The following is a 55,554-nucleotide window of genomic DNA, read 5'->3' as shown; positions in this document are numbered from 1 at the left end:
CGTATCGCGGTAGTATGTCCGGTCGCCGCGGATCGCAAACCCGCCCTTCTCGAGGTACTCGCCGCTCTCGGGAGTTTTCGTGACCTGATCGGAGTCGACGGCGTAGACGTCGCCCGCGTAGCGGCCGTCCTTCCAGACCGACGAGTAGGAGACGGCGAACCGGGCGGCCTCCTCGATGCTCGACTCGGGGAGGTCGATATCGCTCGAGGAGGCCTCGCTGGGATCGGTCGCCTTCAGCACGGTGACGGGGGCGCCGTGGGCCTGCGTGTGCAAGACTGTGTCGCCCGGCTCGAGATACTTCTTGACGAGTTCCTCGTTCTGGTCGGCGTTGCGCCCGCCGATCACGAGGAAATCGTCGCTCGTCTTGAACCAGCGGAAGCGATCGAACCACGGTTCGTTCTCGCGGATCGGGACCGACGGCTCCGCGAGCCAGTCGCGTTGGGTGTCCTCGCCCTCCTCGTCGGACTCGTCTTCGTCCGCACTCTCGCCGTCGTCGGCTTCCCACTCGTCACGGCGGCGCTTGGCGTCCTCGAGGTCATCGCGGGTGTTCTCGATAGCCGCCAGCGCGCCCTCCTTTTTCTCCTCGACGCGCTTGGCCTCGGTGTAGAGCCGGTCGGCGTTCTGTTCGACGCCCTGCTGCGTGACGAGACTGATCCGCTCACCGTCGATATCGACGGTGACCGTCCCCTCGCTGCCGTCGACGTCGACGACCGCCTCGGCGGCCTCGATACCGCGGTCGGCTCCCTCCTCGAATCGCTCCCTGATCTCGTCCCACGGGCGATCCTGCTGCCGGGCGTTCTGGATCGTCGAGAGGATCTCGTCGACCAGCCCGTACTCGGCGTAGAGCAATTCGGCCTGCTCGCGCAGTGAGTCGGCCTCCTGCTCGAATCCCTCGATCGCCCCCTGCTGTTGCTCGATGATCCGCTCGTGTTTGGCAATCTCCGACCCGAAATCCGGCCGTTGGTCGGTCGGGTCCGGCTCCTCCTCGTCGTCCAGCTCGAGCCGGAAGAAGTAGTCGTCCAGCGCGCTCAGGAACGAATCATACGGTTCCGCGGCGAGTCCCGAACGCTCCTCGAGCGGGAACGGGGTCACGTCGACGACGTGTGCGTCGGTGGCATCGGCGTCACCAGTCGCGGCGTCGTCGACGTTGCCGTCCGGTCCGTTCTCGGCGTCCTCGTCGTCTTCGTCACCGCCCTCGAGGTAAAGTCGCGGGTCGAAGTTGCCGTTCCGGATGTCGAGCGCGAGCCGTTCGATCGCTTCGTAGAGCCGATCGTAGACGTCCTCGTCGGCGTCCGGAATGTCCAGTCCCTTCTCGACGCCGGCACGGGTACACAGCTCCTCGGCGTAGAAGCCACCGAAGTTGAGTTGCGTCGCCAGCGTCCGGACGACGTCCGTATCGGAGTCGTTCATCTCGTGATCGAACGCCTCGCGGGAAATCGTCAGCGGGTTCGTCCGGGAGTCGGGGAACTCGTAGCGCGATCCCGGAACGACGGTGCGGGACTTGAGCCGGACGGTCTCGAGGCAGTCGATCACTTCGTACTCGCCGTCGGTGACGGCGATGTTGCCCTGTCCGAACAGTTCGACGATGATCCGGGTCGTGCCGTCGTCGCGTTCGAAGACGAACTCGAGGATGCGGTCGAACTCGTACTGCTCGACGCCGGCGAAGTCGGCCCCGGAGAGGCGGTTGCGGAGCATCATCGCGAACTGGGGCGGGCGGCCGGGAGCGTCGGGAACGCGCTCGGGGGCGACCGTGTGGGCCCGCTTGGTCTCGCCGACCTCGATGATCAGTTCCGTGCGACCGCGGTCGAAGTCCCGCATCTTGAGTCGGACGAGGTCGTCGCCGTAGAGATAGGCCTTGTCCAGCTTCGCCCCCTCGTAGGCCCCGAGTTCCCCGACGAGGGCGGCGAGGTCGACGCTGGTGAGTTCCCGCTTTGGATCCATACCTCACACTGCCCGTCCCGGTCAAAAAGACGTGTCGCTCCGACGCCAGCGCCTGATCCCAGTCCGACCGCATAGTGTGGTGGCCGTGCCCCCATCGGTAAGTACAGCAACCTCTTTTACCGGGGGAATCGGCTGGCGTCTGCGACGCCAGCCTCAACCCCCGGCAAAACCCGTTGATGCCAAAAAGCCGCCGTCGCGGGGTTTCACCCCGCTCCGGCGGTGAACCGCCGAAGCGGACGAAGTCCGCAGAGGCGGCCTTTTTAGCGTAGATTTTTGCAAGCGGTTCGAGCGACCGAAGGGAGCGAGGACCCGCAGCAAAAAGATACGTATGCATACATAGTTATCGTTCAATACAGTACCTACATGTACCGCTACAGTTTCCGTCCCCGAACGCTCCGAGTTCTGGTTCAGGCACTCGATTCAACTGGCTCGACAGTGAATTAGACGCTATGGTCGATGATCCACTCGACAACCTCGACCGCCGTATCTTGCACTTGCTCCAGATAGACGCCCGTGGTGCCAGCGACACGTCCATTGCCGACGAAACTGACGTTACCGGGACGACCGTCCACAATCGAATCCAGCAACTGGAAGACCAAGGGGTCATTCTCGGATACAACCCGGAAATCAATTACGAGCGGGCAGGCTATCCGATGCGCGTTCTGTTTATTTGCTCAATCGACCTCTCCAAGCGATCAGAAATGGCGGAGAAAGCCCTCGATGTACGGGGTGTCGTTAACGTCCGGGAGATGCTGGCCGGTGAGGAGAATCTCCACATCGAAGTCGTAGCCGAAGGGACATCCGATGTCAAGGAAAGCACCGAACAGTTAGACGAACTGGGTCTACAGATCATGAGCAGCAATATCTTAGCGGAGGAACACATCCAGCCATGGAATCACTTCCACCAAGAGATGGCCGGCGAAGACGCCGAGACTCCCTCGGAGATCGGCTCCGACGAAGAATAGTCGCTCAGCGAAACCACGACGACGATTAGACTATTGAATCCTTACTGCCGACGCCTTGATCGACACACACCATTGGTTGGATTATTGAAATATGACTCGGGTTCCGTCTCATTTTGCTTGAGAGGCACTGTCTAGTTCTGCACCTCCTCAATTGGCGTCTTTCCATCAAGAGCTTGGTGCGGTCTCTGGCGGTTATAGTAGTGCATAAATTGTTCAAGCCACTCGCGGACGCTTGATCGACTGCCCACCCACGAGTTATGGAAGCGGTCGATCCGAATTTTGAGGGTGTGAAACCACTTTTCGATCAGGTTTCGCTCGGTATAGTTGACCTGACCGCTCAGTCCTAACCGAGAGAGGGCAGTCCGATAGCCGAATTGATCGACGAGAAACGTAGCCTCCGAAAGATCGTGTTTCTCCTTGAGTTGATGCAGAAACGTAGCCGCCGGATCGGTGCCGTGCCGACCAAACAGTGCGACGTCGAGAATCAACTTTGTCTCGATGTCTATTGCAGCGTACAACCAAGACCACTCGCCATTGATTTTGACAGCAGTCTCGTCAACCGCGACCCTTGACGGCTTCGCCGTCGGCGGGTCGCAACCGCTGTCAGCCAGCCGATGTACCCAATTCCAGACCGCTCCATGCGAGCGTTCAACGCCTAATTCAGCTAAAATCGTTGTTGTCTCCCGAAGAGAACAACCAGTTTCGTGGAGGCGGACGGCGAACGCCCTGACGGGCGTCGCCGTCCGCTCGTTCTCCCAAGATTCTTCTAAATCCGCCGCATAGCTCTCGCTGAGCAGGTCTGCGAGCATCTTTGGACAAGAAACTCAACGACCTGCTCACTTCTCAAACTGACTCAACTAGACAGTGCCGAATAGACCAATTCCTCGCCGAAATGGGACGTATCGACGGTTATATGCAAACCGTCGCTGGCAATTGAGCGCGGAACCGCACACATCTATCGAGCACCAAATTACGGAGACTATCACCGGGAAAGGGGTAGTCTTAGCTCATAGTCAGAGCGCAAGCTGCGACCGCTGACTTCGCTTGTAATGAGGCATGGTGCCGACTTCGACTCGGTCACAACACTGACATACACCGATTCCCTGTACATTCGTCAATTGAGTATTGCATTCTGGACAGTGGCTCGGGGGTGGTGCAGCCAAATCAGGGGCATATGGGAACAACTCCAGGTCTTCCGTTCTGAGGGCTGCAATCGCGTCCATTACTCCATGGTGATCGTCACCCCATGAGTGGGGGAAGACATTCACCAATTGCTCCCCAACGTATACAGCAAGACACATCATCGGAGTCCGGAGCGTGGTCTGTGTTTCGTTCGTAAAGGTGGACGTGGAAGTCCGAACGCTGAACGGCGGTTGGATGCTGCCCCCGTATTCACTGGCCCACGCCTCCATCTGTTCAAACGCATCTATCGCGTCGCTGTAGGGTGCTTGGTCTGTGAGCGTGATTGCATCCGGCCACGCGTGTATCACCAGGTTGCCAATATGACCCGCAGAGTCGAGTCGGTGTAACGCGTCGATTTTGGTGTCGATCGGCTCAACCAGTTCGTCTGGACGGACGTATACCTCTACGGTCAGTTCGTTGGTATGAATGTTCATGAGGCTTCCACGAAGGGGAAGTAGGAGACTTACAGTCCGTGGCTAGATAACGGTTGGTATGGTGTGAAACGATTGTCTCTGATAGTCAAAGATATGTCTGAATAAACTGGTTTGCGTGTTCAGTTCACACGCATAGTGTACACTGATTCCACCGCGATAGTCGTCCAGAGCAGATCTCTATATCGGACCAATTGACTCCATCAGTACCGACTCGGTATGCAGTCGCTGCCGGAGGTCGGAACGCCTAATCCTCGTCGTCCCCCATCACGAGATATGCACGACGCTGTCGGCGATACCATGTACGACTCGGCCGGGACGGCTCCGCGTCGCAAACACCGATACCGAGCAGCCGAGCCTTGCGGAGGTCGACACGCATGAGCGCGGGCGACGAGGTCCCGTGGACGGACGTCTCCCGGTTTCCCGACTTCCTCGAGCACCTCGAGGCGGAGGGCGGGGCCACCGTCCAGGGGATTATCGATCGGATCGACGCCGACATCGACATGGACGGGATGGCCTACCACGACCGAGGCATCCGCGCGCCGGGCTACGACGCCACCTTCGTCCCGGAACCCGAGGGGTCGCGGGTCCTCCCGGCGTTCAGCGTCGAGGTCCACACCATCGGCCCACGGAGCGTCTGGGCGGTGTTCGACGCGACACGCTCCTGGGATTTCTACCTCCTCCAGGCGGACGACATCGCGGCCATCGCCTGGGTGAGCGACGAGGAGTTCAACGCCGAGGAAGCGGGGCTGTTCATGTCGAAACACGACGCGCTCGCGGCGGGCCGGTTCTCCTTCGGCACGTTCATCTACGCCGGTGAAGAGTGGGAGGAACAGCGCGAGTTGATCGAAGGCACGGACGCGCCGGCGTTCCTCCAGCGGGACGACGGCAGTACCCTCGTGCCGACCGACCAGTCCGATTTCTACGACGTCGTCAACTCGACGCCCGAGGACTTCCGCACGAACGGCGGCGGCGCACCCTCCCACCTCGGCCTGCTCGAACTCGAGGTCACGATCGACTGACGACCCACGACCGCCACAACCGACCGTACACGGCAATCGGGGACCGCGAAGTGCCCGACCGCGTCCCAGTCACGAGCGGCAGTGTGTCCCCCGATCGCAAACGTTTTCGAGGAGGCGGCGAACCGAACCCGTATGTCACCGCTCGGTGAGGTAGTCCTCGTCGCCACGATTGCGGGCTGTACGACCGGAATCGGTGCGCTTCCGCTCCTACTCACCGACCGGATCAGTCACCGCGTCTACGACGGCTCGCTCGGCCTCGCCGCCGGTATCATGGTCGGCGCTGCCGTCTTCGCACTCGTTCTCCCCGGACTCGAACTCGGCTCGCCACTCGAGGTCGTCGCCGGAATCCTGGCGGGCGGCGGGTTCTTGCTCGCGGTCAACGCCATCGTCCCGCACCTGCATCTCCTGTTCCGCGGCGAGCAGGTTGAAGGCAGGTCGGCGATGCGCGATCCTGCGGGCGAACTGCCGTCGGACGAGGCCCAATCCGACGATGTCCCCGTCCGCGATGGGGACGGCGACGACCTGCGTCGGGCCGCGCTGGTCGGCGGGGCCGTCACCATTCATAACGTTCCCGAAGGGCTGGCGGTCGGGATCGCGTTCGCCAGCGGTGAAACGGCACTCGGGGTCGCCATTGCGACGGCGATCGCCGTCCAGAACGTCCCCGACGGGTTCGCGATGGCCGTCCCCGCGGTCAGAGCCGGGGTCTCGGCACCGCGAACGCTTCTCTACACGACGATCTCGGGCGGCGTGCCGGAACCGATCGCCGCGGCCATCGGCTTCTCGCTGGTCGCGGTCGTCTCCGGCCTCTTCCCCATCGCCGCCGGCTTCGCCGCGGGCGCGATGATCGCCGTCGTCTTCCGAGAACTCATCCCCTCGAGTCACGGCCACGGCTACGCGGACACCGCGACGGCGGCGTTCGTGCTCGGGTTCTCGGTCATGCTGGTCGTTGATACCATCCTCGCCGTTTGAATCGACCGTTTCTCATTTGCCGGCACGATCGATATCGATCCGTCGTCACCGTTCCGAGACGTCTTCGGAATTCTATAGCGGGTACCGAAATCGGCCGGCCGGTCGTTGACATCACCTGAGGCACTGATGACGGTTATGCCGAACGACAGGTGCAAGATGGTTGAAACGCATTCGAACCGATCGAACGCGGCGAACGGGACGGGCGACGAGCGCGCCGTCGCGGTCGCTCCAGGGGGACGAGCGACGTGGTGGGGTTCAGCGCGCTCGAGCGAGCGGCGATTGCGGTGTGCCGCTGTCGGAGTGGGGAGTCGACAACGGTGCCGACAGGTGTCGGCAGGCGGTACTACATTCTCCACCGCTATAAAATTATCTATCGTGGAGTGGGAATAATAGGGGCGGCGCGAGCGGGAATCAGATGCGTTTGCTGACGTATGGACCGTCCTGATGGTAGCCGAGCTTGTTCCGATAGTACTCTCGAGCGCCGATACCGGAGATGACGCTCAGCTTGTCGTAGCCGGCATCGGCGGCGAGTTCCTCGGCGCGGTCCATCAGACGGCGGCCGTAGCCCCGATGCTGGTGCTGGTCCGTCTCGCTCTCGCTTCCCATCGTCACTTCCGAGCCGTAGACGTGGAGTTCGCGGATCAGCGCCGTGTTCTCGAGTTCGGGCCGGACCGGCGTATTCGGGAACCGGAGCCGACAGAAGCCGACGAGGAGGTCCTTCTCGAAGTCCTCGAAGGAAATGAAGTGCTCGGTACCGCCACAGGCCTCGTAGCTCATCACGTCGAGTTCGATGTCGTCCGGCTCGTCGTCGTGCATTCCGGCCTCGCGACAGCGGATACACTCACACTCCCAGCCGTGTTCGTCCATCCGCTTGCGAGCGAGCTGTCGAAGGTTGGACTTCCAGACGCCGGCGTCGATGAAGTCCGCCGGAATATCTCGCTGAACGCGCTGGAGCCGGGTGTATCGGGGGATCATGTCCTTGATCTCCGCGATCAGATCCGCGGCCTCGTCGTTCCCCAGGGGCTCGTACTCGTCTTTATGCCACCAGTCGTAGGTCGCGGTGCCCCGCACCACGAGGGTCGGATAGATCTTCAGGTAATCGGGCTTCCACTGCTCCTGGTCGAAGAGCCGCCGGAAGTCCTCGAGACACATCTCTTTCGACATTCCGGGCTGGCCTGGCATCATATGGAAGCCGACCTTGAACGCCGAGTCCCGCAGTCGCCGGTTGGCGTCGATCGACGCCTGTGCGCCGTGGCCGCGGTGCATATCCCTGTTGATCCGCTCGTAGGTCGTCTGGACGCCGACCTCGACTTTCGTTCCGCCGAGATCGAGCATTCGATCGATCTGCTCGGGATCGCACCAGTCGGGCTTCGTCTCGAACGTCGTCCCGATGTTGCGGATGTCCGCGGTCTCGTTTTCCGCGATGACGTCCTCGAGGTACTGCCACTCGTGTTCGTCGGGATCCTCGGCGAAGCTAACCCCTTGTGCCGGTTCGGGCTCCTTGTCGACGTCGTAATCGTTCATCGCCTCGAGCGCACGCTTGACGAACCACTCCTGGTAGTCGTGGCTGCGGGCGGTCATCGTCCCGCCCATCAAGATTAGTTCGACCTTGTCGACGGGGTGGCCGATCTGGCGCAGTTGCTCGAGTCGCAGCGTCACCTGCCCGTAGGGGTCGTAGTCGTTTTGCACCCCGCGGGCGGCGGCGGGCTCCTCGCCCGTGTAGCTCTGTGACGACGAGAACTCGGAGTCGGGGCCGCCGGGACAGTAGAGACACTTGCCGTGGGGACACCGCTCGGGCGAAGTCATGATCGCGACCGGCGAGACGCCCGACGCCGTCCGGACCGGCTTGCGCTGGAGCACGGGTTCCAGGTCCTCGCGGTGCTCCTCGGGCGCGTAGTCCAGCAGTTCGGAATTCTTGGGCACCTTGGGTGCCGAGTGCTCCGAACAGGCCTCGAGTTTGGCCTTCTCGACCTCGTCGCGCTCGACGTCGCCGGCGAGGATCCGCTCGACGAGCGTCTTACAGACCCGCTCGAACGCTTCGGTTTCGGTCGGTTCTGGCGTCTCGGTACTCACTACACGTGATTCGTCGCCGTTCGCGAATAAGCGTGTCGGACTCGCCGATCGGAAACGGCCGGATCGGCGTCTGAGTGAGCGTCGCCCACTGCCCCACAGCGATTCCCGCAACCGGTCCGCCGACCGAAAGGTAACCGTTTAAGGGCGGTCTCGCCCTATCCTCGGCGTACTGAATGTCTCCCGACCTGGCGATGGTCGTCGCCGCGGTCGCGCTGCCGTTCGTCGCCGCAGCACTGACGCCGCTGGTCTTTCGCGTTCTCAGCGAGGGGACCGGGTTCGCGGGGACGGTCGTCGCGCTGTCATCGTTCGGCCTGCTGGCCACACAGTACGGGAGCGAGGGCAGCGTCTCCCTCAAGTGGATCCCGTCTCTCAATATCGCGCTCCGGTTCTACGTGGACGGCTGGGCGTTGCTGTTCGCGCTCCTGGCGTGTGGGATTGGCGCGCTCATCTTCACCTACTCGCCGGCGTACATGCACGGAGAGTCCGGCCTCGTCAGATACTACGCCGCCCTGCTCGCCTTCATGGGATCGATCGTCGGCGTCGCGCTCGCCGCTGACCTGGTCGCAATCTTCCTCTTCTGGGAACTCACCAGCCTCGCGTCGTTCGTCCTGATCGGCTACTACACCGCCGACGACTCCTCGCAGTACGCCGCCCGGATGGCCATGTTCATTACCGTCGGCGGCGGCCTCTTCTTGCTCGTCGGGCTCCTCTTGCTCTCGATCGTCGCCGGCGACGTGCTCGGTCCCGGTGCCGCGTTCAATCTCGCCGCAATGCTCGAGGAGCCCGACGCGATGGCGGCGGCGCTGCGAGAGCGCGGGCTGTTCCTGCCGGTGTTGGGATTGCTCGCGATCGGCGCGGGGACCAAGTCCGCGCAGGTCCCGCTGCATTTCTGGTTGCCCAATGCAATGGCGGCACCCACGCCCGTCTCGGCCTTCCTCCACTCCGCGACGATGGTCAAGGTCGGCGTCTACTTCATCGGCCGCGTCCGTCCGATGCTCGTCGGCCCCGAGTGGCTCTTCCTGTTCGCGACGCTCGGCCTGACGACGATGACCGTCTGTGCGATCATGGCCGTCGCGTCGACGGACATCAAGGAACTGCTCGCCTACTCGACGGCGAGCCATCTCGGACTGATGGTCGCCGGTTTCGGCTTCACCTCCGTTTACGGCGCTGAGACCGGCGTCTTTCACCTACTCAATCATGCGCTGTTCAAGGCCGCACTCTTCCTCGTCGCCGGTATCGTCGCCCACGAGGCCGGGACTCGAGAGATCGACAAGCTCGGCGGGCTTCGCCACGATCTCCCGGTAACGGCGGTGATCACCACGGTCGTCGCGCTCAGCATGGCCGGCATCCCGCCGTTCAACGGCTTCTACTCGAAGGAACTGCTCTTCGAGGCCGCCGTCGAGGCGAGCCACCACCACGATATCGGGCTACTGGGCGTGCTCTATCCGGCCGTCGCCGTCTTCGGCAGCATTTTCACCGTGCTCTACTCGCTGCGATTCCTCTCGCTCTTCTTCGGCGAGCGACCCGAGGCGCTGGGCCACGTTCACCGACCGCCCGTCACCCTGCTCGTTCCACCCGCCGTGTTGGCACTGCTCGCCGCGGTCGTCAGCGTCGACCCCCAGATCGCCGTGGACGCCATCGTCCAGTCCGGCCTCGAGGCGACGGCGGTCGATTCCCAGGAGATGCACGTCGGACTCCCGACGGCGTACTCGACGCCGGTGGGGATGAGCGCCGTCACGATCGGCGTCGGCTTCATCGCGTACCCGTTCTACGGACGCGTCCACGACGGCGTTCGCGGAGTCGTGGGGTCGACACCGCCGATCCGCCCGAACTGGTGGTACGACGTAATCGTCGAGGGGCTCTCCGACGAGGGCCGGTCGTTCGCCGAGTACGTCCACGACGGCCACCTCCGGACCTACGCGTCGTGGACGCTGGGCGCGACCTGCGCGCTGGCCCTCACCGGGTTCGTCGCGGCCGGGGCCATCGCACCGACCGAGTTCGGCCTCGAGGCCACCGTCCCCATCGCGCTCGTGTTGCTCGTCGCGGTGATCGGCGCGGTCGCGGTCGCGCGCTCGGACTCGCACATCGCTGGCGTCCTCACCCTCTCGATTCTCGGGTTCATGATCGCCATCTTCTACATCCTTGCAAGCGCGCCCGACCTCGCGCTGACCCAGCTCGTCGTCGAGACGCTCGTGCTCGTGATCTTCCTGCTCGTGATCGAGGAGATCCCCGAGTCCTACGAGATCGGAATCGGGAACGTCGGGACCGTCGTCCGCGACGCCGTCCTCTCGGTCGCCGTCGGCGCGACCGCGTTCGTCACGGTGCTCGTCACGACCGGCGCGCGTCCGGACGGCCCGAGCGATATCGCCCGCTATTACGCCGAACAGGCCGTCCCCGAGGGCGGCGGTACCAACATCGTCAACGTGACCCTCGTCGACTTCCGCGGCTTCGACACCCTCGGCGAGCTCGCCGTGGTCGCGCTCGCCGCGATTTCGATCCTGACGCTGATCGTCATGCGCGGCCGCGGGGACGGCGACGAACTCACTGATATGCCGGCCGACGGCGAATTACCCGACGGCGAACTGACGGACGACGAACGGACCGGAACCCGCAGCGACGGCGGAACGTCCGGAGGTGCAGACGAATGACGACGGTCATCATGCGGACGACCGCTCGAGCGATCGTGCCGATCATCCTAGTCGTCGCGATTTCGCTGTTCTTCGAGGGGCACAACCTCCCCGGCGGCGGCTTCATCGGCGGCGTCCTCACGGTGACGGCCTTCGCGATCGTCTACATGGCCTTCGGGCTGGACTTCCTCGAGCGAGGCATCCTCGGCCGCGACGTCGATCCCGGCAAGGAACCCTCGCGCGATCGCGTCGTGCTGGCGTATCGCCGCCTCTTCGCGTACGGCTTCGCGATCGCGGTCGCCAGCGGCCTCGCGCCGCTGCTGTTCGGCCGGCCGTTCCTCACCCAGACCTACGAGTCGCTCGAGGGAATCCCGATCTACGGTTACCTCGGGATCTCGAGCGCGCTGGCGTTCGACTTCGGCGTCTACTGCGTGGTCGTCGGTGGACTGCTCACGATCCTCTCGGTGGTGGGTGCGGAATGACGGCGGTCGTCCTCGCGGCGACGATCGGCGCGCTGTTCGCCATCGGGACCTTCCTGCTCCTGCGGCGGGATCTGATCAGAGTCGTCTGGGGACTCGCGATCATCAGCCAGGCCGCGAACCTCTACCTGCTCTCGATGGGCGGGATCGCGCCGGCGACCGCCGACTCGGTGCCGATCCTCGCCGGCCACGGCGAACACGTCCCGCAGACGGCCGACCCGCTGGTCCAGGCGCTCGTGTTGACCGCCATCGTCATCGGGTTCGGGATGACCGCGTTCGCGCTCGTCCTGTCGTATCGGGTGTACGAGGAACACGACACGCTGGACGTCACGGAGCTGGGTGATCGAGAATGACGACGGCACCCATCGGGACGGACACGCTCGTGATCGCGCCGATGCTGGTCGTGCTCGTCGCGGCCGTCGGGACGCTGTTGCTCGGCCGTCGCCCGCGGGTTCGAGCGGCCGTCAGCCTCGCCGGCGGGGCGGGCTACGCGATCGCGGTCGCCGCGATCGACTGGTATATCGTCCTCGCGCCGGACGCGCCGGGAATCGCGACCTACCAGGTCGGCGACTGGCCGGCGCCGTTCGGCATCACGCTCGTCGCCGACGGCCTCTCGGCGTTCATGCTGACGATGGTCGCGATCCTCGGCGTCGCATCGCTGGTCTTCTCGACCCGACACCTGCCCGGCCGCGAGGAACGAAGCTACTACTTCCCGCTCTTTCACTTCCTCGCGCTGGGCGTCACCGGGGCCTTCCTCACCGGCGACCTGTTCAACCTCTTCGTCTGGTTCGAGGTCATGCTGATGGCCAGTTACGTCTTCGTCGCCTACAGCGGCGGCCCCCAGCACACCCGCGCCGCGTTCTGGTACGTCTCGCTCAATCTGCTGGCCAGCGCGATCTTCCTGCTGGGCGTCGGCGGCGTCTACGCGACGACGGGAACGCTCAACATGGCCGATCTCGCTCAGCGCCTCGCCGAGCCGGCGGCCTACGGCCTCGAGCCCGTGCCGGTCGTCGGCCTGCTCGGCTTGCTCCTGTCCGTGTTCGCGATCAAGGCCGGCCTCGTCCCCTTCCAGTTCTGGATCCCGACGGCCTACCGGGCCGCACCGCCCCAGATCACCGCGCTGCTGGCCGGCGCGACCAAAAAGGTCGGGATCTACGCCATCATCCGCCTCTCCTTTACCGTGTTCGCCGGTGCGGAGGTCGCCGTCGACCTCCCGCTCCCGCTGGTGGACGTCGCCATCGCGGGCGACTCGCCGCTGCCGTTCGTCGGCGCGGCCCTGTTCCTCATGGCCGGCGCGAGCATCCTCCTCGGCGGCATCGGAGCCGTGGGCCGCGACTCGCTGGAGGGCGTCTTCGCCTACTCGAGCATCGGCCAGGTCGGGTTCATCGCGATCCCCGTCGCGATCGCGGCGACGGCGACGGCTCCGGGCCTGCGGAAGTTCGCCATCATCGCCGCGCTGGTGTACGCGCTGAATCACACGCTGGCGAAGGGGCTCCTCTTCCTCGCCGTCGGGACGGTCAAGTCGGCGACGAGAACGAGTCGGTTCGCCGATCTCGGCGGGCTGGCGAGTCGCTCGCCGCCGCTGGCGATCTCGGTGTTCGTCGGCTCACTCGCCCTCGTCGGCATTCCGCCGCTCTCGGGCTTCTTTGGCAAGTTCCTCGTCTTCGATGCCGCGGCTCGAGCGAGGGCCGGCCCCGTGATCGTTCTCCTGCTCGTCGGGTCGCTACTGACTATCGCCTACGCCACCCGAATGTGGAATCAGAGCTTCTGGGGCGCGCAGACGCCGGCCGTGGAAGCGGCGACGATCGATTCCGTCCAGGTGGCCGTCCTCGTGGTACTCGCGGCGACCATCGTCGCGGTCGGCGTCGGCTTCGAGCCGGTCTACGAGTTCGCGGAAGCCGCCGCGGAGGCCGCGCTCGACACCGAGGGATACGTCGATGCCGTCGATCCCCAGAACGCGAGCGAACTGACCGACTCGAGCAGCGGCGGCGGAGGTGACCACTGATGCGAGTCCGCACTTGGCCAGCGGCCGGCGTCGTCTTCGCGATTCTGTGGGTGTTCGTCGTCGGACAGGCACTCACGCCCGTCTCGCTCCTCCGGGGTTTCCTCGCGGGACTGATCGTCGGACTTCCCGTCGCGTTCGTCTTCAGACGGCTGTACGGGAAGCACGTCGACCTCGGACGCGGCATCCGGGTGCTTCCCTACGCCGGGCTCTATCTCGGCGCGTTCACCTGGGAACTCCTGCGGGCGAACCTCGACGTCGCCTACCGGGTGCTCTCGCCGGGCATGCCGATCGAGCCCGAGGTGATTCTGGTGCCGCTCCGGGTCGAGTCCGATATCGCGATCACCGTCATCGCCAACAGTATCACGATCACGCCCGGAACGGTGACACTTGACTACGACGACGAGACGAATTCTCTCTACGTTCACGGCGTCAACGGCCGCGATCCCGAAGCAATCGCCGAACCGATTCGAACCTGGGAGGACTACGCTCTCGAGCTGTTCGACGAAGACGCGTCGCCGTCCGATCCGCCGCCGGACATCGTCGTCTCGGGCGGGGAAAGAGACAGTACCGCGGACACCCAAAGCGGAGGTATCGACGATGACTGAGGCGACCCCGGCCGTCCTCGAGACCGCGATTCGCGGCGCGCTGATCCTCGTCAGCGGGCTCTGTGTCCTCTGTGGGTATCGCGTCATTCGGGGACCGACGAACCCGGACCGCGTCGTCGCGCTCGACGCCATCGCGACGAATGTCGTCGCGATCGCCGTCCTGTTCGCACTGCTGACCGACCGGGGCCTGTTCATCACCGTGAGCCTCGTGCTCGCGATTATCGGCTTCATCGCGACCGTCGCCGTCGCCAAGTTCGTCACCGACGGCGAGGTGATCGAGTGATCCACACCGCCGTCGTCGTCGCGCTGATCGTCGTCGGGGTCTTCTTCCTGACTGTCGGGACGATCGGCCTGCTCCGCCTGCCGAACGTCTACAACCGGATGCACGCCACGAGCAAGCCCACGACGCTCGGAACCGCCGCGATCTTTCTGGCCGGCTTCGTCCACTTCGGCCCCGGGGGAGAGGGGCTGACCGCGCTGATCGGGATCGGTTTCCTCTTCCTGACCGTCCCGACCGGCTCGCACATGATCGCTCGCGCCGCCGAGCGGATCGGCATCCCGTTCCTCGGGAGTGTCACCTGGCCCGACCCGAACGCGGTCGAACGGCCGGAGCGATCCGAGGAATCCGAGCGTGTCGATCGGCCCGACCGCACCGAGCGATCGGACGAGACCGAACCGACCGACGACTGAAATTTCCGTCAGCGTTCGTACTCGAAGTCTCGATTTTCACCCCGCTCTCGGTCGCCGTCCCGATCTCGATTTCGGGACCGCTCTCGAGTCCACTCTTCGGCGTCTTCGAGCGTCTCCGTATCCAGTAGCCGCTCGAGTTTGCGCTCGAACTGCGCGTCGGTCAGTTCGCCGGCGGCGTACCGTTCGCGAAGGGTCTCGAGGGCGTCACGTGTGCTCGTCTCGGAGTCGGTAGCCGTCGTCTCGGATTCCGAAACCGTCTCCGATTCGTCTGTGCCCACGTAGTCGTCGGCCCATTCTCGCTGATCTTCCTCGTCGCCGAACAGTATCGCGACTAACGGGACGACAGCGATGTAGCCGACGAGCAACGCCGCGAGCCACCACGACTGGCCCGTGAACATCGCGCCGAGCCAAAACGCCGTCACGAGTAGCGATGCGATCCCTGTCGCGTTCTCACGAAGGCGGGCTACTGTGGTATCCGCGTCGCGCTCGCGGTCGGGGCTCTCGATCGCATCCATAGGAACTCATCGTTCGGCTATCGGAAATACGTTATCGGCTCGAGGTGTTGATGACTCGATTTCGACACAGCGGCGCAGCTATCCGATTCGGTGGACGACGGGAAGGAACGAGTTTACGCGAGCGTCTCGCCGAGCGCCTCGAGGGCGGCCTCGCGAACCGCGTCGCGTGCGCCGGGCAGGAACTCGACGTGACCGTCGCGGCCGCCGACGACGCTGACGCCGCCGTTGGGAACCGCCTCGGCGATCGCATCGCCGAGATCGCGCACGTTCACGGCGTCGGTCGCGCGGACGTGCAGTTCGTCGTCGCCGACGCCGAGCGTGACGTACGGCGGATCGACTCGATCGCGCTCGCTGCGGTGGAGCGCGTCCAGCAGCAGGATCGTCGTCGGGAAGTTATACCGGTGCGTGAACGCGTCCGTGTCGAGCACGGAGACGGTTACGCCGTTGACGCCCCGAACCGAGAGGTTCTCGCGGGCCGTCTCGAGTTCGGTCTCGAGCTTGTCGCGGAACTGCTCGGAGACGTGGGCGGCCAGATCGCCGTTTCGAGGCCGGTCCGACTCGTCATCGTCGCCAAACAGCAGGTCGATCACGAGTTCGCGCTTGTCCTTGTAGGACTGGTAGTAGGCCTCGAGTGCGACTGCTTCGCGCCGTTCCGAGACGCCGGTTTCGTCGTAGCCGGCTTCGGTCGCCAGTTCGAGGTACTCCTCGGGCGTGTCCTCCCAGTAGCTGACCGCGGGGAGGTGCTCGAGGTCGTCGCGAACGTCGTCGTTGACGTGCGCGGCGACGTTGGTCGCCAGCGTAGTCGAGGTCACGTCGGTGACGTCGGCACCGGCGAGCGACGGCGCGACCGCGATATCGACGGCTTCGCCGACCTCATCGTCCGCTCGACTGTCGTCGATGACGACCGAGTCAGCGTCGTACAGCGAAAGCAGTTCGTAGCCGTCGGTGGACTCGATCGTCGAGCCGGCGTCGACCAGGACGACGAGCGGGAATTGCTCGCCGTGACGGTCTCGAGCCTGAAGCATCGAGGTAACGTCGCTGGTCGCGGCGTCCATGTCGTAGACGCGGCCGTCAAGCGGACGACGCTCGAAGTAGTGGTACTCCGCGTCCTCGCGGGTGTGCTTCTCGCGGATCAGCGGGAGGACGGCGCGCTCGATGGCGGCACCGGCGACGTAGCCGTCGGCGGTCGCGCCGTGGCGAACGATGACCGGGCGCGCTTCCATGACGGCGCGGCGGATCGCGGTCGCCGCGTCGGCGATCTCGTCCTCGACGGCCGCCACCGATTCGTGGTCGGCCAGCGGCGCGACATCGGCCGGTCGCGCTTCGCGCTCGATCGCGGTCTCGAGGCGGTCGACGATCGTCTCGCGCGCTTCGTCCTCGAGAATCTCGAGGGATTCGGTCTCGACCTGCAGGTCGCCGTGGTGGCGTTCGACTTCGCCCTCCAGTGCGACGACGTCCTCGAGTTCGACGTCGGGGTAGGCGCGAACGCCGGCCTCCTCGAACGCCGCACACTCGACGGTCCCGGTCTCGTCACGCAGTTCGAAGACCGTCGGACCGCTGGTCTGACGAACGCCGGTGATCTCGCCCTCGAGGCGGACGACGCTGCCGACCTTGTTTTCGATGGACTCGATGGTCGTTCGCGTGAGCGCGGGTTCCGACTCGGACTCGGGCTCGGTGTCGACGGCGTCGTCGGTCGCCGGCGTCGATGCGGCGGCGGACTCGGTTGCGACGGAACCGCTGCTCGCCACGGCACCGGCCGCTTCCGCGGCCGCGGGTTGCCCGTCGTCGACGGATTCCGTCTCCGGTTCCGATTCGGGCTCGGTATCCTCGGGGGACGCCTGCAACTCGCCCGCCGTGGCCGCTCGGTCGTCGGTGAGCTTCTGGTCGCTCTCGTCGCTCGTCGCGGCGGGTGATTCGTCAGGCGTCTCGGTGGACGACTCGTCGGTTGGTTCGGTCGTCGTCTCAGCGGACGACTCATCGGCGTCGGTATCGTCCTCGAGCTCCTCGGGACGGTATTCGTCGTCAGCAGTTTCGATCAACTTACCGCGGAACTCGCGTTCACGCTGGCGGATCGACCAGCCGAGGTCGACGTTGCCGTTGTCTCGAACGTCGAGCACCTGGACGAAGACGTCGTCCCCTGGCTCCCAGTCGAGACTTTCGAGTCGTTGGTCGAGTTCGCTTCGATGCAACAGGCCGGTGACGTGGTCTCCGATGTCGACGAAGACACCGAAGTCGGCGTAGCCGTCGACGGTTCCCCGATAGTAGCGATCGGGGGTGAGCTGTGAGGCGGTCGTGCCGCGAAATTCGAAAACAGCATCCTCCTCGTGGCTCTGACAGATCTCGCCGTCAACGGGTGTGCCGCAGATGATACAGTTACCCATCTACTCGAACCAAGCAGTTTCGCCCTAAAACGGTTGTCGGAATGCGTTCGTGACAGAAGTTGCGATCGCGACCGCGATATCGGGCCGCCGTCAGTCGAAAACCGGTGATTCATCCTCGAGCGACTCGATATCGTCGACGATCTTCCGAACGTCTTCCGGAAACAGCGAGATCTGTATCTCGTTGTCGTCCTCGTCCTCGAAGACGAGCTTGATGCGCTTGTCGCCGAACTCCCTGGCCTCGGCGTCGTCGACATCGAACAACTTGACCGTCGCCGCCTTGTTGTTCGGACCGACGTTCTTGATCGCGCCGTCGTTCAGCTCTACCATGAACTCCTCGAGCGTGAGTGCGAGCATGGTCGGGGTACGGGCCGGGGGTAAAAAACGACACGGCATTGCCGCAGTGGAGTGCTGCCGGACCGTTGCCGCAGCGTCCACAGTGGTCTGGCCGTTGATCGTCGCGGATCGCCTGGAAATCGCAGCAAAACCGTCAACCGTGGTGGAAGACGATCGGATGGAACGCGATCCCAGACCGCATGCGTGGTGTGTCAGTTCGCGTGCGGCTTTTTATCGTTCCGGAAACGGACGTATAAACATTGGTGATCGTATACGCTTGCTACGGGCGGTCAACAAGTTATTGACTGTCGTCTCCCCGAACCGGGAATCGGCCTCCGGGACGGGAATCGATCGACCGATCGCAGATCGAGCCCCGACGGAGTACGCAGCGTCCGCCTCGCTCACTTTTAAGTCGTCATCGGACCAATGACTCGAGTGGTATGGAACTCACCTGGCACGGCCACTCGACGTGGCACGTCACCGTTGGGGAAACGACGCTACTGATCGATCCGTTCTTCGACAACCCGAAGACGGGCCTCGAGCCGGCCGACATCGAGACGCCGGACTACGTGCTGTTGACGCACGGCCACGCGGATCACATCGCCCACGCCGGCGAGTTTTCGGACGCGACGTTGGTCGCCACGCCGGAACTGGTCTCCTACTGCGAGGAGGAGTTCGGCTTCGAGGACGCGGTCGGCGGGATGGGCATGAACATCGGCGGCACCGTCGAATGCGGCGACGCCTACGTCACGATGGTTCGCGCCGACCACACGAACGGGATCATGACCGAGAACGACACGAGCGGCGGGATGCCCGCTGGCTTCGTCGTTTCGGATACGAAGCCGACGCAGGTCAGCGACGAGGAGTCGACGGCGTTCTACGACGCCGGCGACACCAGCCTCATGACCGAGATGCGGGAGGTCGTCGGCCCGTACCTCGAGCCCGACGCCGCCGCGGTGCCGATCGGCGACCACTTCACGATGGGACCCTGGCAGGCCGCCGTCGCCGTCGACTGGCTCGACGTCGATCACGCCTTCCCGCAGCACTACGACACCTTCCCGCCGATCGAGCAGGATCCCGAGGACTTCGCCAGGGAAGTCAAAGCGACCGGCAGCGACGCCGAAGTCCACGCCCTCGAGGCAGACGAGCCGTTCGAACTCGAGCCCTGACGCGGCCGCCGCGACCAGTCACCGCTATTTTCTCGGCCGATCGCCGGTCTCGTCAGCCGGACGGATCGTCGCGCCCGCGAGAACAATATTTACAGCGCCGCCCGTGGACGGCTCGAGTGCCATGGCGAAACAGGTCACCACCGTCTCCGAGGAAGGGTACAGCGCGACGAACGAAATCCGCGACTTCGAGACCGCGATCGACGCCAACGGAGAGGAGGCGCCCGACACACTGGAGGCGCTGCTCGCCGCCTACGGCTCCTGTTACGTGCCGGCGCTGCGCGTCGGCGGCCAGCAGCGCGGGGCCGACGACCTCGGGCGGATCGAGATCGATATCAGCGGCGAACTCAACGACGACGATAAACTCGAGTCGGTCCAGTTCGACATCAGCGTGGCGGCCGACGTCGACGACGACACCGGCGAGGAGATCATCGAGCGCGCCTTCGAACTCTGCAAGGTCCACGACGCGCTGAAGGACAGCCTGCACGCCGACACGAGCTTCGAGGGGAGCGCGTTCTGAGATCGGTCGCGAATCCCGTGCTCCGCAGCACTCGCCGGACGCGTCCCGACGATCGCAGCCTGCGACGGCTGCTATCTCTCGAGACGATCGAGGACTGGGACGCCAACGCGACGAGGTCGTCTCGGACGACACCCTCCCACTCGAGACCCGCCGGCCATCGGTTCATGACGCTGGCGCACCAACGACGGGTGAGACGACATGCGTGAAACCCACACTGCGGTCCTCGACCGCATCGTCGACGGAGCGACGGCAGTGCTCCTGCTCGAGGACGACGAGACCGTCGTCGATGAACTCGCGATCGCCGTCGAGGAACTGCCCGACGACGGCCGGCACGAGGGAGCGGTCTTCGACGCGACCGTGGACCGGGACGCGGGGGAGTTGCTCGAGGCGACGTACCGCGAGGAGGTCGAACGGGACCGACGGGAAGCGACGCGGGAGCGATTCGATCGGCTCTCCGAGCGGTTATCTGACGAGGAGTGAGCGCGGCGGGGAAAAGGATAGGAAGCGGACGTGGGGAATCGAAAGGGGATACCGAACTGTGGGTGGTTCGGGGGGATGACTCGGCGCCACGATGCCATCCGAACGGACAGTGCCGTGACGCCACGTATCCGATTTCACGGACTGCGTCTTAGCCGTGATGCCAATGTGTATTGGTAATCTTTCCGAATATATTTTCAATGACATGAACGCCGTTCAAATCGCGTGATCCGAGACGTCGCTGCCGGCGAGTCAGCACAGTCGCGCGGCCGTTCGACTCGCGACCGTCGCCCGCACGACTGACCGCCTCCCAATCGCTTACTGCACTATCGGTCGCTCTCCGATCGCTCATCCCGCCACGGCCGTCGGACCCGATGGGTACCTTCAAGACGATTCTCGAGACAGGAACGGACATGCTACGATCGTTCGACGGGACGGAACCAGAGGTCGCCGACACCGCGTACGTCGACGAGGCCGCGGTCGTCATCGGCGACGTCGTCATCGAAGACGAGGCCAGCGTCTGGCCGAACGCCACCCTCCGCGGCGATCACGGGACGATCGTCGTCGGCGAGGGAGCCAACGTCCAGGATAACGCCGTCCTCCACGAGACGGCCGAACTCGAGCCCTACTCGACGGTCGGTCACAGCGCCATCGTTCACGACGCGACCGTCGCCGAGCGCGCGCTGGTCGGGATGAACGCGGTCGTCCTCGACGGTGCCCGCGTCGGCGAGGGGGCGGTCGTCGCCGCCGGCAGCGTCGTCACGGAGGACACCGAAATCCCGTCGTCGACGCTGGTCGCCGGTGCGCCCGCGGAACCGAAGACCGAGATCGACGATCCGGGGCTCGAGGCGACGGCCGACCGATACGTCGAACTCTCGAAAGAACACGCGGAAACGTCCCACCGTCTCGACTAACGGCCCGTCGGGACACCGAAAACGAGTCACAGCCAATCGTACAATCGTCGCGAGCCCAGGCGTTCATGGACGTTCAGTGACGTTCGATGACTACTCTATGGCGGCCTCACCGTCAGCGTTCGATCCGGAAACGACTTCCCGAACGTCGTCGACGCCGGCGCGCCGAACCACGGCCCGGACCGGATCCCGCGCGCCAGCGAGGTTGTCCGAATCCCCGTCGAGTACTAGCAGGCGAGCCTCTCGGCCGGGCTCGAGCAGGCCGTACTCGAGGTCCGCGATCTCGGCACCGTTACTCGTCGCCATCCGGAGGATTTCGGCGGCCGGCAGGTCGGAGAGCTTCGCGAGGAACTCCATCTCGCGGAACATCGACGGCGAGTTGAGCATCACGTTGTCCGTCCCGAGCGCGAGCGTCGTCCGCTCGTTCAGGTCCTCGTAGGGAGACAGCCCCACGTCGGTGACGAGGTTCGAGCGCGGGCAGACGACGATCGGAATCTCGCTGTCCGCGATCCGGTCCAGATGGACCGGCTTCGGGTGGACCATGTGGACCAGAAAGTCCGGATCGAGGTCCAGCGCCGGGTTGATATCGCTCTCGTCGACCTCGCCGGCGTGGATGCCGAAGGGTTTGCCCGCCTCCCGAGTCGCGGTTCGTTCCGTCTCGAACGACGCGTCGTTGGCCCCGCTCGCACCGAAGCCGTCGCCCGCGCGCATCGCGTCGACGGAGCCGCGCGCGAACGAGAGCGCGTCGATCTCGCGGCCGTCCGCGGCCGCCTCGAGCATCCGAACACCTTCGACGCCGCCCTCGCGAAAGTCCAGACAGGCTGCCGTGCCGGCCCGTTGCATGAACCCCAGCGACCGCTCCATCGCGCTCACGAGGTCGTCGCGGGAGGCCGCCCGGAGCAGCCGGTGTTTCAGCCCGTCCGGCGGGGCGACGAGTTCCTCGAGCGAGAGGCCGCCGCCGGCCTCCTTGGCGATCGAATCGCCGATGTGGGTATGGGCGTTGACGAACGCCGGGAGGACGATGTCGTCGCTCTCGACCGACGTTTCCTCGATGGCCTCGATGCGGCCGTCGTCATCGATGATCACCCGTCCCTCGACGGGGTCGAACTCGCGGCCGCGGAGAATCGTACCCGTTCGTTCCATACGGACCAGTTCGGGGCCAGCGCCTTCAACGGCAACGGTTCGGGGTGGGCCGTGGCCCGGAAAACGGGCGGTCTGCCGTCACCGCGTCCCGGCGCGCCCGCACGACGGGCCACGGGGACGAAGGACCTGCTGACGGGAGGCCGTCTCAGGCGGATTCGTCCTCGATCTCGAGGGGTTCGAACACCACGGCGATCAGGCCCGACAGGACGAACAGACAGAGCCCGACGACGACGGCGGAGATCGATCCGTCGACAGTACCGATTTCGAGGATCCCGCTCGCCCAGCCGACCAGCGCGACCGCGATCGCAGTCGAAACGACGAGCAGTGTCAGAAGCTGGACGATACATTCACTCATCGCGTCGTTCTCTCCGCCGAACGCGGATAAGCCGCGAGCCTGAATTGGCTACTTCGATCCGCCCACACGCTCGAGCGATTGGCAGCCACCGAAGCGGCCCCCTCAGTCGACGAACTGATCCAGCGTCGCGTCCATGCCGTCCCGGACCTCGCTGACCAGCGCGCCGTCGATGTCCAGCCCGAGCACCTCGACGGCGGCCCGACCGACTCGGTCGCGCAGTTCGGGCGGTGAGTAGACCCCGAGGCGCCACTGGGAGTACTGCGCCGCCCGCAGGGCCTCGACCAGCGGCGACTGCTGTCCCAGCCGTCGGATTTCGCCGTTGACCATCACGCGCGTCGTCGATTCCGTCATCGAGGGTCGACTCGGCACGTCGAGGATGACGTGAGCCGGATCGACGTCCGCCCGGTCACCGATCTCGCGTTCGAACTCTCGGATCGCCTCGTGGTCGGCTTCGATGATGCCTCCCGGAACGTCGTCGATCTCGGCCCACACCGCACGCTTGAACAGGTCGCGCTGATCCAGTCGACGGGAGAACTCGCCGGTCGCCTCGCACGAGCGCAGCGCGGCGATCAGGTCGTGATCGTCCATCCGCTGGAGCGTTCCGGCGTCGACGTCGGCCGCGGGCGTATCCAGCAGCCGTTCGCCGGCCCGCCGCAACATCGCCTTGCTGATCCGGGCGACGCTGTGACTGTAGACGGTCGGATTCATGAGCGCCCGGGCGACCAGCAGGCTCTCGGCGGTCTGGACGTTCCCCTCGTCGAGGACGAGTTCGCCGTCGGCGAACGTCAGCTCACGAACGAGACGGCCGTGATCGATCGTCCCGTAGGGGACCCCCGTGTGGTGGGCGTCTCGCACCAGGTAATCCATCCGATCGACGTCGAGCTCGCCCGAAACTACCTGACCGAACCGCCCCTCGCCGGCGACCAGGTCCGCTATCGTGGCCGGCTCGAGACCGTGCTCCCGTAACACCTCGCCGACTGCCCCATCCGCGAGCAGTTCGTGAACGTCGTCGTGGTATCGGCCGGTTCGCCGGTAGGTCAGCGACTCGAGGTTGTGGCTGAAAGGGCCGTGACCCACGTCGTGGAGCAGGGCCGCGGCGTGGACCTGCGCGGCTCGCTTCCCGTCGACGTTGAGCTGCTCGAGCGCTTCGCAAGCGAGGTGGTAGACGCCGAGACTGTGTTCGAAGCGGGTGTGGTTGGCCGAGGGATAGACCAGCGAGACGGTCCCGAGTTGACTGATGTTCCGGAGCCGCTGTACCGCGGGCGTATCGAGCAGGTCGCGTGCGACTCCGTCGACCTGGATGTGATCGTGGACGCTGTCCTTGATGACCTTCATTGGTCGCTATTGGGTCGGTTCGTACAAAAACGATCGTCCGGCCACAGGGGTCGAGTTGCGAATACCTGCTGAACTACTACCGGTGTGGCCCCGCTATCGTCTCGGGCACGATGACTGATCTGACCATTCCCCAGGACGCCGACGCGGCGCAGGCCAGAGCACTCGTTCGAGAGCACTTCGAGATCGGCGACGTCGTCGAGGTTCGCGACGCGGAGCGAACGGAGGATCACCAGATGGACACCACCGGCGAGGTAACGGGCTTCGAACCCGACTATCTCGAGATCGACGACCAACCGCTCGGCGAGGGCAGCGCCCGATACGAGGAGATTCAGACGGTCGCGAAAATCGAGTCGGAGTAGCACACCGGCGCTTCGTCCCAGACGGTCGCTGGACCGATCTCCCGCAGCGACCGCGGGACGGTTCGCTGTCGCTCCGGAACTGACTCGCAACAGTCCGTCACAGTGGGTCGGCCGACGGCTCTCGAGTCGGCTCCGATCGGTCGCGATAGCGGATCGACCGAGATGCAGCGCTCACTCGTTGACGAGCAGCAGCTTCCCGCTGAAGTCCCCGCTCTCACCGCGACGGTGGGCGGCGGCGGCCTCGTCGAAGGCGAACCGCTCGGCGATGTGTGGTTCGACGGCCCCGTCGTCGACGAGGGCCGCGATATCCGCGAGTTCCTCGCCGATGCGCTCCTGTCGATCGCCGAGTAGCACGGGCAGGATGACGAGCACGACGCCGAGTTCGAGCGAGTTCGCGTGCATGGGCGCGAGATCCAGTCCCTCGGCCGCGCTCGACTCGGTCGTCACGACGCTGCCGTAGGGCCGGACCGCCTCGAACGCCGTCTCGAGGTGCTCGTCCCCGACCGGATCGACGACGACGTCGAAGCCGGCTCCCCCGGCGTGCTCGTCGACGTACGTCTCGACGTCGGTCGTCGTGTAATCGACGGTCGCGTCGGCACCGAGCGCCGCGGCGAGGGCGCGCTTTTCCTCGCTCGAGCCCGTCGCGGTCACGGTCGCGCCGAACGCATCGGCCACCTGGACGGCGACGTGACCGACGCCGCCGCTGCCGCCGTAGACGAGCACGTTCTCGCCGCCGTCGACGCTCGCCTTGTCGGTGAGCAGTTCCCAGGCGGTGAGCGCGACGACCGGGAGGGCGGCGGCCTCCTCGAGCGGGATCGATTCGGGTGCGTGCGCGAAGGTTCCGGCGTGGCCGACGACGTAGTCGGCGAGCGAGCCCTGTCGGCCCGCGCCGCCGGGCATGCCGTACACCTCGTCTCCCTCCGCGAAGGTCTCGACGTTCTCGCCGACCGCGTCGACGACGCCCGAAACGTCGCAGTGGAGCGTCGCCGGGAGTTCGGGGGCGAAGTCGGGCAACGCACCCTGTCGGATCTTGTAATCGACGGGGTTGAGACTGGACGCTTCGACTTCGACGCGGATCTCGTCGGGTCCGGGTTCAGGGACCTCGAGGCTCGTCTCCGTGAACACGTCCGGGTCGCCGTACTCCTCGATCACGTGGGCGGTCATCTCCGAAGACATGGCGGTTCGGACTTCGGTCGCCCGTCGGGAATATCCGGCGCTTTCGACAGTCCGCGATCCGGTCGCCGGCGTTAGACGACGGTCACGCCGTCGACGACTCGAGGTCCGCCTTCAGTCCGTCGCGCAGCGACGCCGGGATTGCAGTCGGGCCGTCCTCGTCGACCGTGACGACCACCGTCGTGACGGTGGCGACCGCGCCGTCGTCGTCCCGGAGCTCGTATTCGAGGGTGACGCTCGTTTCACCGATGTCGGTCACGTCGACGGCGATGGTGATCGGTGCCAGCGTCGTGAGCGCGCGCTCGTACTCGACCTCGAGCGTGACGACCAGATGCTTGCCGCCGTCGGGCCCGTAGCCGTGACTTGCGAAGTAGCGGTCCCGCGCGAGGTCGGTGTACGCGACGAATTTCGAGTTGTTGACGTGTCCGCCCCGCCCGAGGTCGTCGGTCCTGACGTCGATCGTCGTCTCGTAGGCCGCCATGGCTAGCTCAAGGTGGAGTCACCCCGAATACATTGCGGAGTTCGGGTGCTCGACCTCCATCGAGGCGATGGGGCGACCGACGGCTGAGCGGCGTCTCACTCCGAGCCGATCATCCAGGGCGCGGTGGCGCGCGCCGTGGTGCGGTGAGTCGCTGACGAACCGCACCACGAGGTCGTGCGAGGGCGAGCGAGCGACGTACGGAGCGAGCGAGTCGGCTGGGGAGGACGTGGCTCCTCCCTGTGGCACGGTAGCAGGACACTTCGAGGTATCTAATCCCGTTTCAGTCGGTCGTTCGATAGAGACAGTTTACTGAGCAGGGTGTTCGGTCGTGTGTTCAATGAAAGACGTGCCCTGCTATCGTGGCAATAGGGAATTGCCACGCCCTCCCCAGCCGATTCGCTCTCTCACGGGTCGTTCCTCCCCGTTCGTTCGCTCATCCCTCGCACGAGATCGTCGACCGGCCTCTTGTTACTCGGTCGGTCAACAGCGCGCGCCACTGCACGTCGGCTGGCCGGTTGGGAGCAAGACGTTGCTTCCCTATACTGAGTACCAGGATACGGGACTCACTCGAAGCCGACCCACTCGCCCCGCTCGTCGCTCCGTTCGATCGCGTCGAGCACCTGCTGTGCGGCGAGTCCGTCCGCGAAGTTGGGTTCGAACTCGCGGCCGTCCGAGACGGCGCTGAGGAACTCGTAGTTCTCGTGAACGAAGGTGTGCTCCCAGCCCAGGACGTGACCCGGCGGCCACCAGTGATCGACGTAGGGGTCGTCCTCGTCCGTGACCAGAATCGTCTCGTAGCCGCGGTTGCCCTCGCGGAGCACCTCGAGTTCGTTCAGCCGCTCGAGCGAAAACCGGAGACTTCCCTTCGAGCCGTGGATCTCGATCGTGTGGTCGTTCTTGTGTCCCGCCGCGAACCGAGAGCCCTCGAGCGTGCCCATAGCACCGTTTTCGAACTCGAGTTGTGCGGAGTAGGCGTCGTCGACCGTAACCGGTCTCGTCTCACCAGATTTGCCCTCTACCGGTCGCTCGTCGACGAACGTCTGCAGGTGGCCGCTGAGCCGTTCGATATCTCCCGCGAGGTCGTCGTCACCGACCAGGAACCGAAGCAGATCGACCGTGTGTGCGCCGAGGTCGCCCAGCGCGCCCGACCCGGCCAGCTCCTCGTCGTTGCGCCACGACCACGGCTCCTCGGGATCGACCAGCCAGTCCTGCAGGTAGCGCCCGCGGACGTGGTGGATCTCCCCGAGTTCGCCCGCCTCGAGCAGTCCCTTCGCGTACCGAATCGCCGGCACGAACCGGTAGTTGAATGCACAGCCCGCGGGCACGTCGTCGCCCGCTTCGCGCGCCGTCTCGGCCATTACGTCCGCGTCCTCGAGCGTCGGCGCGAGCGGTTTCTCGCAGAAGACCGGCGTGCCGGCCTCGAGGGCGGCGACCGACGGTTCGCGGTGGACGTGGTTCGGCCCGAGGTTGTAGAAGACGTCCACCTGGTCGACAACGTCTCTCCAGTCCGTCGATATCGACTCGAAGCCGAGCCGTTCGGCGGCGTCCGACAGTGCCGACTCGTCGCGGCCGACGAGGACGCGCCGTTCGATCTCGGGCGCGTCCGGGAAGAACATCGGCAGCCGCGCCATCGCGTTCGCGTGCGCTTTACCCATGAATCGATAGCCGAGCACACCGACCTCGAGGGTCATAGACCGTCGTTCATCGGCCCGGTAGTTAGCGCTTTGGCGTGGTCGTCGCGAGGTCGCGATCGGATCGATCAATTCCGTGGTATACGATAGCGTTTCACGCCTGTGGCACCTCCGATGACGTACCGGGAACACCGATGACCGTCACGATCGATCTCGACGAAGCCGAGAGTATCCACCTAACTGATGCCTTCGAGCGACGGCCGCCCGATCGACTCGAATTCGCCATCGAGGGACGTCTCACCGTGACCGAGGCGCTGCTCGCCGAGTTCGAGGGTTCGACCCTAGATCCCGTCCGAATCGCGGTGTCGACCGACGACTCGGACCCCGTCGAAATCGACCTGACGGGACCCGCGACGCTCCACCTCGAGAACGCCGATGTCGGCATCGCGACTCCGGATTCGGACGACGTTCCTCCCAGTCTCGACGCGCTTCGCTCGGACGATAACGGATTCGGATCGGCCAAATCGCCTCCCGACGTGATCGCGTTTACCGTCGAGGGCGTGATTCGAGACGTGCCGACGGCGACGCTCGAGGCCATCGCGGACGACACCTCCGGGATCGAGTCAGTGACGTTCGCAGTCGGGGAGTCGGTCAGAAGCGACGGCGGCTCGGACGACGACGTGATCTTCGAGCTCGCGCTGTTCGGCTATGGCATCGTCGTTCGTCGCGACGGGACGATCGTCATCGGGAGTAACGGAACCCGCTCGAGTATCGATCGTCCCTGACGGTTGCGATCGAATCCGATCCGGACTGTGGCTGCCACACGATCGGTCTCGTTCTCTCGGCGCGGGCAGAAAGCGTAGCGCACCGGAGGAAAAAGGATCGAACCGAATCAGTCGTCGGCCGGTGTGGCCGCACCGAGATCGATGTCGACATTGCCCTCGTCGAGGTCCGCCTCGACGTTTCGGGCCGCCTCGACCATGTTCGCCATCTTCCCGTAGGCGACCTCGCGGGGCAGCAGCTTCACGCCACAGTCCGGCGAGACGACCAGCTGTTCCGGCGGGACGACCTCGAGGCCCTTCTTGATGTTCGCCTCGATCTGCTCGACGGACTCGACCTCGGCGACGTGGGCGTCGCAGACGCCGAGCGCGAGATCCTTGGAGAACTCGGGGTCCTTGAAGACGTCGAGCTGATCGTAGTCGCCGTTCGCGAGCTCGAGGTCGAACTCGTCGACCGGGAACTCGAGGATCTCGGGGTAGATGCGGGAGTAGTCGCCGTAACAGACGTGGAGACCGATTCGAACCTCTTCGGGAATGTCGGCGACGATGTGCTCTAAGGCCTCGCCGACGATGGCGTGATCGTCGGGCGTGGTCGCGAGCGCGGGCTCGTCGATCTGGATGTAGCGCGCGCCGGCGTCGACGAGCTTCTCGATCTCCTCGTTGACGAGGTCGGCGAGCTCGAGGGTGAGCTCGTCGTCGTCATCGTAGGCCTCGTTGAACGACCAGTTCGCGAGCGTGTAGGGGCCAGTGATCGGGACCTTGACCGGCCGGTCGCTGGCGGCCGCGGTGAACTCGTACTCGTCGACGAGCCAGGACTCGTCGTACTCGACCTCGCTGACGACGCTCGGCTTGTCGAAGTAGTTGTGCCCCCAGACCTTGACGGGGCCGTTGAACTCGTAGCCCTCGATCCGGTGGGCGAAGAACTCGACCATCTCGGTGCGGCGCATCTCGCCGTCGACGACGACATCGAGGCCGGCACGTTCGTGTTCGTCGGTGATGATCCGTGCGGCGTCGTCTTTCGCTTCCTGCCAGTTCTCCTCGTCGAAGTCGGCGTCGTCGTCCTCGTAGAGCTCCTTCGAGCGGTTGAGCCACTTGGGCTTGGGATAGCTGCCGACGACGGTCGTCAGCAGGAAGTGGTCGTGCTCGTGATCGGGCTGTCGGAACTGATCTTTGTTTTCGTTCGTCATGCTGCTTTCACCTCCGCGAGGTCCGCGGCTTCGGCGAGGGCTTCGAGTTTCTCCACGTACTTGCCGTAGGGCAAGTAGAACGTCTCGGTGTTCGTCGTCAGGTAGACCGTCTCGAACTCGGTGACGCCGAGTTGCCCCTCGACCCACTCGGTCCGCTCGCGGATCGCCTCGGGGTCCTCGACGAGGGTGTTCTGGCCGTCCGCGAGGCCGAGCGCGATGTCGTCGGGCGCGCCGTACTCCTGAATGTTGTAGAGGTTGTCGTCCTGATTCGCGACGAAGTCGAAGCCGACCGCGTCGATATCGGCATCGAGCAGGTGCGCGTAGACCTTCTCCTCGAGTGCGCCCCAGTAGGGCTGGACGACGACGTCGGCGTCGGTCGCGCTCGCGACACGATAGATCGCCTCGCTCGCGCGCTCGTCCTGCCCGTCCTCGGGTGCGTTCTCGACCAGCGAGGGCTCGAGCAGGAACAGCGTCTCATGGTCCGGGAAGGCGTCGACCTCTCCCTCGAGGAACTCGGCGATCGCACCGAGGAACGCCGCATCGTCGCCGTACTGTTCGTCGGTTGCGAGGTCGGCCAGCGAGTACGGGCCGGGGAGGACGGCCTGCAGGTCGTCGCCGTCAGTCAGTTCCGCGGTCGCCTCGAGTTCGGCTGCAATGTCGCCGGTGGGCTCGAGGTCGTCCTGCACGACCGGCTCTCGGTAGAAGTTGTTGTTGTCGTAGTAGCGGACGATCCCGCGGGTCTCGACTGCGTCCGCGACCGCCAGCGGGTGGGCGAGCATGTCGTCCCAGCGCAGTTGGCCTTCGACGATTCGGTCGAGTCCGGCCTCTTGCTGGACCTTGATCACTTCTTCACGGGCTTCCTCGTAGACCGCGGTGATTTCTTCACCCTCGTCGCCGCTGATGAGGTCGTGTTTTTGGTGCCCTTTAAGGCTCGAAAGGTCGTCTTTCGCCCAATCCGGGAGCGGATACAGCCCCGGCGTGGTCGAAACGTACTCAGTCATCGTACGCCCGGCTACGGTATACCGACGCTTAATATTTTCCATACGATCTAATACGCTACAGTAATTTCCCCGGGTTTCCACCGGTACCGTCGTTCGATTCAAGCCCCTTGTGAACGGGCGACACAGGACGTGAAGCACAGACGGAGGGCGAACTGGTTCGGGAGCCGACAGGCTCGAGGAATCGAGAGGGTCCCGGGGGTTACCGGATCAGTTCGAGGACGGTCAGCGTCTCGAAGGGGAACGACTCGTCGGCGACGGCGACGGCGCTAAAGCCGTGCTTGCCGGCTTCTTCGACCACCTCGTCGACCCCCGTCAGGCTGCTGACCAGCAGGGAGACGCTGCCGTCGGGCGCGAGCACTCGACCGACGTTCGCGAGGAACGGATCGATGACGGCCCGGCCGTCCTCACCGCCCGAGAGCGCGTGCTCCATCCAGTCGTCCCACACGTTTTCGGGATCGGTCGGCAGGTACGGCGGGTTGAAGACGACCGCGTCGAACGCACCGTCCCGAAACGGCGAGACGAGATCCGCTTGCACCGTCTCGACACCCTCTGCACGGGCCTGCCGCACGGCGTGGGGATTCAGATCCGACGCGATCACGCGAGCCCCCGTCCCGTCGGCGATCTCTCGGGCGACGTAACCCGAGCCCGTTCCCACCTCGAGCACGAGATCGCTCGCCTCGAGTCGCTCGCAGGCCGCCTCGGCCAACAGGTGCGAGTCCTCGGCGGGCTGGTAGACGTCCGGTTCCTGCGCGCGTCTGTCCTCGAGTCCCATCTATGTCTCCTCCGGTGTCGTCATCTCCTGTCCGCGCGCGTTGTCGTCAGCAGTCGCGTTCTCCGCGGCGGGCGTCGCCTCGCTCTCGTCGGCGATCCGGAAGCCGCCGGTTTCGGCGCGCCCCGAGAGTTCGCGCTGCGGGTACGGAATCTTGATGTCTTCGGCCTCGAACGCCCGCTTGATGGCGTCGATCGCGGCGGTCCGGGCCTTCCAGTAGCGTCTGGCGCTCGGCTTGTCGATCCAGAACCGGACGCCAAGCACGACTGCCGAGTCCCCGAAGGACTTCCCGACGACCTGGGGCGACGGTGCGGCGATCGCCTCGTCGACATCGTCGATCGCGTGTTCCGCGAGATCGGCGGCGCGTTCGACGTCGGTCTCGTAGTCGACCCCGACCTCGATCTCGAGTCGCAGGCGACCTCGCTTCGAGCGGTTCGTCACCGTACTCGAGGCGATAACGTCGTTCGGGATCATGATGTACTCACCGTCGAACGACCGGAGCTGGGTGTTGACGATCGAGATGTCGGTGACGATCCCCTCGTCGTCCTCGACTTCGACCCAGTCGCCGATCTCGAAGGGGCGGGCGAACATCAGGACGAACCCCGAAAGCACCGTCCCGAGGGTCTGGCGGGCGGCCATCCCGAGGACGATCCCGAGGAAGCCGGCCCCGACGAGCAGGCTGCCGAGGTCCTCGATCCAGATACCCAGCACGACCACGATCGAGACGGACCAGATGATCACCTGTGAGAGCCGGTGTGTCACCTTGCGCTGGTGGGCCGTCACTGCCGTCGACGAGTTGAAGACCTCCTCGATCAGCCGGGCGACGAACCGGGTGACGATGACCGTTATGACGAGCAAGAGAAACGAAAAGAGCGCGCGCGCCACGGCGTCGCTTCCGAGACCGAGATTGGAATAGAGCCGCTGAATCTCGTTCGTGCGGCCCCAGACACCAGTTGTGACGGCGATGCTCCCCAGGCAAGTGACGATGAGCAGTGACATCGAGACGATGTCCGCGTACAGCGGCCTTGCCCGCTCGGAGAGCCACATGTGGAGCCGTCGGTAGGAGAAGAGCACGGCGACCACGCTCCCGACCGCCGCGAGAGACACCGCGAGTTTGAGCTCGGTCGTCGGAACCGCCTCCGACAGCCAGTCGAGCTCCGTCAGTAGTTCGAACATGCGTTCGTCTCGCCGTCCTGTCGTCCGCGCAGCTTTGAGTATCCGTTGGTTGGGTCGTTCCGTTCGGTGGTTCGACGCGAGTCGAGGCTCTCTCGCCGCTCGAGCGCTTGCCAACCGAGATTAGTTGTCGGTGGGTTCGCCGACATCCCGTGCGAGCTGGGCCAGCGCCGCGAATTCAGCCGGTTCCATCGCGCCGGCCCGCTTCCGGAACACGCCCTCGTCCGCCGCATCGACGACCGCCTCCGGCTCCGAGAGCCCGGAGATGTGCCCCGTGTTCCGGATCGCGTTCCGGATCGTCTTCCGGCGCTGGGTGAACAGAGCCTTGACGAATCGCAGGAAAAACTCCTCGTCCTCGACCGCGTAATCGGGCTCTCGCGGGATCGCTCGAACCACCGCGCTCTGGACGGCCGGTGGCGGTGAAAACGCCTCTTTCGGGATCGACTCGACGAGTTCGATATCCGCGTAATGCTGGCTCGAGACCGAGAGCCGGCCGTACTCCGACGTGTCTGGCTCGGCGACCATCCGCTCGGCGAACTCCTGTTGGAACATCAAGACCAGCGGCTTCTTCTCCGGAAACAGTCGAAAGGCGATCTGGCTCGAGACGCCGTAGGGGAGGTTCGACACCGATGCAGTAAACTTGGGGAGGTCGATCTCGAGGGCGTCGCCCTCGATGACGGTCAGCTCGCCGGCGTCGATCTCCGCGGCGAACTCCTCGCGCAAGAACTGGGCGAGTTCGCGGTCCCGCTCGACGACCGTCACTTCGTCGCCGACCGCGAGCAACCGGTCGGTCAGCGCGCCCGTTCCGCCACCGATCTCGAGCAGGTGGCTCGTGTCGGCGTCGATCTCAGTGAGGTAAGTCGGCAGCCGGTCCAGCACCCGATCATCGACGAGGAAGTGCTGGTCGCGGTCCGGATCGCCGCGGACGCCCGCCCGGGCGATCAGTCCGTCTGGATCTCTCATTGCCGGCGCTTCGGCTGGGGTGCGTGTAAACGCACCGTCTCACACGTGCCCTTTTCGGTCTCGGGCTTCCTCGCGAAGTGGGGAACCGCTCTCTGCTCGCGGGCCGAAGGCTCGCCCGCACGGCTCGAGGAATTCACTGTTTCGCAGTACTACATACCCCCGTCAGCTTACTGGTTCTGTTCCTGTTCGCGCCGACCGACGAACGTCTGATATTTGAGATCGTCGTCGCGCAGTTCCTCGAGGATTCGGTCGACGAGAATCTCGTCCGGATCGTGCAGCCCGGACACCCGCTCGGACAACTCCTCGAAGCTCTCGAAGGGTTTTCGCTTTCGCTCGTCGAGGATACCGTTCCGCAGCTTCTTCCCGATCCCCGGCAGCAGATTCAGCTGGTGGAGCCGCAGCGTTATCGGCTGGGCGTCGTTGTAGAAATTGACGAACCGCTCTTCGTTCTCCTCGACGAGGTCGGCGACGACGTACTCGAGTTCCGATTGCGCGCCCGAGGAGAGGTCCTCGTACTCGACGCGGTGGGCCTCTGTGACGACGTCTCGCTCGGCGGGCGGCTCGATGACCACCTCGCTTCCGATGGTCAGTCGCTCGTCCTCGTCGAACGCGACCTGATAGAGCTGAAAATCGTCGATCCTGACGGCATAGCCTGCCGGTGACTTCGCGTACTGCGGTCGGCCGTCGTCAGAGAGCCCGTGTGCGAGGTAATCCAACACGACCGCGCGCCGAACGTCCGTCTCGTCGCCATCGGCTTCGCTCATTAGGTTCCGATACGGCGACGGCGTACTTAAAGAGTCGGCTCGCTCTCGAACGGTTAGACGGACGTCGGCAACGAGCTCGCCGATTCGCTCTCTCGAACGCCGTCGATCGTCTCGTGCGGACGACTGTCAGTCAGTTCCAGCGCATCCGCGATCGTTGTGCGGGTACGCCGGTACACAGTTACAGCAGCCCGTCTCAGGCGTACTTCGCGACGACGTTGAGAATCTCGTCGAGTTCGTCCCCCGACAGCGAGTAGCGCTGCTGTGCGTACACCGACCGAAGTTCGTCCCGGTCGTGGGGCAGGAGATTGGCGATCTTGTAGGCCGTCGCCTCGTCGACCTTCTCGAGTGCCCGCAGGTCGTCGACGAGGGCCTGGGCCTCCTCGGTCTCGAGGACAGCAAACCGGTTGGCGTGTTCGATCGCTCGCGCGAGCTCGTAGCGAAGCTCACGATCCTCGTCCATCGCACGTTCGGCTTCGATGTCGGCGAGCAGCTCCTTCGTCTCCGAGACCGTCAGGAACTCCTCGTCGACGATCTCTTTGAAGATCGTCATTCCTGATCAGATCCGGTTCTTTTCCTGGTTCTGTGCGCGCATGTGGGCTGCGGTGACGAGCAGCGTCTTCTCCTTGCTGCCGTCGACGATCTGGACCTTGAAGGCGCTGCCCTGTTTACCGATGACTTCACCGGTTCGACCGTCGAAGCGCGGGTGATAGCGACCGTCCGCAACGCTCGGGTCGATCTTCAGGTGGACTTTCTCCCCCTCTTCGTACTCCTGAATCGCGCGCTGTGGCGGCGACGTACCGCGGTCTCGAGGACTGTTCGCGAGCTTCTTCCGAGTTCCCTGACGAGGGCCATTAGATTTCGGCATAGTCGTACGAGCGCTTTGTCCGGTGACGGTTATAAAACACACGTATTACGCCCACCTTTTTTCTTCGAGTCCTCCCTCACTGCGTTCGGTCGAACCGCTCGAAAAAATCTGGACCAAAAAAGGCCGCGCTCGCTCCGCTCGCGCAGTATGACTCCTCTCAGTATGTCGTCGTGGTGGATCAGCGTTTCCCACCTTTCGGCGCATCGTCGGACGTGGAACCCCGAGAAAAACGGTTCTTGTCTCGCAAATCGCTCACGCGTGCAGGAAACTCATCGAGTAGAACAGCGAGCGCTCGTAGACGTCCGGCTCGATCGAAAAGCCGAGATGCGAGCCGATGTAGGCGTTGTTGAAGTGAGCGTACCGCGGCCCCTTCAGGATCCGTAGCGTCAGTCGGGGATCCATCTCCATTCGGACCCGTCGCCGGTCGGTTCGCGCCGGTACTCCGTCAACGATTTCGTGGCCGCTCCCGTCCGCGGTAAACCGCAGGTAGTGGTCGTCGACCAGCGAGAGGACGACTTCCGTCTCCGATTCGAACCCGATCCCGCGGCGCTTGGCGTCGAAGTTCTCGTAGGCCGCCGGGACGTACTCCCCGAACTCCTCGAGGGTCGGCATCGGATCCGACTCGTACGTAAACTCTCGGTCCGCGAGTTCGGTCTCGATGTACGCTCGGCGCTCCTCGGGATCGATCGGCGTGTAGGGGGATGACTGCTCGCCGGCGGCGACGTCGAACCACTCGCCGCTGTTGAGGAGGACGCACTCGGATCCGTCGTCGATCCGCTCCTCGCGCTCGAAGTAGTCGCGCGCCTGCGCCCGCGTCGACCGCGCCACATACTCGTTCAACTCCGCGAGATCACCCGCGAGCGTGTAGCTGCCGGCAAAAGGCATGTAGTAGTCCGGCTCGAGCAACTCGAGGAAGCCGACGGCGTTGTCGAGCGACTGGAGCCGGCGGGCCTCGCGCTCTTCGAGCAACGTTTCGTGGGAGTGATCGATCCGGCCCTGCGGATAGCCGCCGGCGAAGGTGTACTGGAGCATCGCCAGATCGATCTCGCCGTACTGCCGTTTCACGCGGCCAGCAGCGCGTTGAGACATCGGCCACCGACAGTCGTTCAGGTTGAGGACGGTGTGCTCGCCGTCGTCGAAGACGGCCATCGAGTCGATCTGCGTCGAACCGTCGACCCCCTGACTGCTGGCGTCTTCGGCCATCCACGGGCAGGCGAAGTGGTTACCACAGACCGTGGGATCACAGTCGTCGGACGCGAGCACATTCATGTGCAGGTCGCCGCCGAGGTGGATCCGCTCGCCGTGAGGGAGTTCGCGGACCTCGAACCCGGCGGCCTCGACGTTGTGTCTGAGGAAGTCCCAGTTGTAATCGTGGATCAGGACCGGGATATCCGAATCGAGCCGCTCGAGCGTTTCGCGATGACAGTGATCCGGATGGATGTGTGAGACGTAAATGTAGTCAATCTCGTCGAAGTCGTCGGGTTTGAACTCGACTGGCGGGTAGTGCGCCCAGGCACCGTAGAACGCGCCGTCGAGGATCCAGGGGTCACAGAGGACCGAGACGTCACCGGACTCGACGAGAACCGTTGATGACTTGATGTGTCGGACGCGCATACGGAACGGCATGACAACCGAGCACATATATCCTCCCGAGAATCACACGATGCGAGAACTGACTGTCAGCGGAGGCTAACAGTCGAGACGACTCGTGGGGTCTTCGTCCGATTCGCAGGTGCTGCGCCGACGAATGACGACGACAATGACAGTCGGCAGAATAACCCCGCTCGATCCCGTTGTGTCGGTATGGACGACGATGCAAACGACCGCGCCGACAGCGAGCAGTTTCAGATCGAGACCCGTTCGATCCACGCCGGCCAGGAGTCAGACGCGGAAACCGGCGCGCTGATGACGCCGATTCACGCCAACTCGACGTACGAGCAGGACGCGCCCGGGGAGCATCGCGGCTACGAGTACTCCCGTACCGGGAACCCGACCCGAACCGACCTCGAGGCGAACCTCGCGAGCCTCGAGGGTGCCGACTACGGCCGCGCCTTTGCCAGCGGGATGGCCTCGATCAACACCGTCCTGAACCTGCTCGAGGCCGGCAACCACGTCGTGACCGGCAACGACGTCTACGGTGGTACGCACCGCATCTTCACGCAGGTGTACGAGGACTACGACCTCGAGTTCTCGTTCGTCGATATGACCGACCTCGACGAGATCGAGGCGGCGTTTCGGGACGAGACGGAACTGCTGTGGCTCGAGACGCCGACGAACCCGCTCATGTCGATCGTCGATATCAAGGGGGCGGCCGAGATCGCCCACGCAAACGACGCGCTGTGTGCGATCGACAACACGTTCGCGACGCCGTACCTCCAGCGGCCGCTGGACCTCGGGGCCGATATCGTCTCGCACTCGCTCACGAAGTACCTCGGCGGTCACTCGGACGTCGTCGGCGGCGCGTTACTGACCGACGACGAGGAACTGGACGAGCGATTGGGCTTCTACCAGAACTCAGTCGGCGCGACGCCGGGTCCCTTCGACTCGTTCCTCGTCCTCCGGGGAACGAAGACGCTGCCCGTCCGGATGGACCGACACTGTGAAAACGCCCGTTCGATCGCGACGTGGCTCGACGACCATCCCGCCGTCGACCGGGTGTATTACCCCGGCCTCGAGTCCCATCCCGGTCACGAAATCGCCGCCGAACAGATGGACGACTTCGGCGGCATGCTGAGCTTCGAACTCGACGCGAGCCTCGAGGAAGCCAGTGCAGTCGTCTCGAACACCGAGGTGTTCACGCTCGCGGAGAGCCTCGGCGGCGTCGAGAGCCTGATCGAACAGCCCGCGCCGATGACGCACGCCGCGATTCCCCGCGAGGAACGCATCGCGGCCGGACTCTCTGACAGCCTGATCCGCGTCAGCGTCGGGATCGAACACGTCGACGACCTGATCGCTGATCTCGAGCAAGCGTTCGAGACGGCGCTCTCGTCGTAGCCCGGCGACTCGCAGTCGTCGGTGCCCGTCGTAGCCTGGCGACTCGCAGTCGTCGATCCCGATCGTCATCTGACAACCCGCAGTCGTCGGTGCCCGTCGTAGCCTGGCGACTCGCAGTCGTCGATCCCGATCGTCATCTGACAACCCGCAGTCGTCGGTCCCGATCGTCATCTGACGGCCTGTCTGCCCCTTCCGGTCACTTCTCGCCCTCGCTCGCGATGTGATAGCTCAGCACCGTCTCGAACCCCTCGAGGTACGCGCCGACATCGACGCTCTCGATCTCGGACTCGTAGCGACCAACCATCTCGTACTCGGCGTCCCACCGGTCCAGAAAGTACTCCTCGACGCCGGCGGCGGTAATCGCTTCGACGACCGGATCGACCGTCGCGTCCGTCGGGTTCCGTCGGACCGCCTGCACCTGTTGGGGCGAGATCATGTCGTTTTCCAGCGCGTGGACGACGACGCCGGAGCTACAGTCGCCCTCGGCGAGTTCGCGCTGCCACGTCGAGATCCAGTTGCCGATGCGGGCCATCCGCTGGGTCCGGTCGAGAACCTGCCGGAGGGACGAGAGTTCGCTCGAGTCGAACGACCGTGCGTTCGAGAGATCGATCCCGGCGAGGGGAAAGACCAGCATGTTGTGGACGTCGTACCGCCACAGTTCGCGTTCCGAGACGAGACCGGGATACCGGTTTACGAGGGACGAGTACTCGATCGCCTGAAGCGTCTGTTGGAGATCGAACTGCAACAGCTCCGCGAACTCCCTCGAACGGGGGCTCGCATCGTACAGCGCCGAAAACTCGTCCCAGACGTCCATCAGAAATCGAACGACTTCGCCGTCGACGTCACAGCGCTCCGGATCCGGCCGGCGGTGGTCGAACGGAATCGATGTCAGTTCGTCGAACGTGGCTCGGTCACCGTGTCGTTCGGCGACGTCGTCCGCGACGGTGACGAATATCGACGCGGTCAGTTTCGCGTTGCGCGCCTCGCGAGCGCGGGCATCGTCGAGACACGAGAGGCTGAACGTCGGAAAGAGGTGATAGAGCCATTGCCAGAGAAACCGGTCTCTGTCCCCGATGACGTCGTCGTACACGTCGAGAAGCGGGAGTACCGACTCGGGAAGGTCCTGTTCGCGAACGGTCGTAAGGGCATCGTCGTCGATATCAGCGGCGAAACGATGATCCGTATCTGCCATTAATTAGATTTCTAACTATATAGTAATAAAATCATCCATAGAAGTCAGTGAGTGGCGGCTGAAAATAACACCGAGGTGACGAGCGACGATCTCCTCCCGTTCGGCGTCGTCGACGGCGACCGAATCACCGACACCTATCGTGGTGGCACTGCAATGTCCCTCGTATGCAGAAGGACGCTGGTGTTCATGCGCTCCCGATCGCGGTCGAGTACGGAGGCAGAGAGATTACGGTGACTCCGACGGTCGTCGAGACCGAACGCGGACTCGTGTTGTGCGATGTCGGTCCCGACGGTGCCGTCGACGGTCTCAGGACCCACTTGCGATCGCTGGACTACGAACTCGCGGACGTCTGGCTCGTCGTCCTCACCCACCACGACGGAGATCACGTCGGTGGACTGGCGGAACTCCTCGAGCACGTCGATGCGGTCGTCACGACCCATCACGATGAAGCGCCGTACGTGTCGGGCGAGCGCGACCCGATCAAGGGCGACGGCGACCGCTATCCGCCCGTCGACGTCGATATCGAACTGGTCGACGGCGTCCGCATCCCGACGCTCTCGGGGCCGATGGAAATCGTCGCGACGCCCGGTCACGCGCCCGGCCACGTCTCGCTGTACTTCCCGACGGGGAACCTGCTCGTGGCCGGCGACGCGCTCGTCGCGGACAGTGGTGAGGGAACCGACGGTGACGAACCGCTCGCCGGCCCGAAACCACAGTTCACACCGGATATGGATCGTGCGATCGAGTCCGTCGGGGCGCTGGCGGCCCTCGAGATCGAACACACGCTGTGTTATCACGGCGGCTACGTCGATCAGGGGAACGTTCGGATCCGGGAGATCCACGAGCAGTTGCGAGAGTGAGCGCCGCGGCTCCGTTCCGTCCGATCGGCTGAAGCCGAACCGGTGGGCGACAGCGACTGGTCGTCAGTAGGGACTGCAGTCACAGTCTCACGGTGTCCGTCCGTAACGGGTTCTCGTCTCGGATCGTCCCGAGCCCGCATGGTACTGAAGCGGAATTCTCATCGGTATCGAGCACGAATTACGGCTAATGCGAATCGAACTCCGCGTCTGTCAGCACTGTCTCGACGGCGATCACGGCAACGAGCGCCGGACCGCCCTCCTCAACGACATGGTCGACTGCGCCGAACAGATCAAGACGCACAAGGAGGTAATCGACCTCGAGGCGGTCCACATCCGCAAAGTCAGGGACGACGAACAGGGGAAGCCGGCGGCGCTACCGGTCGTCTCGGCGACGATTCAGAACGATCAGGTCGTCCTGAACGACACGCAACTCGTCGCGGAAGGCCAGGACGGAAACATGCTGGTCTACACTAACCCCGACGACGTGCTGACCGTTCTCGCGGGGAACTTAGACGAGATCAGCAAGGCCGTCACCGAGGACGTGACCGTCGATCTCTCCTCGATCGGCGCGGAGATCGTTTCACAGGCCAACCTCGGTGCGAACAGGGAAGACCAACAGTAAGTACCAGACTCTCTTACAGCCACTGAACGTCGTTCCTCTCCGATCACTCGAGCGATGAGGCCGTAGAGACGCGTACGTAAGTCACACACCAGTGGCTCGCGAGAAATAGCGAAATGGCCGAAAACCGATCGGCGAGGCCGTTTATATCCGACCGACGTTCTCGACGCCGACACTTTCGACGCCGTCGACTTCGCTGAAGTTCTCCTCGACGGTTTCCGTCCCGCCTGCACCGTCGGGGACGATCACGGTCGGGTAGAGAGCGACGAGACCGAACGCGACTTCCTCGCGCTCGACGCCGTTGATCTTCGCACCCTCGGGGAGGGCGCTCTCGAGGCGCTCTTGGAGCGCGTCGAGATCGTTTTCGGGGCTGTCCGGCATGACCTTGATTTTGGCAGCGACTTTTCCCATGGGAGATCTTATGGGCCGGTGAATCCGCAGTCGGGGCACTCGTAGAGGTTGCTCTGCTTGCGACACTTGGCACAGCGGTAGATCTGCTGGCCGCAGTCGGGACACTTGAACGCGGCCGCGTTCGTGCCTGCGATGTTGAGTCCGCAGGAGACACAGGAACGCGTCTCTCTCTCGTCGGTCGTACTCATACCCCTTCCTTCCCGCCCGCCGTTTTTAACGATTGTCTTTCTCGAGTCCGGCGTCGTGAATCCGAGCCGCCGTCGATCCGAGCGTCGGACCGGTGACGGTCTACCGATGGTCGACGAGCGATCGGCCCCCTCGTCGCGCAGCGTTTTCCGATTCTGAAAACGCCCTGCGGGGTACTTATCGATCCGGCACGGAGTCGTGAGTGAGGTTCGGTGGCCCGACACGGATGCCGAACCTCTGCCTCTGACATCTCTGCTGGTCCCACGCTGACAGCGACTGCGCTCCGGAAACTCAACATTCAACACCGTTGCCGCACTTCTTTCGAGTGAATGCGCCTCGACGACTACATCGAGGATCTCGAGCCCGACGCGGAGGCCGAGCGCCGCCGCCTCGCCAAGGAGAAGTCCTACGCGATCACGGATCACCTCGAGGACTTCGAGCGGAAGTTCGACGACGCTCTGAGCGGCGACACTCTCGTCGGCTCGACCTCGCCGTCGATTTTCGTCGGGCGGTCCAACTATCCTGATATCCCCATCGGATTGCTCTCACCGGTCGGTAACGAAGACGATGCCGAGGAGTACGTCACCGACGGCGACTGGTATCAGCAGGGGTACGCTATCGACGACGTGCTCCAGCGCCGGACCGGGCTCCTGAACTCGAGCAAGCGCGCGAACGTCGACTCGCCGTCCATTGCGAGCCGGATGACGCCGAACGTGGACGACGTCTGGGACGGCTTCGTCGGCGTCCAACGCGAGGTCGCCATCGCCGACCGGCCGGTTGACCTCGAGATCGGGTTGGACAACAAACCGGACCTCGGCCTGGATACGGGAACTGACGTGGCGACGCCGCGGGGCCCCCGCGCCAACGCTCGAAACGCGGAATTGCAGGAAAATCCCTACGTTCCCCGGCCGGTCAAGAAGACGCTCGAGGACGACGACTGGCAGGCCGAGGGGGCGATGACCTACCTCTACCGGCGCGGCTTCGACGTCTACGACATCAATTCGATCCTCTCGGCGGGCGCGCTCGGTCAGACCAAGCAGCGCCGATTGGTCCCGACGCGGTGGTCGATCACGGCCGTCGATGACACCGTTGGAAAGTTCCTGCGCGGTCGAATCCGGAACGCGCCCAGCATCGACGGGGTGCAGGTCTGGGCCAACGAGTACGTCGGCAACCGCTACTGGGTCGTGCTCGCGCCCGGCACCTGGGAGTTCGAACTCGTCGAGATGAAGGCCCCGGGGAGCATCTGGAACCCCGATCCGGGCGACGACATCTGGCTCGCCAGCGCCTCCGAAGGATACGAGGGTCGCTCGAGCTACGTCGAGGAGACCGCGGGCGCCTATTACGCCGCCCGACTGGGCGTCCTCGAGTACCTCGAGTCGATCGGTCGGCAGGCGAAGTGTCTCGTCCTGCGGGAAGTCAGCGACGACTACTGGGCCCCGGTCGGCGTCTGGCAGGTCCGCGAGAGCGTCCGTAACGCCTTCGAGGGGCAGTACGGCGAGGCTGAGACCTTCCACGAGGCCGTTTCGGAGGTCGCCACCCGGTTGCCGGTTTCCGACGCGCGATTGCGGCGCAAATCCGAACTCGCGGCCGGATTGCAGTCGAATCTGAGCGCCTTCTCGAGCGTGGACTGATCCGCGAGCGCGCCTTTCAGTAGCCGAACCGGAAGCCAGTGGCACGCAGTCCCCTCCCCGTCCGAAAGTCGCGGCAAGCGGTAGGTTCGACCCGGCCGTTCGAGAACTGCCACCCTCTGGAGACCGTCTCGAGCATCTCCGCTCGAACGGGCAGAGATCTAATTGGTACTCGAACCTGAATATGACCACTGATATCGTAGGGCATACATGGTGGTAATAAAGCGCTCTTCTTTTATGTTCTCAATGCATAAATCGGCCAATGACATTCGACTTTACACCGACGACGATCGACGATCTCGACCCCGATCGACGACCGTCGGTCGGCCTCGCACTCGTTCCGGTACTCGCGGTCGTCGTCTTTCTCAGCATCGGATCGGCCCTGCTCGGGCTGGCACCGCACGTTCCGTTGCTCTGGAGTATCGTCTTCGTCGGCGCGTTCGGTCGCTATCTTGGGTACCAGTGGAGCGAGCTCTCAGAGGGAGTCTCTAACGGCCTCCTGATGGGGCTACAGGCGCTGTTAATCCTCTTTACGATCTACGCCTTGATCGCCACCTGGGTCGACGCGGGAACGATTCCGGCGATGATGTATTACGGCCTCGAGTTGCTGACCCCGACGGTGTTCCTGCCGATCACGGCGATCCTGGCCGCGGTCGTCGCGTTCTCGATCGGGTCCTCGTGGACCACGGTCGGGACCCTGGGCGTCGCGTTCGTCGGAATCGGGGCCGGACTCGGCGTCTCCGGGCCCATGACTGTCGGTGCGGTCATCTCCGGGGCGTACGCGGGTGACAAGCAGTCGCCTCTCTCCGATACGACCAATCTCGCGGCCGGCGTGACAAACACGCCGCTGTACGACCATATCCGTCGTATGCGAACGGGTACGGCTATCGCGTTCGGCCTTGCAGTGACCGGATTCGCCGCGCTCGGCCTTCAGGCAGGTGGCGAGATTCCGGTCGGCCGCGTCGCCGAGATTCAAACCGCGCTCGCAGGCACGTACGACCTCTCCGTGCTCGTCTTCCTGCCCCTCGTCGTTACCTTCGGACTCGCCCTCTACGGCTACCCCGCGCTTCCGACGCTCGTGGCCGGCGTCTTCGCCGGCGTCACCACCTCGATTCTGGTTCAGGGCACCGGCTTCGTCGCCGCCTGGGAGGTATTCATGGGCGGCACCGAGCCCCAAACCGGGGTCGCCCTCGTGAACGAACTCCTCGTGACCGGCGGCCTCACCGGCTCCGCCTGGACGATCACCGTCGTCGTCGCCGCGCTCTCGCTCGGCGGCCTCCTCGAGCACACCGGCGTGCTGGCGGTGCTCGCCGACCGCCTCTCACGGGGCGTGCGGAGTTCCGGCGGGCTAATCGCCGGCACCGGCGCGTCCGCGATCCTCGTCAACGCGCTCACCGCTCAGCAGTACATGAGCATCGTCTTGCCGGGGCTGACGCTCCGAAACCTCTACGAGGAGTTCGGCCTCGACAGCGAGGAACTCTCCCGGGCCGTCGAGGCCGCCGGCACGCCCACCGGCGCGCTCATCCCGTGGCACGCCGGCGGCGTCTTCATGGCCTCGGCGACCGGCGTCCCTACCCTCGAGTACGCGCCGTTCTACCTGTTCGGGTTCCTCTCGCCGCTCGTGCTGTTCGCGATGGCGCTGACGGGTCGCGGCGTCCCGACCACCGGCCGCACCGAGCGGGCCCAGAGCGCAGATTGAGGGCGGTTACCCGTCTCGAGCGGGCCAACTACTGCTTCGTGTCCGCGAGCAGTGGTTCTTCCTCGCGCTCGCTCTCGGCACCGTCGTCAGCGTCCGGTGCGGTTCGGTCGATCCGATCGACGGCTGCCACGCAGACTTTGAACGTCGCGAGAACGACGGGACCGACGAACACCCCGACGATCCCGAACAGGAAGACGCCACCGATGGCGCCCACCAGAACGATCGCCGGATGGAGGTGGGCCCGCCGGTCGACGAGGATCGCCCGGAGGTAGTTGTCGACGACGGCGAGCACCGCGATCCCGTAGCCCAACAGGAGTACGCCGCGGAGGGGACCGCTCGAGGCCGCGTGGGCGACCGTCACCGGTCCCCAGACGAGCCAGACCCCGATCGTCGGGAGGAAGGACACGAGAACCAGCACGACTGCCAATACTGGCGCGTACGGGACCCCGAGGAGGGCGAGTCCCAGCCCGCCGAGTATCCCCTGGATGACCGCGACGAGCACGTGACTGCGGAGGACCGCCCAGACGACGACGTGAACCTCCTCGAACAGGTCGTCGAGGACCCGGCGCTCGAGCGGGACGTGCCGTCGGATCCAGTCGACCGCTGCCGGGCCGTCCACGAGCAGGTAGTACAGCACGAACACGAGAACGATAGTCCCCGCGACGATGTCGGCGGCGGTGGTCACGAGCCCGACGGTTCGGGCCAGGGTCACGTCGGCCGCACCCGCGATCGTTCCCTCGAGTTCGGCCGTTACCGACGACTCGAGGGCCGCGACCGTCCCGTCGGCCAGTCCGAGTTCGGCTCGCGCGAACTCCCCCGTGTTCGCCGCAATGTGGTCGATCGACGTCGTCTCGCGAACCGACGCGGCGGTACGGAGAACGACCAGCGAGACGAGCACCAGCGGGATGACACCGCCGACCACGGCGAGGACGGTGGCCGTGAGTCCGGCGGTGCGCTCGCCGACTCGCGGTGCGAGTCGCTCGTACAGCGGTCGGAGGACGACCGCGAGCAGGCAGGCCGCCAGCACGTACTCCACCAGCGGGAGCACGATCAGTGCGGCGAGCGTGCCGAGGACACAGACCGAGAGAGCGAGAAACGAGGTCCGAGCGTCCATAGTTCAGCCACTCCGATCGGACGCATAAATGTTGATATTCCATACTGTCCACCACAGTAACGAAACGACATTCCGGCTCCAACACCGCCCAGCGATCCGAACTGGAGCCGGCCGCCTACAGGTTCGCGTCGGCTTCGTCGATCAACGTGCTGGTCTCGTCGACGATCGTCTGCCAGTTTTCGTCGTCGGGGGCGGTCCCGAGCAGCACTGTCGGTCATTTTCGGCACAACGCAGGACGGTCATAGTTGCACTGGGAATCCGGTACAGCAATCCGTATACTCGAGTCCCACGCGAACCGAGCGGAGCAGTTCCCGGACCGACCTCGAGACGCCCTCAAAGCGGAATCGGGGCCCACTCGAGGAATCGGATCAATCGATTCGGATCGAACAACGGGTCGTGGATGACGAGCCAGTCGAGGAGGACCAACCCGCCGCCGTGGGCGACGACCGATGGGAGGATGGAGTCGGATTTGTAGTCGACGGCCCCGAACAGGACGTCCGTGGGCCCCGACAACAGGAATTCGATTGGCGGCTTCGAGGTGTGGTGAAGCATGTAGACGACGGGGCTGATGAACACCGCGCTGATGCCGATCTCCTTGACACCGACGCAGAGGAGGCCGCGGTAGTAGGTCTCGGCGGCCAGCGCAAGGAGAAATAGTTTCATCGCGTGCGGGATGAAGACGGCCGGCGCTGCGGTCGTCTCCCAGATCGGATAGTACGCCCGGATCGTCGGTAGCGTCGAGCCGACGACGTAGAAGGGGAGAACGAACAGCGCGAGCAACACCGTATTTCGGACGGCGACGCGGTCGACGCGCCATCCGATACGGTTCCCGTGGGACAGCCCGAGCGCGAGCGGGCCGCCGATCAGGAGGACGCCGTCGACGACGATCCGCTGATCCAACTCGCTGGGAACCAGTCGCATCCACAACAGCGTGAGCACGGCTCCGACCACGACCGACTTCTGAACCCAAGAGAGATCCAATCGGCCCCGGAGCCAGCGGCCACCGAAGCGATCCGGCTCGGACGCCACGGTATTACTCGTCCGCGGTCGGAATCGGTCCGGTACCGATCACGTCCCGGACGTTCGCTTCGAACTCCTGGTGGCGCTGGAAGTACGTCTCATCGATGTCCTCGAGTACGGCGGACAGCTCGCGGGGGCCGTCAGGGGTCCGGATCACGCTCTCGCCCTCGAGTCGGTCGACTTCGCTCTTCTCTTTCGGCCAGGTCAGTCGCGAACTCACGCGGGCGAGCGGCGCACCCTCGACGGGGATCGACTCTCCGAGTGAGACTGCCGGCTCCGCCTCCTCGTCACTCATGGGCGGTCGTTTGCGAGGGCGGCGATTCAAGCTTTCGCTTCCGCCGGTCGGCTCGAGCCGGGCTCCGACGCCGTTCGCCTCGAAAGTCAGACATGTGTCTGACGTATCGTTTTGTGGTGGGGAGCCCAACGGCCGCGTATGACAAGCCTGACGGAGGTCTACGACGGGACGGCACCGGAGGTGACGAGCCGCCGGCTGTACACGGGAACGGCGTTCGTGGTGCTCGGCGCGGCGCTGGCCGTCGTTGCGGTCCTCGTGGCGACGACCGACTTCGTCGGCGGCTACGCGGTCGAGCTCTCGGGCGAGATGGCCGCCCAGTTCGCGACCGTCCGCGCCGCGGGCGTTCTGGCCGGACTCAGCGTTCCAATCATCCTCGTCGGCGTCTTTGTCGTCTTACCGGCCGGCCGGCGCGTCCAGGCCGCCGCCGCGATCAGCGCGAGCCTTTGCCTGCTCGGCGTCGCGCTCTTCTGGCACGCCTACCCCGCCCACTGGCGCTACGGCGGTGACCAGCTCACGCTCGAGGTGAGCGTCGTCTACCTGCTCGGGCTCCTGACCGCGGTCTGGTGTCTGTTCACCGCCGTCGCGACGTTCAAGCGGCGCAACGATCCCGGCGGCGCCCTCCAGATGAACGTCACCCGACACAACAAGACGGTCATCGAGTCCGACGAGAGCGACTCGGGCGGTCTCGGGGGCATCGGATTCCTCGGCGGCACGCCGGACGGGGACGTGGAGACGCAGACCAACGCCGACGCCGACCAGAGCCGGACGACGGTCTCCGACGGGCAAGCGGAGCGGACGACCGCGTCGCGACAGTCGACGGGTCGAACGGGGACGTCCGGCGGAAGGGGAACCGGCTCACCTACCCGCCGATCCGTCGGCGCTGCGACCAGCGACGGCGGGTCCGCTGCCTCGGACATCTCCTCGCCGCTCGAGTCGGGCGACGGCACCGACGCGGAGATCGTCGAGTCGCCGACCGAGCAGCCGAACGAACCGACGGACCGCTACTGCGGGAACTGCACGCACTTCGAGTACGTCCGCTCCTCGGAGGGGATGGTCCCCTACTGCGCCCGCCACGAAACGGCGATGGACGACATGGACGCCTGCGAGGAGTGGACGCCGAACCGACAGTAGTCAGCAGCCGAAAGCGGTTCAGAACGAGAGCGATGTTCGGTTTTCTCGGCTGTCATTCTTCTCGACTGTACTACCGCTGTACGCGTGCCCGTTCGTGATCACAAACGGGTAGCTCACAATGCGCCGTTCGGAGTCGTACCGAGGCTGACTGACAGCTGTTGTTGCGTTTGGAGCCCCGTCTGGAACCGCTGAACGATTTTCGACTGGTGCTCCGGACATGCCATGGGGACGATTACTCCCTCCTGGACCGGTATCATGTGTTGGGTCGAATTGTACCGTGCGAGGCGACAGCCGGGACAGGTGATACCACCGGCCGGTCGGTGGTGCAGGAGATCGGCCGTCGATTCGGTCGTGAGCCCACAGATCGAGGTGAACCGCTCGAGGTGGTCGTCACAGCTGAGAACGGGAATCGTGAGCTGGTCCAGGAGGAGGAACGAAACGGCCTGCTGCCGATCTGATCGGAGGGCAGACCGGCACTCGTCACAGCGAATGGGCGGCTGGTCATCGGCGGAATCCGACCGTGGACGCTGGCGATCTGCTGCTGGCATTCGTGTATTCGACGGGCCGCCGGACGGGTAAGCAATGGGATACCGAATCGGTATTCGTCCGATTCTCGCTAGAACTGGCAGTCGACTACAGCCCGAGTACCTGTCGCCCCATCTCGAAGCCCCACCGGGGGACTTCGAACACGAGCGCGGCGGCGAGGGCCAGTTCGCCGACGGTGACGATTACCATCATGAGATCCGCGCGTTTACTGCTGACCGCGACGCCGATCGGGAGTCCGAACTCTTCCTTCCAGAGCGGGTAAAACAGCGCGATACCGCGCTTGCTCCCGGCGATATCGAGAACGTAATGGGTCAACACGCCAATCCAGACGTACTCGAGGTTGCCGAACACGAACGGGAAGGCGACGAATCCGATCAGAATCGGCAGGTTGTGCAGCGTCTTCCGGTGTTTGCCGAAGGCGGTGTCGACGTCCGGAAAGAGCGCTCCGAGCGTCACAGGCACGCCGATCATCACGATCGTTCTGAACGTCCCCATATCCCCCGCCGGCTCGAGCAGATAACCCAACCCGATGCTCAGCAGAACGGCGTTCAGCACGTGGCCCTTCTTGTTCATCTATCCGCATCTGGGAAGTCGTGGAAGGAATAGTTTTTCTTTCGGAATTGTCATCAAGTCAGACATGTATCGGGTTCATTACTGATTCGAGGTGCAGACGAATGTCTCACCGAGTCGAATCGGTCGCTCGTGCGCTCCCGATCGAAGGATTCACACACCGATTGGACGGTCGTCGTTCGACCGGGCGTCCAGTGACGGTCAGCGACTCGTCTCCCGCGCCTCGAGTTCCGAAAGCAGGTCCGCGAGCGCCCGATCGACGGTCTCGGCGCGAACGTCGGCGCGGTCGCCGTCGAACTCGTATCTCGAGACGGTCGCGTACGACTCCTCGCTGCCCCACGGTCCCGCGTAGGAAACGCCGATGTAGACGGTGCCGACCGGCGTGTCGGCGCTGCCCCCGGTCGGGCCGGCGACACCGGTCGTCGAGAGACCCCACGTTACGTCCGCGACATCGCGGATTCCGCGAGCCATCTCGCGCGCGACCGGCTCGGAGACGGCACCGTGTTCGTCCAGCGATTCGCGACTGACCCCGAGGTGTCGGCGCTTGGCGTCGTAGGCGTACGTCGTCAGCCCGGCGTCGAAGTAGTCGCTCGCGCCCGGAACGGCGGTGATCGCCGCGCCGATCAGTCCACCGGTGCAGGATTCGGCGACCGCCAGCGTCTCCTCGCGATGGCGAAGCGCGTCGGCGATGTCCATCGGCAGGTCGCGGTCGATGTCGTCGTTCACGGTTTGAGTAACAAGCCGACGGCTTGTCAAGTCGTCGGGGGCAGCGATCCGCCCTATCTACAATAATACAATAGTAGTATTGTCCGTAATTATTTTAGTTTTGCAGAAATAATATTCAAGGGACGTGGTGAATCGCCAGACGTAGCTTGATTTCACTGTTTTAGAGATCGCTTGGTGTTGTGAACCACACACATCAAAACGAGTTCACGAAATTCACCGTACCAAGTTCGCGCACGCACGGCGTCGCCGAGCGTGCGCTTGATCGTTGAAAAGACGGTCTCACACATCGCTCGTTGGCGGTATCGAGGCCCATCGATCCGCGCGTTATGCGCGTGATCGATGGGCCGAAACTCACGATGTTTGATCAGCGGTCTCACGCCGTCTTCGCGGAGTTTTTCGCGTAAATCCATCCAGTCGTAGCCTTTGTCGGCAGCGAGGCTGGCGAGGTCGCCCGCGTTGCGGCGGGCGACCTGCCAGCCGAGCTGTGTGTCGTGGCGTTTCTCGGTCGTACAGTGAACGTCCAGAATTGCTTGGCTTTCTGTGTCGACGAGAGCTGTCGCTTTGAGCGTCTGAACCCGGTAATTCGTCCGACGGCAGTAGTGTTTGCTAGCGTTTTCGCGGTCGAAAAACGTCGCGTCAATGGCGGCGTGACCGCTCTGGCCGTGCAGCTGCGCCGAGAGGCGCAGCAGCACTCGCCAGAGTGCGGTCTTAATCCTATCAAACCACTTGACTAGCGTCGAGTGATCGGGGAGATCGGTCGGTTCAAGGCCGATCTCCCCGAGTATTTGTGGCATCTCGCTCAGCAAATCGAGTGCTTCTCGGTAGGATTTTTCCAGGTAAACCCGCAGACAGTGCAGCGACACTACCGCATACTCGGCGAAGCCGCCACCCCCTTCGGGGGCGGCGACTTCGCCTCGCTCACCAACAGCATTTTTAGCTAACTGAACGACTTTGCTCGTGAAGCGGGAGATTTTCGACATAGAGCATCGGCGGTTTCCCGCTTCATACTCCTAGTTCTGACGGTCGAAACCGACGCCGTCCAACGATTCACCAGAGCCTATTCAAGCGAACGCTCATGGAAGAGTACAGAAGCGTTTCGAGGCGGTCGCTGATCAAAGGGATCGGTGGGAGTGGCATCATCGGTGCGGTCGGAACCGCTAGCGGGAGCGACCGGACTGGGGCGGACGACCGCGAGGTCTATATCGTTCTCGGTGGGGGGAGTGGGCTCCGCTCCCGACTCTCGAGGGCCGGGTTCGAAGTACGACACGAACTGGCCGACGGAGCGGTTTTCATCGTTCAAGGGCCGAAAGCGAAGCGCGACGAGCTTCGGTCGATGGCGGCCGTCACTGACGCCGTCACGAACGAAACGTACGTTTTCGACGATATCGAACAAAGCGAGGGCGAGGTGGTTCGCAGGGACGAGCCGTTGTCCGACAAACAGTGGGATAAGCGACTCATCCGCGCGGACGCGGCCCACGACCGGGCGACCGGCGATGGAACGACGATCGCGATTATCGACTCGGGAGTCAGTTTCAACCACCCGGATCTCGCGTCGCGAATCGATGCCGACCGGAGCCGATTCGTTCGAAACGCACACGTCCACGCCGGAACCGGAGAGGTGCGGACGGCGACGAACTCCGGACTCGTACTGAAGCCGACCGAACGGGTCACACGGCCCGTCGCCGCCGACGTCGATGGACACGGCTCCCACGTCGCCGGCATCGCCGCCGCACCGCGCAACGGCTCCGGGATCGTCGGGATGGCCCCCGATGCGTCGATCGTCTCGCTTCGCACGATGTTTTTCGACCCCGTGTACTCCTACGGCGGGACGACGTACAGCCAGCTTATCGGGACGCTCGCGGACATCCTCATCGCGATCGACTACGCCGTCGATCTCGGCGTCGACGTGGTCAACGCGAGCATTCGCGGAATCCGACCCAACAACAGCCGCGCGTTCGCCGCGGTGCGCCGCGTCGTGCAACACGCGATGCAACAAGGAGTCGTAGTCGTGGCCGCCGCTGGCAACAGAGGGGTCAACGTCGACCGTGAATCCGACTACGTGCTCCCCGCCGAGACCCCCGGAACGGTCACCGTCGCGGCGACCGGCCCGACCGACAAACGCAGCAGCTACTCGAACTACGGTAACGGGACGGTCGACGTCGCTGCGCCCGGCGGCGGCTACGAGACGCGAGCGAAAACACGGACGACCGATCCCGACGCGGTCGCGTACCCGTATCCGACGAACTACGTCCTCTCAACGGTCCCGAAATCGATTTACGGCAAGCGATATCTGTACAAACCCGGCACGTCGATGGCGGCACCGCAGGTCGCCGGACTCGCCTGCTTGCTCCGCGAGCTCGCGCCCGACCTGCACCCGCGGCGCGTCCGACAGGCGATCACGCAGGGTGCAGTTGAACTCTCGGGAGACAACACCGACGGACTTGGTGCCGGCCGTATCGATGCACCCGCCGCGATCGAGCGGATCTCGGATCGTCTCTGAAGGCGACGATACGGATCGGACAGAGTGAATCGCCACACTGACTGCTGCCGACGCTATACCGTCGCACATGAACTACGAGACGCCGCTGTTCTTCCGCGTGATGGAATACGCGGACGCCGCGGAGCGCGACGTCATCGACATGGTGAGCGGGAACCCCGACTGGGAGCCCCCCGAGGCGCTCCGGGAAGGGCTTCGGGAGTACGCCGACCTCGAGCCGGACCGGTTTCAGTACCCGCCCAGTGAGGGGCTTCTCGAGTTGCGCGAGGAGATCGCCGCCCGCCGCGGCGTCGACGTCGACCAGATCGTCGTCACGAACGGTGCAGGCGAGGCGAACTACCTCGCGATGGCGCGGGCCCTCGAGCGCGAGCGCGGGAGCGAGATCCTGCTGACTGACCCCGTCTACCCCTACTACCCGGGAAAGACGACGATGCTCGGCGGAACGCAGCGCTTCGTCGCGGCGGACGATGAGGGGCAACTGGATCCTGACGACGTCCGCGCGGCCGCGAGCGAGGAGACGGCGGCGATCGTGGTCAATACGCCGAACAACCCGACCGGTGCTGTCTATCCCGCGGAGACGATGCGGGAGCTGATCGCCATCGCCGAGACGTACGACGCGGTCCTGATCAGCGACGAGGTGTACGACCACTACGACCTCTCGGGGACGTTCGCGAGCGCGCTCGAGACCGATTCGGCCCACCGGGTCGTCACCAACGCGTTTTCGAAGTCGATGGCGATCACCGGAGCCCGGGTCGGCTACGCGATCTTCCCGCCGAAACTCGTCGCGAACGCGAAGAGCCGACACATGCTGGTCAACGTCGCCACCACCCGGCCCGGCCAGTTCGCGGTCCTGCGGGCGCTGCGCGAGACGGGACCGGACTACTACGAGCGCAACCGAGAGCGGCTCCGGGAGCGCGTCGCGACGTTCACCGACGCGCTCGAGGCCGCGGGCGCGGAGTACACCACACCAAGGGGATCGTTCTACGTGATGGCCCGCTTCGAGGACTATCCGGGCACGCTCGCGAACGTCGAGCGACTGATTGACGAGGCCGGCGTGGCCGGCATGCCCGGCGAGGCCTTCGGCGAGTCGCGGACGGAGTGGCTGCGATTCGCGCTCGTCACGCCGCGCGTCGAGGAGGCGGCTGAGCGGTTAGCGGCGTACTTCGAGTGAGACGCGATCCGGCCACAATACAAATACGCGGCTGGGCCGTCCAGCCGGTGAGTCATGTTGCTCGAGGCCGTCGTCGCTGCGTTCGTCGCGAGCCAGATCGGTTATTTCGTCGTCAGCTGCGGGCTCGTTGGGCTGTTCGCCCGTCGGCCGCTCAACGCGGTCGACGAACGGACTCTCGGTCGAGTGCTCGAGGAATTGAGGGACGACTCCGCGACGGGACCACAGCAAAGGCGGACAGCCGGTGATCAGGGCCTCGCGGCGGAGCCGACACCACCTGTCGAGGACGGTCCCGGACCCGACTGCCGGCTCCCAGCGACCGCACAGCGGCGAATTCGCGTTTTCGTCCCCCTCTCCGGTAGCCAGAGGGAGGCGCTCGAGGAGACGCTCGCGTCGATCGCCGGACAGAGCTACCCCGTCGACCGCGTTTCCGTCTCCGTCATCACCGGGCCCGGCGAACCCGCTGTGGCCGAGTTGACCGACGCCCTCGAGGCGGGGCGAGCGAGCGGTCTGACGGTCGAACTAGTCGAAACCGTCGCCGCGATTCGTGCGGCCGGTCAGACTGCGGGGGACCCGACGCGGACCGACCGTGGCGACTCTCGAGTCGGTACTGACACGATTTCAGAGGCGTTCGCGACGCTCTCGGTCGATGACGACGATATCGTGACCGTCGTCAACTCGGGCACGCGGTTCCCCGTCGACGCGTTCGAACTCGCCGTCGCCGGCCTCGCGGAGGACGATATCGTGCAGGCGAAACGAACCGCGGGGAACGTCGGCGACGGACTCCTTCCGCTGCTCGAGTCCGCGGGCAGCGCGATTCACTCGGACCTGCTGTTCGCAAACTCGAACACCGGACCGTACCGATTGCTCGAGGAGGGATACTTCCTGCCGGCCGACGTGCTGGCCGACCTCGAAGACTGGCGACGCGACGGCGCGACCGGATCGATGCCGCTCGACGCGGCGGCGTTCCGGCGAGGATACACGCTCGGTATCCTGAATCGGTACGTCCGGACCCGCTGTCCGACCGGTATCGACGAGTGGGTCCGTGAGAAACAACGGCAGGTCTCCGAGCCGTACCGACGCCTTCGAGCGCCGAACTGGTCCGCGTTCGATCGACTCCGGTTCGTGACCGGGACCGGTCTGACGCACCTGCTCGCGGTCACGAACATCGTCGGAATCCCGGTCGGGCTGGTGGTCGCACTGGCGACCGTGGCCGGGTGGCTCTCCCTCTCCCCGCTCCTCGCGGCGCTCGTCGCCTACAACGCCGTCGTCTGGGCGTACTACAGCGTCCGGTCCGCTCGCGCGGCCTGGCAGGCCGTGCCCTTCGAGAGCCGTTGGGCGCGACTTCGCTACTCGCTGCTCTCGAACCCGTTCACGCAAGCTCTATACGCCACGCTGTGGGCCGTGCCGCTCGCGCTGGCGCTCCGCGACGCCGTCACCGGCGACGAATCGTCGGTTTCGGGGACGCCGACGGAGTGAGCGCGGTGGTCTCGCCACCAATCGGGAGTCGAGACCGACGAATACTCGTGTTGGGACGGGGAACCGAGCCGTATGAGTGGCATCGACGTCGAACCGGTCGACGAGGAAGCCGAGGCGAGGGAGGGGAACAGCGACGACGCACACACCAT

General features: G+C 64.6%; 58 protein-coding genes (2 of these 58 running past the window's edge). 26 read left to right on the top strand and 32 right to left on the bottom strand.

From position 1 onward, the window contains the following. Positions 1-1,941: the 5' portion of a ribosome rescue protein RqcH gene (gene rqcH, locus CP556_RS15945; RefSeq protein WP_098726510.1), read on the bottom strand. Its footprint begins 258 nt before the window's first position; the window shows 1,941 of its 2,199 coding nt (coding positions 1-1,941); it begins with the start codon at positions 1,939-1,941; the stop codon falls past the left edge of the window. Positions 1,942-2,390: 449 nt separating this feature from the next. Between rqcH and CP556_RS15940 the strand changes: the two genes are divergently transcribed. After that, a complete protein-coding gene (locus tag CP556_RS15940) occupies positions 2,391-2,906 on the top strand; it encodes an Lrp/AsnC family transcriptional regulator (RefSeq protein ID WP_098726509.1) in 516 nt (171 codons plus the stop codon). Between the two features lie 131 nt (positions 2,907-3,037). Here CP556_RS15940 and CP556_RS15935 read toward each other — a convergent pair whose 3' ends face one another. Further along, on the bottom strand, positions 3,038-3,715 hold the full coding sequence (locus CP556_RS15935) for an IS6 family transposase (protein WP_098726508.1): 678 nt from the start codon (positions 3,713-3,715) through the stop codon (positions 3,038-3,040). A 204-nt stretch (positions 3,716-3,919) separates the two neighbouring features. Next, positions 3,920-4,522 carry an HTH domain-containing protein gene (locus CP556_RS27160; RefSeq protein WP_098726507.1) on the bottom strand — a complete coding sequence of 201 codons (603 nt, stop codon included), beginning with the start codon at positions 4,520-4,522 and terminating at the stop codon, positions 3,920-3,922. Positions 4,523-4,896: 374 nt separating this feature from the next. Here CP556_RS27160 and CP556_RS15925 point away from each other — a divergent pair, with 374 nt between their 5' ends. Together CP556_RS15925 and CP556_RS15920 are read left to right on the top strand one after the other, a co-directional pair. Then, positions 4,897-5,541, top strand: a complete 645-nt coding sequence (locus tag CP556_RS15925; RefSeq protein ID WP_098726506.1) for a hypothetical protein — start codon at positions 4,897-4,899, stop codon at positions 5,539-5,541. A gap of 132 nt (positions 5,542-5,673) precedes the next feature. Beyond that, a complete protein-coding gene (locus CP556_RS15920; RefSeq protein WP_098726505.1) occupies positions 5,674-6,510 on the top strand; it encodes a ZIP family metal transporter in 837 nt (278 codons plus the stop codon). A 411-nt stretch (positions 6,511-6,921) separates the two neighbouring features. On the opposite strand, the gene CP556_RS15915 is transcribed toward CP556_RS15920, so the two are convergent. Next, positions 6,922-8,583, bottom strand: coding sequence for a tRNA uridine(34) 5-carboxymethylaminomethyl modification radical SAM/GNAT enzyme Elp3 (locus CP556_RS15915; RefSeq protein WP_098726504.1), 1,662 nt, complete (start codon positions 8,581-8,583; stop codon positions 6,922-6,924). 173 nt (positions 8,584-8,756) lie between these two features. Between CP556_RS15915 and mbhE the strand changes: the two genes are divergently transcribed. Genes mbhE through mnhG form a run of 7 tightly spaced genes read left to right on the top strand, consistent with a single transcriptional unit; the run spans position 8,757 to position 14,989 of the window. Continuing rightward, positions 8,757-11,231, top strand: a complete 2,475-nt coding sequence (gene mbhE / locus CP556_RS15910; RefSeq protein WP_098726503.1) for a hydrogen gas-evolving membrane-bound hydrogenase subunit E — start codon at positions 8,757-8,759, stop codon at positions 11,229-11,231. Beyond that, entirely contained in the window at positions 11,228-11,692 is a 465-nt protein-coding gene (locus CP556_RS15905) for an MnhB domain-containing protein (RefSeq protein WP_098726502.1), read from the top strand. Before mbhE ends, CP556_RS15905 begins: the two co-directional genes overlap by 4 nt. Further along, positions 11,689-12,042: a sodium:proton antiporter gene (locus tag CP556_RS15900; RefSeq protein ID WP_098726501.1), complete on the top strand. Its 354-nt coding sequence runs from the start codon at positions 11,689-11,691 to the stop codon at positions 12,040-12,042. Before CP556_RS15905 ends, CP556_RS15900 begins: the two co-directional genes overlap by 4 nt. Further along, on the top strand, positions 12,039-13,694 hold the full coding sequence (locus tag CP556_RS15895; protein WP_098726500.1) for a complex I subunit 5 family protein: 1,656 nt from the start codon (positions 12,039-12,041) through the stop codon (positions 13,692-13,694). The genes CP556_RS15900 and CP556_RS15895 overlap by 4 nt, the downstream gene beginning before the upstream one ends. Continuing rightward, positions 13,694-14,299 carry a Na+/H+ antiporter subunit E gene (locus CP556_RS15890; protein WP_098726499.1) on the top strand — a complete coding sequence of 202 codons (606 nt, stop codon included), beginning with the start codon at positions 13,694-13,696 and terminating at the stop codon, positions 14,297-14,299. Before CP556_RS15895 ends, CP556_RS15890 begins: the two co-directional genes overlap by 1 nt. Continuing rightward, entirely contained in the window at positions 14,292-14,582 is a 291-nt protein-coding gene (locus tag CP556_RS15885) for an MrpF/PhaF family protein (RefSeq protein WP_098726498.1), read from the top strand. Before CP556_RS15890 ends, CP556_RS15885 begins: the two co-directional genes overlap by 8 nt. Further along, on the top strand, positions 14,579-14,989 hold the full coding sequence (mnhG, locus tag CP556_RS15880; protein WP_098726497.1) for a monovalent cation/H(+) antiporter subunit G: 411 nt from the start codon (positions 14,579-14,581) through the stop codon (positions 14,987-14,989). Before CP556_RS15885 ends, mnhG begins: the two co-directional genes overlap by 4 nt. Before the next feature lie 8 nt (positions 14,990-14,997). Here the strand turns inward: mnhG and CP556_RS15875 are convergent, their stop codons facing one another. The 3 genes from CP556_RS15875 to CP556_RS15865 form a co-directional block, all read right to left on the bottom strand. Then, complete coding sequence (locus CP556_RS15875; RefSeq protein ID WP_098726496.1) at positions 14,998-15,504, bottom strand: SHOCT domain-containing protein; 507 nt, start codon at positions 15,502-15,504, stop codon at positions 14,998-15,000. Between the two features lie 113 nt (positions 15,505-15,617). Then, positions 15,618-17,885: a DHH family phosphoesterase gene (locus tag CP556_RS15870; RefSeq protein WP_098726495.1), complete on the bottom strand. Its 2,268-nt coding sequence runs from the start codon at positions 17,883-17,885 to the stop codon at positions 15,618-15,620. Positions 17,886-17,975: 90 nt separating this feature from the next. Next, the gene (locus CP556_RS15865; protein ID WP_098726494.1) at positions 17,976-18,239 is read right to left on the bottom strand and encodes a hypothetical protein; all 264 of its coding nucleotides are present in this window, start codon (positions 18,237-18,239) and stop codon (positions 17,976-17,978) included. A gap of 419 nt (positions 18,240-18,658) precedes the next feature. Between CP556_RS15865 and CP556_RS15860 the strand changes: the two genes are divergently transcribed. The 4 genes from CP556_RS15860 to CP556_RS15845 all read left to right on the top strand — a co-directional run bounded on the left by CP556_RS15860 (position 18,659) and on the right by CP556_RS15845 (position 21,295). Further along, positions 18,659-19,387, top strand: a complete 729-nt coding sequence (locus tag CP556_RS15860) for a metal-dependent hydrolase (RefSeq protein ID WP_098726493.1) — start codon at positions 18,659-18,661, stop codon at positions 19,385-19,387. Positions 19,388-19,508: 121 nt separating this feature from the next. Beyond that, positions 19,509-19,904, top strand: a complete 396-nt coding sequence (locus CP556_RS15855; RefSeq protein ID WP_098727435.1) for an OsmC family protein — start codon at positions 19,509-19,511, stop codon at positions 19,902-19,904. Between the two features lie 198 nt (positions 19,905-20,102). Next, on the top strand, positions 20,103-20,384 hold the full coding sequence (locus tag CP556_RS15850) for a DUF3006 family protein (RefSeq protein ID WP_098726492.1): 282 nt from the start codon (positions 20,103-20,105) through the stop codon (positions 20,382-20,384). Positions 20,385-20,755: 371 nt separating this feature from the next. Beyond that, positions 20,756-21,295 (top strand): gamma carbonic anhydrase family protein, encoded by a 540-nt coding sequence (locus tag CP556_RS15845; RefSeq protein ID WP_255291481.1) that lies wholly within the window; start codon positions 20,756-20,758, stop codon positions 21,293-21,295. 90 nt (positions 21,296-21,385) lie between these two features. Here CP556_RS15845 and CP556_RS15840 read toward each other — a convergent pair whose 3' ends face one another. From CP556_RS15840 to CP556_RS15830, 3 genes are all read right to left on the bottom strand, one after another. Continuing rightward, positions 21,386-22,435, bottom strand: a complete 1,050-nt coding sequence (locus tag CP556_RS15840; RefSeq protein WP_098726491.1) for an amidohydrolase family protein — start codon at positions 22,433-22,435, stop codon at positions 21,386-21,388. Between the two features lie 145 nt (positions 22,436-22,580). Beyond that, positions 22,581-22,790: a hypothetical protein gene (locus CP556_RS15835; protein ID WP_098726490.1), complete on the bottom strand. Its 210-nt coding sequence runs from the start codon at positions 22,788-22,790 to the stop codon at positions 22,581-22,583. Positions 22,791-22,892: 102 nt separating this feature from the next. Further along, positions 22,893-24,125 carry an HD domain-containing protein gene (locus CP556_RS15830; RefSeq protein ID WP_098726489.1) on the bottom strand — a complete coding sequence of 411 codons (1,233 nt, stop codon included), beginning with the start codon at positions 24,123-24,125 and terminating at the stop codon, positions 22,893-22,895. Positions 24,126-24,235: 110 nt separating this feature from the next. Here CP556_RS15830 and CP556_RS15825 point away from each other — a divergent pair, with 110 nt between their 5' ends. Further along, positions 24,236-24,484, top strand: a complete 249-nt coding sequence (locus CP556_RS15825) for a hypothetical protein (protein ID WP_098726488.1) — start codon at positions 24,236-24,238, stop codon at positions 24,482-24,484. A gap of 171 nt (positions 24,485-24,655) precedes the next feature. Here CP556_RS15825 and CP556_RS15820 read toward each other — a convergent pair whose 3' ends face one another. The 3 genes from CP556_RS15820 to CP556_RS15810 all read right to left on the bottom strand — a co-directional run bounded on the left by CP556_RS15820 (position 24,656) and on the right by CP556_RS15810 (position 27,829). Further along, positions 24,656-25,660, bottom strand: a complete 1,005-nt coding sequence (locus tag CP556_RS15820; protein WP_098726487.1) for a zinc-binding dehydrogenase — start codon at positions 25,658-25,660, stop codon at positions 24,656-24,658. 82 nt (positions 25,661-25,742) lie between these two features. After that, entirely contained in the window at positions 25,743-26,138 is a 396-nt protein-coding gene (locus CP556_RS15815; RefSeq protein WP_098726486.1) for an acyl-CoA thioesterase, read from the bottom strand. A 563-nt stretch (positions 26,139-26,701) separates the two neighbouring features. Next, a complete protein-coding gene (locus tag CP556_RS15810) occupies positions 26,702-27,829 on the bottom strand; it encodes a Gfo/Idh/MocA family protein (RefSeq protein WP_098726485.1) in 1,128 nt (375 codons plus the stop codon). A 134-nt stretch (positions 27,830-27,963) separates the two neighbouring features. On the opposite strand from CP556_RS15810, the gene CP556_RS15805 reads away from it, so the two are divergent. Then, entirely contained in the window at positions 27,964-28,554 is a 591-nt protein-coding gene (locus CP556_RS15805) for a hypothetical protein (protein ID WP_098726484.1), read from the top strand. Positions 28,555-28,661: 107 nt separating this feature from the next. Here the strand turns inward: CP556_RS15805 and CP556_RS15800 are convergent, their stop codons facing one another. The 9 genes from CP556_RS15800 to CP556_RS15760 all read right to left on the bottom strand — a co-directional run bounded on the left by CP556_RS15800 (position 28,662) and on the right by CP556_RS15760 (position 36,884). After that, the gene (locus CP556_RS15800) at positions 28,662-29,735 is read right to left on the bottom strand and encodes a methionine synthase (protein WP_098726483.1); all 1,074 of its coding nucleotides are present in this window, start codon (positions 29,733-29,735) and stop codon (positions 28,662-28,664) included. Beyond that, the gene (locus CP556_RS15795; RefSeq protein WP_098726482.1) at positions 29,732-30,736 is read right to left on the bottom strand and encodes a 5-methyltetrahydropteroyltriglutamate--homocysteine methyltransferase; all 1,005 of its coding nucleotides are present in this window, start codon (positions 30,734-30,736) and stop codon (positions 29,732-29,734) included. Before CP556_RS15795 ends, CP556_RS15800 begins: the two co-directional genes overlap by 4 nt. Positions 30,737-30,935: 199 nt before the next feature. Continuing rightward, the gene (locus CP556_RS15790; RefSeq protein WP_098726481.1) at positions 30,936-31,508 is read right to left on the bottom strand and encodes a HemK2/MTQ2 family protein methyltransferase; all 573 of its coding nucleotides are present in this window, start codon (positions 31,506-31,508) and stop codon (positions 30,936-30,938) included. Then, on the bottom strand, positions 31,509-32,681 hold the full coding sequence (locus tag CP556_RS15785; RefSeq protein ID WP_098726480.1) for a mechanosensitive ion channel family protein: 1,173 nt from the start codon (positions 32,679-32,681) through the stop codon (positions 31,509-31,511). It abuts the gene before it with no gap. 120 nt (positions 32,682-32,801) lie between these two features. Further along, on the bottom strand, positions 32,802-33,641 hold the full coding sequence (locus CP556_RS15780; protein WP_098726479.1) for a 16S ribosomal RNA methyltransferase A: 840 nt from the start codon (positions 33,639-33,641) through the stop codon (positions 32,802-32,804). A gap of 167 nt (positions 33,642-33,808) precedes the next feature. Beyond that, positions 33,809-34,405: a DUF655 domain-containing protein gene (locus tag CP556_RS15775; protein WP_098726478.1), complete on the bottom strand. Its 597-nt coding sequence runs from the start codon at positions 34,403-34,405 to the stop codon at positions 33,809-33,811. Positions 34,406-34,598: 193 nt separating this feature from the next. Next, positions 34,599-34,955, bottom strand: a complete 357-nt coding sequence (locus tag CP556_RS15770) for an RNA polymerase Rpb4 family protein (RefSeq protein ID WP_098726477.1) — start codon at positions 34,953-34,955, stop codon at positions 34,599-34,601. Positions 34,956-34,961: 6 nt separating this feature from the next. Continuing rightward, positions 34,962-35,270, bottom strand: a complete 309-nt coding sequence (locus CP556_RS15765; RefSeq protein WP_098726476.1) for a 50S ribosomal protein L21e — start codon at positions 35,268-35,270, stop codon at positions 34,962-34,964. A 252-nt stretch (positions 35,271-35,522) separates the two neighbouring features. Continuing rightward, complete coding sequence (locus CP556_RS15760; protein WP_098727433.1) at positions 35,523-36,884, bottom strand: MBL fold metallo-hydrolase; 1,362 nt, start codon at positions 36,882-36,884, stop codon at positions 35,523-35,525. Between the two features lie 189 nt (positions 36,885-37,073). On the opposite strand from CP556_RS15760, the gene CP556_RS15755 reads away from it, so the two are divergent. Further along, positions 37,074-38,264, top strand: a complete 1,191-nt coding sequence (locus CP556_RS15755; protein WP_098726475.1) for a cystathionine gamma-synthase — start codon at positions 37,074-37,076, stop codon at positions 38,262-38,264. Positions 38,265-38,460: 196 nt separating this feature from the next. On the opposite strand, the gene CP556_RS15750 is transcribed toward CP556_RS15755, so the two are convergent. Further along, entirely contained in the window at positions 38,461-39,456 is a 996-nt protein-coding gene (locus CP556_RS15750; protein ID WP_098726474.1) for a terpene synthase family protein, read from the bottom strand. A 164-nt stretch (positions 39,457-39,620) separates the two neighbouring features. Here CP556_RS15750 and CP556_RS15745 point away from each other — a divergent pair, with 164 nt between their 5' ends. Together CP556_RS15745 and CP556_RS15740 are read left to right on the top strand one after the other, a co-directional pair. Next, positions 39,621-40,316 carry an MBL fold metallo-hydrolase gene (locus CP556_RS15745; RefSeq protein WP_098726473.1) on the top strand — a complete coding sequence of 232 codons (696 nt, stop codon included), beginning with the start codon at positions 39,621-39,623 and terminating at the stop codon, positions 40,314-40,316. Positions 40,317-40,503: 187 nt separating this feature from the next. Further along, positions 40,504-40,938: a hypothetical protein gene (locus CP556_RS15740; protein ID WP_098726472.1), complete on the top strand. Its 435-nt coding sequence runs from the start codon at positions 40,504-40,506 to the stop codon at positions 40,936-40,938. 141 nt (positions 40,939-41,079) lie between these two features. On the opposite strand, the gene CP556_RS15735 is transcribed toward CP556_RS15740, so the two are convergent. Together CP556_RS15735 and CP556_RS15730 are read right to left on the bottom strand one after the other, a co-directional pair. Further along, complete coding sequence (locus CP556_RS15735; RefSeq protein WP_098726471.1) at positions 41,080-41,346, bottom strand: elongation factor 1-beta; 267 nt, start codon at positions 41,344-41,346, stop codon at positions 41,080-41,082. Between the two features lie 8 nt (positions 41,347-41,354). Further along, positions 41,355-41,534, bottom strand: a complete 180-nt coding sequence (locus CP556_RS15730) for an HVO_2753 family zinc finger protein (RefSeq protein WP_098726470.1) — start codon at positions 41,532-41,534, stop codon at positions 41,355-41,357. 327 nt (positions 41,535-41,861) lie between these two features. On the opposite strand from CP556_RS15730, the gene nreA reads away from it, so the two are divergent. Both nreA and arcD read left to right on the top strand, forming a co-directional pair. Further along, positions 41,862-43,163: a DNA repair protein NreA gene (gene nreA / locus CP556_RS15725; protein WP_098726469.1), complete on the top strand. Its 1,302-nt coding sequence runs from the start codon at positions 41,862-41,864 to the stop codon at positions 43,161-43,163. Between the two features lie 259 nt (positions 43,164-43,422). Continuing rightward, entirely contained in the window at positions 43,423-44,859 is a 1,437-nt protein-coding gene (gene arcD / locus CP556_RS15720; protein ID WP_098726468.1) for an arginine/ornithine antiporter ArcD, read from the top strand. Between the two features lie 28 nt (positions 44,860-44,887). On the opposite strand, the gene CP556_RS15715 is transcribed toward arcD, so the two are convergent. From CP556_RS15715 to CP556_RS15705, 3 genes are all read right to left on the bottom strand, one after another. Then, complete coding sequence (locus tag CP556_RS15715; RefSeq protein WP_098726467.1) at positions 44,888-45,973, bottom strand: AI-2E family transporter; 1,086 nt, start codon at positions 45,971-45,973, stop codon at positions 44,888-44,890. A gap of 333 nt (positions 45,974-46,306) precedes the next feature. Further along, positions 46,307-47,002, bottom strand: coding sequence for a CPBP family glutamic-type intramembrane protease (locus CP556_RS15710; RefSeq protein ID WP_098726466.1), 696 nt, complete (start codon positions 47,000-47,002; stop codon positions 46,307-46,309). A 4-nt stretch (positions 47,003-47,006) separates the two neighbouring features. Then, positions 47,007-47,288, bottom strand: a complete 282-nt coding sequence (locus CP556_RS15705; RefSeq protein ID WP_098726465.1) for a DUF5789 family protein — start codon at positions 47,286-47,288, stop codon at positions 47,007-47,009. Positions 47,289-47,426: 138 nt separating this feature from the next. Here CP556_RS15705 and CP556_RS15700 point away from each other — a divergent pair, with 138 nt between their 5' ends. After that, the gene (locus CP556_RS15700) at positions 47,427-48,419 is read left to right on the top strand and encodes a cell division protein CdpA domain-containing protein (protein WP_098726464.1); all 993 of its coding nucleotides are present in this window, start codon (positions 47,427-47,429) and stop codon (positions 48,417-48,419) included. A gap of 113 nt (positions 48,420-48,532) precedes the next feature. Here the strand turns inward: CP556_RS15700 and CP556_RS15695 are convergent, their stop codons facing one another. The 4 genes from CP556_RS15695 to CP556_RS15680 form a co-directional block, all read right to left on the bottom strand. Then, complete coding sequence (locus tag CP556_RS15695) at positions 48,533-48,967, bottom strand: hypothetical protein (protein WP_098726463.1); 435 nt, start codon at positions 48,965-48,967, stop codon at positions 48,533-48,535. 85 nt (positions 48,968-49,052) lie between these two features. After that, complete coding sequence (locus tag CP556_RS15690; RefSeq protein WP_098726462.1) at positions 49,053-49,538, bottom strand: metal-dependent hydrolase; 486 nt, start codon at positions 49,536-49,538, stop codon at positions 49,053-49,055. Positions 49,539-49,736: 198 nt separating this feature from the next. Next, the gene (locus tag CP556_RS15685) at positions 49,737-50,261 is read right to left on the bottom strand and encodes a CinA family protein (RefSeq protein ID WP_098726461.1); all 525 of its coding nucleotides are present in this window, start codon (positions 50,259-50,261) and stop codon (positions 49,737-49,739) included. A gap of 152 nt (positions 50,262-50,413) precedes the next feature. After that, positions 50,414-51,241: an IS5 family transposase gene (locus CP556_RS15680; protein WP_098726460.1), complete on the bottom strand. Its 828-nt coding sequence runs from the start codon at positions 51,239-51,241 to the stop codon at positions 50,414-50,416. A 95-nt stretch (positions 51,242-51,336) separates the two neighbouring features. Here CP556_RS15680 and CP556_RS15675 point away from each other — a divergent pair, with 95 nt between their 5' ends. From CP556_RS15675 to CP556_RS15660, 4 genes are all read left to right on the top strand, one after another. After that, complete coding sequence (locus CP556_RS15675; RefSeq protein WP_098726459.1) at positions 51,337-52,761, top strand: S8 family serine peptidase; 1,425 nt, start codon at positions 51,337-51,339, stop codon at positions 52,759-52,761. 67 nt (positions 52,762-52,828) lie between these two features. Beyond that, a complete protein-coding gene (locus CP556_RS15670) occupies positions 52,829-53,929 on the top strand; it encodes a pyridoxal phosphate-dependent aminotransferase (protein WP_098726458.1) in 1,101 nt (366 codons plus the stop codon). Positions 53,930-53,983: 54 nt separating this feature from the next. Next, positions 53,984-55,405 (top strand): hypothetical protein, encoded by a 1,422-nt coding sequence (locus tag CP556_RS15665; protein ID WP_098726457.1) that lies wholly within the window; start codon positions 53,984-53,986, stop codon positions 55,403-55,405. A gap of 72 nt (positions 55,406-55,477) precedes the next feature. Further along, a protein-coding gene (locus CP556_RS15660; RefSeq protein ID WP_098726456.1) for an ArsA family ATPase crosses the window boundary here: on the top strand, positions 55,478-55,554 show its 5' portion. Its footprint extends 1,177 nt past the window's final position; the window shows 77 of its 1,254 coding nt (coding positions 1-77); it begins with the start codon at positions 55,478-55,480; the stop codon falls past the right edge of the window.

The sequence above is a fragment of the Natrinema sp. CBA1119 genome (assembly GCF_002572525.1).
Classification (GTDB): Archaea; Halobacteriota; Halobacteria; order Halobacteriales; family Natrialbaceae; genus Natrinema.
The sequence above is the reverse complement of the archived record's forward strand: the minus strand, read 5'-3'. Positions and strand labels throughout refer to the sequence as shown.

Coding starts and splice junctions, on each gene's coding strand:
- CP556_RS15940 (WP_098726509.1), top strand. CDS start 2,391: ATGGTCGATGATCCACTCGACAACCTCGACCGCCGTATCTTGCACTTG.
- CP556_RS15935 (WP_098726508.1), bottom strand. CDS start 3,715: ATGCTCGCAGACCTGCTCAGCGAGAGCTATGCGGCGGATTTAGAAGAA.
- CP556_RS27160 (WP_098726507.1), bottom strand. CDS start 4,522: ATGAACATTCATACCAACGAACTGACCGTAGAGGTATACGTCCGTCCA.
- CP556_RS15925 (WP_098726506.1), top strand. CDS start 4,897: ATGAGCGCGGGCGACGAGGTCCCGTGGACGGACGTCTCCCGGTTTCCC.
- CP556_RS15920 (WP_098726505.1), top strand. CDS start 5,674: ATGTCACCGCTCGGTGAGGTAGTCCTCGTCGCCACGATTGCGGGCTGT.
- mbhE (WP_098726503.1), top strand. CDS start 8,757: ATGTCTCCCGACCTGGCGATGGTCGTCGCCGCGGTCGCGCTGCCGTTC.
- CP556_RS15905 (WP_098726502.1), top strand. CDS start 11,228: ATGACGACGGTCATCATGCGGACGACCGCTCGAGCGATCGTGCCGATC.
- CP556_RS15900 (WP_098726501.1), top strand. CDS start 11,689: ATGACGGCGGTCGTCCTCGCGGCGACGATCGGCGCGCTGTTCGCCATC.
- CP556_RS15895 (WP_098726500.1), top strand. CDS start 12,039: ATGACGACGGCACCCATCGGGACGGACACGCTCGTGATCGCGCCGATG.
- CP556_RS15890 (WP_098726499.1), top strand. CDS start 13,694: ATGCGAGTCCGCACTTGGCCAGCGGCCGGCGTCGTCTTCGCGATTCTG.
- CP556_RS15885 (WP_098726498.1), top strand. CDS start 14,292: ATGACTGAGGCGACCCCGGCCGTCCTCGAGACCGCGATTCGCGGCGCG.
- CP556_RS15875 (WP_098726496.1), bottom strand. CDS start 15,504: ATGGATGCGATCGAGAGCCCCGACCGCGAGCGCGACGCGGATACCACA.
- CP556_RS15870 (WP_098726495.1), bottom strand. CDS start 17,885: ATGGGTAACTGTATCATCTGCGGCACACCCGTTGACGGCGAGATCTGT.
- CP556_RS15865 (WP_098726494.1), bottom strand. CDS start 18,239: ATGCTCGCACTCACGCTCGAGGAGTTCATGGTAGAGCTGAACGACGGC.
- CP556_RS15860 (WP_098726493.1), top strand. CDS start 18,659: ATGGAACTCACCTGGCACGGCCACTCGACGTGGCACGTCACCGTTGGG.
- CP556_RS15855 (WP_098727435.1), top strand. CDS start 19,509: ATGGCGAAACAGGTCACCACCGTCTCCGAGGAAGGGTACAGCGCGACG.
- CP556_RS15850 (WP_098726492.1), top strand. CDS start 20,103: ATGCGTGAAACCCACACTGCGGTCCTCGACCGCATCGTCGACGGAGCG.
- CP556_RS15845 (WP_255291481.1), top strand. CDS start 20,756: ATGGGTACCTTCAAGACGATTCTCGAGACAGGAACGGACATGCTACGA.
- CP556_RS15840 (WP_098726491.1), bottom strand. CDS start 22,435: ATGGAACGAACGGGTACGATTCTCCGCGGCCGCGAGTTCGACCCCGTC.
- CP556_RS15835 (WP_098726490.1), bottom strand. CDS start 22,790: ATGAGTGAATGTATCGTCCAGCTTCTGACACTGCTCGTCGTTTCGACT.
- CP556_RS15830 (WP_098726489.1), bottom strand. CDS start 24,125: ATGAAGGTCATCAAGGACAGCGTCCACGATCACATCCAGGTCGACGGA.
- CP556_RS15825 (WP_098726488.1), top strand. CDS start 24,236: ATGACTGATCTGACCATTCCCCAGGACGCCGACGCGGCGCAGGCCAGA.
- CP556_RS15820 (WP_098726487.1), bottom strand. CDS start 25,660: ATGTCTTCGGAGATGACCGCCCACGTGATCGAGGAGTACGGCGACCCG.
- CP556_RS15815 (WP_098726486.1), bottom strand. CDS start 26,138: ATGGCGGCCTACGAGACGACGATCGACGTCAGGACCGACGACCTCGGG.
- CP556_RS15810 (WP_098726485.1), bottom strand. CDS start 27,829: ATGACCCTCGAGGTCGGTGTGCTCGGCTATCGATTCATGGGTAAAGCG.
- CP556_RS15805 (WP_098726484.1), top strand. CDS start 27,964: ATGACCGTCACGATCGATCTCGACGAAGCCGAGAGTATCCACCTAACT.
- CP556_RS15800 (WP_098726483.1), bottom strand. CDS start 29,735: ATGACGAACGAAAACAAAGATCAGTTCCGACAGCCCGATCACGAGCAC.
- CP556_RS15795 (WP_098726482.1), bottom strand. CDS start 30,736: ATGACTGAGTACGTTTCGACCACGCCGGGGCTGTATCCGCTCCCGGAT.
- CP556_RS15790 (WP_098726481.1), bottom strand. CDS start 31,508: ATGGGACTCGAGGACAGACGCGCGCAGGAACCGGACGTCTACCAGCCC.
- CP556_RS15785 (WP_098726480.1), bottom strand. CDS start 32,681: ATGTTCGAACTACTGACGGAGCTCGACTGGCTGTCGGAGGCGGTTCCG.
- CP556_RS15780 (WP_098726479.1), bottom strand. CDS start 33,641: ATGAGAGATCCAGACGGACTGATCGCCCGGGCGGGCGTCCGCGGCGAT.
- CP556_RS15775 (WP_098726478.1), bottom strand. CDS start 34,405: ATGAGCGAAGCCGATGGCGACGAGACGGACGTTCGGCGCGCGGTCGTG.
- CP556_RS15770 (WP_098726477.1), bottom strand. CDS start 34,955: ATGACGATCTTCAAAGAGATCGTCGACGAGGAGTTCCTGACGGTCTCG.
- CP556_RS15765 (WP_098726476.1), bottom strand. CDS start 35,270: ATGCCGAAATCTAATGGCCCTCGTCAGGGAACTCGGAAGAAGCTCGCG.
- CP556_RS15760 (WP_098727433.1), bottom strand. CDS start 36,884: ATGCGCGTCCGACACATCAAGTCATCAACGGTTCTCGTCGAGTCCGGT.
- CP556_RS15755 (WP_098726475.1), top strand. CDS start 37,074: ATGGACGACGATGCAAACGACCGCGCCGACAGCGAGCAGTTTCAGATC.
- CP556_RS15750 (WP_098726474.1), bottom strand. CDS start 39,456: ATGGCAGATACGGATCATCGTTTCGCCGCTGATATCGACGACGATGCC.
- CP556_RS15745 (WP_098726473.1), top strand. CDS start 39,621: ATGCAGAAGGACGCTGGTGTTCATGCGCTCCCGATCGCGGTCGAGTAC.
- CP556_RS15740 (WP_098726472.1), top strand. CDS start 40,504: ATGCGAATCGAACTCCGCGTCTGTCAGCACTGTCTCGACGGCGATCAC.
- CP556_RS15735 (WP_098726471.1), bottom strand. CDS start 41,346: ATGGGAAAAGTCGCTGCCAAAATCAAGGTCATGCCGGACAGCCCCGAA.
- CP556_RS15730 (WP_098726470.1), bottom strand. CDS start 41,534: ATGAGTACGACCGACGAGAGAGAGACGCGTTCCTGTGTCTCCTGCGGA.
- nreA (WP_098726469.1), top strand. CDS start 41,862: ATGCGCCTCGACGACTACATCGAGGATCTCGAGCCCGACGCGGAGGCC.
- arcD (WP_098726468.1), top strand. CDS start 43,423: ATGACATTCGACTTTACACCGACGACGATCGACGATCTCGACCCCGAT.
- CP556_RS15715 (WP_098726467.1), bottom strand. CDS start 45,973: ATGGACGCTCGGACCTCGTTTCTCGCTCTCTCGGTCTGTGTCCTCGGC.
- CP556_RS15705 (WP_098726465.1), bottom strand. CDS start 47,288: ATGAGTGACGAGGAGGCGGAGCCGGCAGTCTCACTCGGAGAGTCGATC.
- CP556_RS15700 (WP_098726464.1), top strand. CDS start 47,427: ATGACAAGCCTGACGGAGGTCTACGACGGGACGGCACCGGAGGTGACG.
- CP556_RS15695 (WP_098726463.1), bottom strand. CDS start 48,967: ATGCCAGCAGCAGATCGCCAGCGTCCACGGTCGGATTCCGCCGATGAC.
- CP556_RS15690 (WP_098726462.1), bottom strand. CDS start 49,538: ATGAACAAGAAGGGCCACGTGCTGAACGCCGTTCTGCTGAGCATCGGG.
- CP556_RS15680 (WP_098726460.1), bottom strand. CDS start 51,241: ATGTCGAAAATCTCCCGCTTCACGAGCAAAGTCGTTCAGTTAGCTAAA.
- CP556_RS15675 (WP_098726459.1), top strand. CDS start 51,337: ATGGAAGAGTACAGAAGCGTTTCGAGGCGGTCGCTGATCAAAGGGATC.
- CP556_RS15670 (WP_098726458.1), top strand. CDS start 52,829: ATGAACTACGAGACGCCGCTGTTCTTCCGCGTGATGGAATACGCGGAC.
- CP556_RS15665 (WP_098726457.1), top strand. CDS start 53,984: ATGTTGCTCGAGGCCGTCGTCGCTGCGTTCGTCGCGAGCCAGATCGGT.